Annotated in this window: 57 protein-coding genes and 1 pseudogene (1 of these 58 running past the window's edge); 36 read left to right on the forward strand and 22 right to left on the reverse strand. The window is 71.0% G+C overall.

What is annotated here, in order from left to right:
- The first annotated feature begins 347 nt into the window (after nucleotides 1-347).
- The 6 genes from chpT to ACLBX9_RS07270 all read left to right on the forward strand — a co-directional run bounded on the left by chpT (nucleotide 348) and on the right by ACLBX9_RS07270 (nucleotide 7,013).
- On the forward strand, nucleotides 348-1,073 hold the full coding sequence (chpT, locus tag ACLBX9_RS07245; protein ID WP_447718449.1) for a histidine phosphotransferase ChpT: 726 nt from the start codon (nucleotides 348-350) through the stop codon (nucleotides 1,071-1,073).
- A 103-nt stretch (nucleotides 1,074-1,176) separates the two neighbouring features.
- Complete coding sequence (locus tag ACLBX9_RS07250; protein ID WP_010684771.1) at nucleotides 1,177-3,909, forward strand: hybrid sensor histidine kinase/response regulator; 2,733 nt, start codon at nucleotides 1,177-1,179, stop codon at nucleotides 3,907-3,909.
- A 58-nt stretch (nucleotides 3,910-3,967) separates the two neighbouring features.
- Nucleotides 3,968-4,471 (forward strand): chemotaxis protein CheW, encoded by a 504-nt coding sequence (locus tag ACLBX9_RS07255; RefSeq protein ID WP_010684772.1) that lies wholly within the window; start codon nucleotides 3,968-3,970, stop codon nucleotides 4,469-4,471.
- Between the two features lie 10 nt (nucleotides 4,472-4,481).
- Nucleotides 4,482-4,874 (forward strand): response regulator, encoded by a 393-nt coding sequence (locus ACLBX9_RS07260; protein ID WP_010684773.1) that lies wholly within the window; start codon nucleotides 4,482-4,484, stop codon nucleotides 4,872-4,874.
- A gap of 52 nt (nucleotides 4,875-4,926) precedes the next feature.
- Nucleotides 4,927-6,150 carry a chemotaxis-specific protein-glutamate methyltransferase CheB gene (gene cheB / locus ACLBX9_RS07265; protein ID WP_447718450.1) on the forward strand — a complete coding sequence of 408 codons (1,224 nt, stop codon included), beginning with the start codon at nucleotides 4,927-4,929 and terminating at the stop codon, nucleotides 6,148-6,150.
- Nucleotides 6,147-7,013, forward strand: a complete 867-nt coding sequence (locus tag ACLBX9_RS07270) for a CheR family methyltransferase (protein WP_447718451.1) — start codon at nucleotides 6,147-6,149, stop codon at nucleotides 7,011-7,013. Before cheB ends, ACLBX9_RS07270 begins: the two co-directional genes overlap by 4 nt.
- 299 nt (nucleotides 7,014-7,312) lie before the next feature.
- On the opposite strand, the gene ACLBX9_RS07275 is transcribed toward ACLBX9_RS07270, so the two are convergent.
- Nucleotides 7,313-7,441, reverse strand: a complete 129-nt coding sequence (locus tag ACLBX9_RS07275; RefSeq protein ID WP_280178354.1) for a hypothetical protein — start codon at nucleotides 7,439-7,441, stop codon at nucleotides 7,313-7,315.
- Here ACLBX9_RS07275 and ACLBX9_RS07280 point away from each other — a divergent pair.
- The 3 genes from ACLBX9_RS07280 (at nucleotide 7,431) to ACLBX9_RS07290 (ending at nucleotide 9,633) form a co-directional block, all read left to right on the forward strand.
- A complete protein-coding gene (locus ACLBX9_RS07280) occupies nucleotides 7,431-7,913 on the forward strand; it encodes a hypothetical protein (RefSeq protein WP_244625629.1) in 483 nt (160 codons plus the stop codon). The genes ACLBX9_RS07275 and ACLBX9_RS07280 overlap by 11 nt on opposite strands.
- A 116-nt stretch (nucleotides 7,914-8,029) precedes the next feature.
- Complete coding sequence (locus tag ACLBX9_RS07285) at nucleotides 8,030-9,094, forward strand: asparaginase (RefSeq protein WP_447718452.1); 1,065 nt, start codon at nucleotides 8,030-8,032, stop codon at nucleotides 9,092-9,094.
- A 5-nt stretch (nucleotides 9,095-9,099) separates the two neighbouring features.
- Complete coding sequence (locus tag ACLBX9_RS07290; protein WP_447718453.1) at nucleotides 9,100-9,633, forward strand: isochorismatase family protein; 534 nt, start codon at nucleotides 9,100-9,102, stop codon at nucleotides 9,631-9,633.
- Between the two features lie 18 nt (nucleotides 9,634-9,651).
- Here the strand turns inward: ACLBX9_RS07290 and ACLBX9_RS07295 are convergent, their stop codons facing one another.
- From ACLBX9_RS07295 to ACLBX9_RS07305, 3 genes are all read right to left on the reverse strand, one after another.
- On the reverse strand, nucleotides 9,652-10,218 hold the full coding sequence (locus ACLBX9_RS07295) for a sigma-70 family RNA polymerase sigma factor (RefSeq protein WP_039893688.1): 567 nt from the start codon (nucleotides 10,216-10,218) through the stop codon (nucleotides 9,652-9,654).
- A gap of 50 nt (nucleotides 10,219-10,268) precedes the next feature.
- Nucleotides 10,269-10,529 carry a NepR family anti-sigma factor gene (locus ACLBX9_RS07300; protein ID WP_447718454.1) on the reverse strand — a complete coding sequence of 87 codons (261 nt, stop codon included), beginning with the start codon at nucleotides 10,527-10,529 and terminating at the stop codon, nucleotides 10,269-10,271.
- Between the two features lie 395 nt (nucleotides 10,530-10,924).
- The gene (locus ACLBX9_RS07305; RefSeq protein ID WP_447718455.1) at nucleotides 10,925-11,179 is read right to left on the reverse strand and encodes a hypothetical protein; all 255 of its coding nucleotides are present in this window, start codon (nucleotides 11,177-11,179) and stop codon (nucleotides 10,925-10,927) included.
- Between the two features lie 389 nt (nucleotides 11,180-11,568).
- Between ACLBX9_RS07305 and ACLBX9_RS07310 the strand changes: the two genes are divergently transcribed.
- A complete protein-coding gene (locus ACLBX9_RS07310; RefSeq protein WP_447718456.1) occupies nucleotides 11,569-11,856 on the forward strand; it encodes a hypothetical protein in 288 nt (95 codons plus the stop codon).
- Nucleotides 11,857-11,895: 39 nt separating this feature from the next.
- Here the strand turns inward: ACLBX9_RS07310 and ACLBX9_RS07315 are convergent, their stop codons facing one another.
- Both ACLBX9_RS07315 and ACLBX9_RS07320 read right to left on the reverse strand, forming a co-directional pair.
- The gene (locus ACLBX9_RS07315; RefSeq protein ID WP_010684783.1) at nucleotides 11,896-12,213 is read right to left on the reverse strand and encodes a hypothetical protein; all 318 of its coding nucleotides are present in this window, start codon (nucleotides 12,211-12,213) and stop codon (nucleotides 11,896-11,898) included.
- Nucleotides 12,210-12,380 carry a hypothetical protein gene (locus ACLBX9_RS07320; RefSeq protein WP_191991884.1) on the reverse strand — a complete coding sequence of 57 codons (171 nt, stop codon included), beginning with the start codon at nucleotides 12,378-12,380 and terminating at the stop codon, nucleotides 12,210-12,212. Before ACLBX9_RS07320 ends, ACLBX9_RS07315 begins: the two co-directional genes overlap by 4 nt.
- A gap of 458 nt (nucleotides 12,381-12,838) precedes the next feature.
- Between ACLBX9_RS07320 and ACLBX9_RS07325 the strand changes: the two genes are divergently transcribed.
- From ACLBX9_RS07325 to ACLBX9_RS07340, 4 genes are all read left to right on the forward strand, one after another.
- On the forward strand, nucleotides 12,839-14,743 hold the full coding sequence (locus ACLBX9_RS07325) for a heavy metal translocating P-type ATPase (protein WP_447718457.1): 1,905 nt from the start codon (nucleotides 12,839-12,841) through the stop codon (nucleotides 14,741-14,743).
- A gap of 126 nt (nucleotides 14,744-14,869) precedes the next feature.
- Nucleotides 14,870-15,682, forward strand: a complete 813-nt coding sequence (locus tag ACLBX9_RS07330; protein ID WP_447718458.1) for a universal stress protein — start codon at nucleotides 14,870-14,872, stop codon at nucleotides 15,680-15,682.
- Nucleotides 15,682-16,008, forward strand: a complete 327-nt coding sequence (locus ACLBX9_RS07335) for a c-type cytochrome (protein ID WP_447718459.1) — start codon at nucleotides 15,682-15,684, stop codon at nucleotides 16,006-16,008. The genes ACLBX9_RS07330 and ACLBX9_RS07335 overlap by 1 nt, the downstream gene beginning before the upstream one ends.
- 78 nt (nucleotides 16,009-16,086) lie before the next feature.
- Nucleotides 16,087-16,491 carry a BLUF domain-containing protein gene (locus ACLBX9_RS07340; RefSeq protein ID WP_039893692.1) on the forward strand — a complete coding sequence of 135 codons (405 nt, stop codon included), beginning with the start codon at nucleotides 16,087-16,089 and terminating at the stop codon, nucleotides 16,489-16,491.
- A gap of 270 nt (nucleotides 16,492-16,761) precedes the next feature.
- Here the strand turns inward: ACLBX9_RS07340 and ACLBX9_RS07345 are convergent, their stop codons facing one another.
- Nucleotides 16,762-17,646, reverse strand: coding sequence for a universal stress protein (locus ACLBX9_RS07345; RefSeq protein ID WP_447718460.1), 885 nt, complete (start codon nucleotides 17,644-17,646; stop codon nucleotides 16,762-16,764).
- Nucleotides 17,647-17,882: 236 nt separating this feature from the next.
- Here ACLBX9_RS07345 and ACLBX9_RS07350 point away from each other — a divergent pair, with 236 nt between their 5' ends.
- The 6 genes from ACLBX9_RS07350 to ACLBX9_RS07375 all read left to right on the forward strand — a co-directional run bounded on the left by ACLBX9_RS07350 (nucleotide 17,883) and on the right by ACLBX9_RS07375 (nucleotide 22,485).
- Entirely contained in the window at nucleotides 17,883-19,433 is a 1,551-nt protein-coding gene (locus tag ACLBX9_RS07350) for a PAS domain S-box protein (protein WP_447718461.1), read from the forward strand.
- On the forward strand, nucleotides 19,423-20,031 hold the full coding sequence (gene fixJ, locus ACLBX9_RS07355) for a response regulator FixJ (RefSeq protein WP_447718462.1): 609 nt from the start codon (nucleotides 19,423-19,425) through the stop codon (nucleotides 20,029-20,031). Before ACLBX9_RS07350 ends, fixJ begins: the two co-directional genes overlap by 11 nt.
- A gap of 44 nt (nucleotides 20,032-20,075) precedes the next feature.
- Complete coding sequence (locus tag ACLBX9_RS07360; protein WP_348529354.1) at nucleotides 20,076-20,585, forward strand: response regulator transcription factor; 510 nt, start codon at nucleotides 20,076-20,078, stop codon at nucleotides 20,583-20,585.
- 487 nt (nucleotides 20,586-21,072) lie between these two features.
- Nucleotides 21,073-21,357 carry an SPW repeat protein gene (locus ACLBX9_RS07365; RefSeq protein WP_447718463.1) on the forward strand — a complete coding sequence of 95 codons (285 nt, stop codon included), beginning with the start codon at nucleotides 21,073-21,075 and terminating at the stop codon, nucleotides 21,355-21,357.
- Nucleotides 21,358-21,446: 89 nt separating this feature from the next.
- The gene (locus ACLBX9_RS07370; protein WP_010684795.1) at nucleotides 21,447-21,671 is read left to right on the forward strand and encodes a hypothetical protein; all 225 of its coding nucleotides are present in this window, start codon (nucleotides 21,447-21,449) and stop codon (nucleotides 21,669-21,671) included.
- Nucleotides 21,672-21,798: 127 nt separating this feature from the next.
- On the forward strand, nucleotides 21,799-22,485 hold the full coding sequence (locus ACLBX9_RS07375) for a helix-turn-helix domain-containing protein (protein WP_010684796.1): 687 nt from the start codon (nucleotides 21,799-21,801) through the stop codon (nucleotides 22,483-22,485).
- 266 nt (nucleotides 22,486-22,751) lie between these two features.
- On the opposite strand, the gene ACLBX9_RS07380 is transcribed toward ACLBX9_RS07375, so the two are convergent.
- The 4 genes from ACLBX9_RS07380 to ACLBX9_RS07395 all read right to left on the reverse strand — a co-directional run bounded on the left by ACLBX9_RS07380 (nucleotide 22,752) and on the right by ACLBX9_RS07395 (nucleotide 27,181).
- Nucleotides 22,752-23,612: a universal stress protein gene (locus tag ACLBX9_RS07380; RefSeq protein WP_447718464.1), complete on the reverse strand. Its 861-nt coding sequence runs from the start codon at nucleotides 23,610-23,612 to the stop codon at nucleotides 22,752-22,754.
- Between the two features lie 112 nt (nucleotides 23,613-23,724).
- Nucleotides 23,725-24,021, reverse strand: a complete 297-nt coding sequence (locus ACLBX9_RS07385) for a hypothetical protein (protein WP_447718465.1) — start codon at nucleotides 24,019-24,021, stop codon at nucleotides 23,725-23,727.
- 57 nt (nucleotides 24,022-24,078) lie between these two features.
- Complete coding sequence (locus ACLBX9_RS07390; protein WP_447718466.1) at nucleotides 24,079-26,787, reverse strand: cation-translocating P-type ATPase; 2,709 nt, start codon at nucleotides 26,785-26,787, stop codon at nucleotides 24,079-24,081.
- Nucleotides 26,780-27,181, reverse strand: coding sequence for a DUF6455 family protein (locus ACLBX9_RS07395; RefSeq protein WP_447718467.1), 402 nt, complete (start codon nucleotides 27,179-27,181; stop codon nucleotides 26,780-26,782). The genes ACLBX9_RS07390 and ACLBX9_RS07395 overlap by 8 nt, the downstream gene beginning before the upstream one ends.
- A 211-nt stretch (nucleotides 27,182-27,392) precedes the next feature.
- Here ACLBX9_RS07395 and ACLBX9_RS07400 point away from each other — a divergent pair, with 211 nt between their 5' ends.
- From ACLBX9_RS07400 to ACLBX9_RS07430, 7 genes are all read left to right on the forward strand, one after another.
- Nucleotides 27,393-29,006: a bifunctional aminoglycoside phosphotransferase/ATP-binding protein gene (locus ACLBX9_RS07400; RefSeq protein ID WP_447718468.1), complete on the forward strand. Its 1,614-nt coding sequence runs from the start codon at nucleotides 27,393-27,395 to the stop codon at nucleotides 29,004-29,006.
- Between the two features lie 148 nt (nucleotides 29,007-29,154).
- The gene (locus ACLBX9_RS07405; RefSeq protein ID WP_447718469.1) at nucleotides 29,155-30,438 is read left to right on the forward strand and encodes a S41 family peptidase; all 1,284 of its coding nucleotides are present in this window, start codon (nucleotides 29,155-29,157) and stop codon (nucleotides 30,436-30,438) included.
- Nucleotides 30,439-30,477: 39 nt separating this feature from the next.
- Nucleotides 30,478-33,081: a magnesium-translocating P-type ATPase gene (gene mgtA, locus ACLBX9_RS07410; RefSeq protein WP_447718470.1), complete on the forward strand. Its 2,604-nt coding sequence runs from the start codon at nucleotides 30,478-30,480 to the stop codon at nucleotides 33,079-33,081.
- An 89-nt stretch (nucleotides 33,082-33,170) separates the two neighbouring features.
- Nucleotides 33,171-33,518 (forward strand): DUF1476 domain-containing protein, encoded by a 348-nt coding sequence (locus ACLBX9_RS07415; RefSeq protein ID WP_447718471.1) that lies wholly within the window; start codon nucleotides 33,171-33,173, stop codon nucleotides 33,516-33,518.
- 63 nt (nucleotides 33,519-33,581) lie between these two features.
- Nucleotides 33,582-34,232 (forward strand): BON domain-containing protein, encoded by a 651-nt coding sequence (locus ACLBX9_RS07420; RefSeq protein ID WP_010684805.1) that lies wholly within the window; start codon nucleotides 33,582-33,584, stop codon nucleotides 34,230-34,232.
- Nucleotides 34,233-34,242: 10 nt separating this feature from the next.
- Nucleotides 34,243-34,728 (forward strand): hypothetical protein, encoded by a 486-nt coding sequence (locus tag ACLBX9_RS07425; RefSeq protein WP_010684806.1) that lies wholly within the window; start codon nucleotides 34,243-34,245, stop codon nucleotides 34,726-34,728.
- Nucleotides 34,725-34,928 carry a hypothetical protein gene (locus tag ACLBX9_RS07430; RefSeq protein WP_447718472.1) on the forward strand — a complete coding sequence of 68 codons (204 nt, stop codon included), beginning with the start codon at nucleotides 34,725-34,727 and terminating at the stop codon, nucleotides 34,926-34,928. The genes ACLBX9_RS07425 and ACLBX9_RS07430 overlap by 4 nt, the downstream gene beginning before the upstream one ends.
- Nucleotides 34,929-35,099: 171 nt before the next feature.
- Here the strand turns inward: ACLBX9_RS07430 and ACLBX9_RS07435 are convergent, their stop codons facing one another.
- Complete coding sequence (locus ACLBX9_RS07435; protein ID WP_447718473.1) at nucleotides 35,100-37,655, reverse strand: phosphoketolase family protein; 2,556 nt, start codon at nucleotides 37,653-37,655, stop codon at nucleotides 35,100-35,102.
- Between the two features lie 127 nt (nucleotides 37,656-37,782).
- On the opposite strand from ACLBX9_RS07435, the gene ACLBX9_RS07440 reads away from it, so the two are divergent.
- From ACLBX9_RS07440 to ACLBX9_RS07450, 3 genes and pseudogenes are all read left to right on the forward strand, one after another.
- Nucleotides 37,783-37,983: a hypothetical protein gene (locus ACLBX9_RS07440; protein ID WP_010684809.1), complete on the forward strand. Its 201-nt coding sequence runs from the start codon at nucleotides 37,783-37,785 to the stop codon at nucleotides 37,981-37,983.
- Nucleotides 37,984-38,009: 26 nt separating this feature from the next.
- Nucleotides 38,010-38,654, forward strand: a complete 645-nt coding sequence (locus tag ACLBX9_RS07445) for a BON domain-containing protein (RefSeq protein WP_010684810.1) — start codon at nucleotides 38,010-38,012, stop codon at nucleotides 38,652-38,654.
- A gap of 10 nt (nucleotides 38,655-38,664) precedes the next feature.
- Nucleotides 38,665-39,648, forward strand: a pseudogene (locus tag ACLBX9_RS07450) (alcohol dehydrogenase catalytic domain-containing protein).
- 88 nt (nucleotides 39,649-39,736) lie between these two features.
- On the opposite strand, the gene ACLBX9_RS07455 reads toward ACLBX9_RS07450, so the two are convergent.
- Nucleotides 39,737-41,389: an ATP-binding cassette domain-containing protein gene (locus tag ACLBX9_RS07455; protein WP_447718474.1), complete on the reverse strand. Its 1,653-nt coding sequence runs from the start codon at nucleotides 41,387-41,389 to the stop codon at nucleotides 39,737-39,739.
- Nucleotides 41,386-43,035, reverse strand: a complete 1,650-nt coding sequence (locus ACLBX9_RS07460) for an ATP-binding cassette domain-containing protein (RefSeq protein WP_447718475.1) — start codon at nucleotides 43,033-43,035, stop codon at nucleotides 41,386-41,388. Before ACLBX9_RS07460 ends, ACLBX9_RS07455 begins: the two co-directional genes overlap by 4 nt.
- 98 nt (nucleotides 43,036-43,133) lie before the next feature.
- Between ACLBX9_RS07460 and ACLBX9_RS07465 the strand changes: the two genes are divergently transcribed.
- The 6 genes from ACLBX9_RS07465 (at nucleotide 43,134) to ACLBX9_RS07490 (ending at nucleotide 48,856) form a co-directional block, all read left to right on the forward strand.
- Nucleotides 43,134-44,723, forward strand: coding sequence for a cytochrome ubiquinol oxidase subunit I (locus ACLBX9_RS07465; protein WP_447718476.1), 1,590 nt, complete (start codon nucleotides 43,134-43,136; stop codon nucleotides 44,721-44,723).
- A 61-nt stretch (nucleotides 44,724-44,784) separates the two neighbouring features.
- A complete protein-coding gene (gene cydB / locus ACLBX9_RS07470; RefSeq protein ID WP_447718477.1) occupies nucleotides 44,785-45,939 on the forward strand; it encodes a cytochrome d ubiquinol oxidase subunit II in 1,155 nt (384 codons plus the stop codon).
- Nucleotides 45,940-45,990: 51 nt separating this feature from the next.
- Nucleotides 45,991-46,122 (forward strand): cytochrome bd-I oxidase subunit CydX, encoded by a 132-nt coding sequence (gene cydX, locus ACLBX9_RS07475; RefSeq protein WP_447718478.1) that lies wholly within the window; start codon nucleotides 45,991-45,993, stop codon nucleotides 46,120-46,122.
- Between the two features lie 704 nt (nucleotides 46,123-46,826).
- Nucleotides 46,827-47,642 (forward strand): universal stress protein, encoded by an 816-nt coding sequence (locus ACLBX9_RS07480; protein WP_447718479.1) that lies wholly within the window; start codon nucleotides 46,827-46,829, stop codon nucleotides 47,640-47,642.
- The gene (locus ACLBX9_RS07485) at nucleotides 47,642-47,983 is read left to right on the forward strand and encodes a c-type cytochrome (protein ID WP_010684817.1); all 342 of its coding nucleotides are present in this window, start codon (nucleotides 47,642-47,644) and stop codon (nucleotides 47,981-47,983) included. Before ACLBX9_RS07480 ends, ACLBX9_RS07485 begins: the two co-directional genes overlap by 1 nt.
- Nucleotides 47,984-47,995: 12 nt before the next feature.
- Nucleotides 47,996-48,856 (forward strand): universal stress protein, encoded by an 861-nt coding sequence (locus tag ACLBX9_RS07490; protein ID WP_447718480.1) that lies wholly within the window; start codon nucleotides 47,996-47,998, stop codon nucleotides 48,854-48,856.
- A 66-nt stretch (nucleotides 48,857-48,922) separates the two neighbouring features.
- Here the strand turns inward: ACLBX9_RS07490 and ACLBX9_RS07495 are convergent, their stop codons facing one another.
- From ACLBX9_RS07495 to ACLBX9_RS07530, 8 genes are all read right to left on the reverse strand, one after another.
- Nucleotides 48,923-49,198, reverse strand: coding sequence for a hypothetical protein (locus ACLBX9_RS07495; protein ID WP_083920258.1), 276 nt, complete (start codon nucleotides 49,196-49,198; stop codon nucleotides 48,923-48,925).
- Nucleotides 49,198-50,007, reverse strand: a complete 810-nt coding sequence (locus tag ACLBX9_RS07500; RefSeq protein ID WP_447718481.1) for a universal stress protein — start codon at nucleotides 50,005-50,007, stop codon at nucleotides 49,198-49,200. The genes ACLBX9_RS07495 and ACLBX9_RS07500 overlap by 1 nt, the downstream gene beginning before the upstream one ends.
- A gap of 72 nt (nucleotides 50,008-50,079) precedes the next feature.
- Nucleotides 50,080-50,727 carry a BON domain-containing protein gene (locus tag ACLBX9_RS07505; RefSeq protein ID WP_447718482.1) on the reverse strand — a complete coding sequence of 216 codons (648 nt, stop codon included), beginning with the start codon at nucleotides 50,725-50,727 and terminating at the stop codon, nucleotides 50,080-50,082.
- 49 nt (nucleotides 50,728-50,776) lie between these two features.
- Nucleotides 50,777-51,229 (reverse strand): histidine kinase, encoded by a 453-nt coding sequence (locus ACLBX9_RS07510; RefSeq protein ID WP_447718483.1) that lies wholly within the window; start codon nucleotides 51,227-51,229, stop codon nucleotides 50,777-50,779.
- Nucleotides 51,230-51,294: 65 nt separating this feature from the next.
- Nucleotides 51,295-52,629, reverse strand: a complete 1,335-nt coding sequence (locus ACLBX9_RS07515; RefSeq protein WP_447718484.1) for an NRAMP family divalent metal transporter — start codon at nucleotides 52,627-52,629, stop codon at nucleotides 51,295-51,297.
- On the reverse strand, nucleotides 52,626-52,877 hold the full coding sequence (locus ACLBX9_RS07520; RefSeq protein ID WP_447718485.1) for a hypothetical protein: 252 nt from the start codon (nucleotides 52,875-52,877) through the stop codon (nucleotides 52,626-52,628). Before ACLBX9_RS07520 ends, ACLBX9_RS07515 begins: the two co-directional genes overlap by 4 nt.
- Before the next feature lie 10 nt (nucleotides 52,878-52,887).
- Entirely contained in the window at nucleotides 52,888-53,103 is a 216-nt protein-coding gene (locus tag ACLBX9_RS07525; RefSeq protein WP_010684824.1) for a hypothetical protein, read from the reverse strand.
- An 85-nt stretch (nucleotides 53,104-53,188) separates the two neighbouring features.
- A protein-coding gene (locus tag ACLBX9_RS07530; protein WP_447718486.1) for a potassium channel family protein crosses the window boundary here: on the reverse strand, nucleotides 53,189-53,677 show its 3' portion. 30 nt of this gene lie beyond the right edge of the window; 489 of the gene's 519 nt are visible here — the last part of the coding sequence; its start codon lies off the right edge, out of view; its stop codon occupies nucleotides 53,189-53,191.

Consider the following 53,677-nt stretch of genomic DNA (forward strand, 5'->3'; position numbering starts at 1 on the left):
ACCCCCCGGTGCGCCGCCTCCCCGGTGCGCGGCGGGCTGGGGCGGCCAGGCCTGGCTCACGCCGCCGCGGGCGTAGGCCGCCGGTCCGGCGCCGCGATCACGGTTGGCGGCGCAGGCCCGAATCGACGGTGCCGCCGGCCCTCGGTGCCGCCCGGTAACGCTTTTCAAAGCCGAACGTGGCGTCTATCCGTGCGGACCGGTCGTCGCCCCCGGTCCGACCTGCAGGCCGTGCGGGATCCCTTCGGGCGATTCGATCCGCCGCATCGGGCGGCCCAGAACCGGCATGCCCGTTCGGGATCCCGGCCCGCAGACGTCCGACTTCCAGATCCGCCCGCCCGGAGCGCACCATGTCCTCCCCGAACTCGTCCTCCCCGACCTCGCCCATCCTGGACCTCGACGGCCTCGACCTCGCCGCCCTGCTCTGCTCCCGGGTCTGCCACGACGTGATCAGCCCCGTCGGCGCGATCGTGAACGGGCTCGAAGTCCTGGAGGACGACCAGGACGAATCGATGCGCACCTTCGCGCTGGAACTCATCGGCAAGAGCGCCCGGCAGGCCTCGGCGCGGCTGAAATTCGCCCGGATCGCCTTCGGGGCGGCGGGCTCGGCCGGCGCCTCGATCGACCTCGCCGACGCCGAGGGCGTCGCCAAGGGCATGTTCGCCGACGACAAGACCAAGCTGACCTGGAGCGCGCCGCAGGCCCTGTTTCCCAAGAACAAGGTCAAGCTGCTCCTGAACCTCGTGATGATCGCGACCTCGGCGATCCCGCGCGGCGGGGTGATCGACGTCGTGGTGTCGGGCGACGGCGAGGCGCCCAGCCTCGTGCTCAAGGCGAAGGGCTCGCATGCCCGCATCCCCCCGCACGTGGAGGAGCTGATGGCCGGCAGGCCCGAGAGCGGCACCGTCGACGCCCACGGCATCCTGCCGTTCTACGCCGGCCTCGTGGCCCGGGCCGCTGCCATGGATGTTCGGTTCGCAATCCAGGATGATGAAGTGACGATCAGCGCGACGCCCACAGTGATCGCGACACATGATGCGGGTGATGGAGAAGCTTCGGACACGGCGCTCGCGTAAGATTCTTCAAAACAGCGGCGCGGGGTCGGAACGGAAACGCTTCCCTAACCCCGCGCGAGTAAGTAGGTTGCGCGAGACCTTCTCCGCGTAACGAGTAGCGCTTATGGACGACCTGCTTCGCGAGTTTCTGACCGAGAGCGGGGAGCATCTCGATACGGTCGACGCAGAACTAGTTCGGTTCGAGCAGGATCCGAATAACGAGACAATTCTTCGGAACATCTTTCGTCTCGTCCACACGATCAAGGGAACCTGCGGATTTCTCGGCCTTCCGCGCCTCGAAGCCTTGGCGCACGCTGCCGAAACCTTGATGGGCCGGTTCCGTGACGGTCTGCCCGCCACGTCGGCTTCGGTCACGCTGATTCTCCTGACGCTGGACCGGCTCAAGGCCATCCTGGCCGACCTGGAAGCCACCGGCACGGAGCCAGCCGGGTCGGACGACGACCTGATCTCGGCCCTGGAGCGCATGGCCGCGGGCACCGGCGAGCCCGAGCAGGCCGCCCCGCCACCGCCGCCGGAGCCGGTTCTGCCCGAGCCCGTGGCCCGCGAGTTGAAGCCCGGCGAGGTGTCCCTAGAGGACTTGGAGGCCGCATTCCTGGCGGCTCCGGGACCGGACGAATCGGATTTCGCCGCGCCGCCGCCCGCGCCGCCGCCCGTGCCCGCTTCGGTCGCCGCGGCCGCTTCCCCGGCCGTCAGCGCGGCCCCGGCAGCTGTGCCGGCACGGGCCGAGCCGGCCGAGGCCGAGCGGACCGAGCCGGCCCGGGCCGAGGCCGCCGAGGGCGAGACGACCGCTGCCGCCAAGAACCAGACGATCCGGGTGAATGTCGACACGCTCGAGCACCTGATGACCATGGTCTCGGAGCTAGTGCTGACCCGCAACCAGCTCCTGGAGATCGCCCGGCGGCACGAGGATTCGAGCTACAAGGTCCCGCTGCAGCGCCTGTCGCACGTGACGGCCGAGCTGCAGGAAGGCGTGATGAAGACGCGCATGCAGCCGATCGGCAACGCGTGGCAGAAGCTGCCGCGGGTGGTGCGCGACCTCTCTGCCGAACTCGGCAAGCAGATCGACCTCGTGATGGTCGGCGCCGAGACCGAACTCGACCGTCAGGTCCTCGAGGTCATCAAGGACCCGCTAACCCACATGGTCCGCAACTCGGCGGATCACGGCCTCGAATCGACTGCGGAGCGCGTTGCAGCGGGCAAGCCCGCCCGCGGCACGATCCGGCTCGCCGCCTACCACGAGGGCGGCACGATTACGATCGAGATCGCCGACGACGGCAAGGGCCTGAACCTCGCGGCGATCCGCAAGAAGGCGGTGGAGCGCGGGCTCGCCGCCCAGGCCGACATCGACCGGATGACCGACGCCCAGGTCGCCAAGTTCATCTTCCACGCCGGGTTCTCGACGGCGGCGGCGGTGACCTCGGTCTCGGGCCGCGGCGTCGGCATGGACGTGGTCAAGACCAACATCGAGACCATCGGCGGCCTGATCGACATCGCCACCACGGCGGGCCGCGGCACCACCTTCACCATCAAGATCCCCCTGACGCTGGCCATCGTGGCCGCCCTGATCGTGCGGGCCGGCGAGCACCGTTTCGCCCTGCCGCAGGTGGCGGTGCTGGAACTGGTGCGGGTCGATGCCGGGGCGCAGAGAGTCGAGCGCATCAACGGCGCGCCGGTGCTGCGGCTGCGCGAGCGGCTGCTGCCGATCGTCTCGCTGACCGGCCTGCTCGGACAGGCCGCGGCCGGCGCCGAGACGGAGCAGGCTGGGTTCGTGGTGGTGGCGCAGGTCGGGCGCGAGCGCTTCGGGATCCTCGTCGACGAGGTCTTCCACACGGAGGAGATCGTCGTGAAGCCGATGTCGGTGAAGCTGCGGCACATCCCGATGTTTGCCGGCAACACGATTCTGGGCGACGGCGCCGTGGTGCTGATCGTCGATCCGAACGGCGTGGCCCGCCAGGTGGCGCAGGGCGTCCAGGGCAGCAACAGCCACGGGGATGCCGACGCCGAGGCGGCCCTGGAGGTCGCCGACACCAAGACCACGCTGCTGGTGTTCAAGGGCGGCCAGGGCAGTTTCAAGGCGGTGCCGCTGTCGCTGGTGACCCGCCTCGAGGAGATCGAGTGCGCCAAGGTCGAGTGGCTCGGCGGCCGCGCGCTGATCCAGTATCGCGGGCGCCTGATGCCCCTGGTCCCGGCGGATGCCGCGATCACCATCAAGTCGGAAGGGACCCAGGCCCTCGTGGTGTTCTCGGACGGCGAGCGGGCCATGGGCCTCGTAGTGGACGAGATCGTCGACATCGTGGAGGAGCGGCTCGACATCGAGATCGCGGCCGACCGCTCGGACCTGATCGGCTCGGCGGTGCTGCGGGGCCGGGCGACCGACATCATCAACATCGCCCACTTCCTGCCGCTGGCCTACGACGACTGGGCGCGCGGCCTGAAGCGGCCCGAGCAGGTCTCCACGATCCTGCTGGTCGACGACTCGGCCTTCTTCCGCGACATGCTGAGCCCGGTGCTGAAGGCGGCGGGCTACCAGGTGGTCACGGCGGCGAGCGCGGACGCGGCGCTGGCGACCCTCCAGGCCGATCCCAAGATCGAGGCGGTGGTCACCGACCTGGAGATGCCGGGCCGCAGCGGCTTCGACCTCGTTGCCGCCATGCGCCGGGCCGAGCCGCGGCTCGCGGGACTTCCGGTGGTCGGCCTCACCGGGGCGATCGGCGCCGACGCGGTGGAGCGCGCCCGGGCGCTCGCGATCACCGACCTCGTGGCGAAGTTCGACCGGGCGGGCCTGATCGCGGCGCTCGCCGAGATCGGCGCCGCGGCGGTGTCGGAAGCCGCCTGATCGCCGCGCCGCACGCACCAAGTCGGTCGAGACCGACGATCGAATCCGGAGAGTTCCGATGCAGGCTGCCAACGCCAACGCCACCGCCGCCGAGACGGGCGCCACCGACGACTTCGTGACGGTCTATGTCGGCGAGACCCTGTTCGGGCTGGCGATCGAGCGGGTCCACGACGTGTTCGTCCCCTCGGGCGTGACGCCGGTCCCGCTGGCGCCGTCCGAGATCGTCGGCCTCCTGAACCTGCGCGGCCGCGTGGTGACGGCCATGAGTCTGCGCCGACGCCTGGGCATGCCCGACGCCGAGGCCGCGGCGGACGGGACCAAGGCCAACCCCCAGATGGCGATCGGCCTGGAACAGGCCGGCGAGACCTTCGCGCTGGTGGTCGACGGCGTCGGCGAGGTGCTCAAGCTCGGCGCCGACAGCCGCGAGGCTGTGCCGATCAACCTGGACTCGCGCTTCCGCGACCTCGCCACCTGTGTCCACCGCCTCGACGGTCGGCTCCTGGTGATCCTCGACGTGGACGCGCTCCTCGGCTTCACGACCGCCGGCGCCAAGGCGGCTTGAGGAGAGGGCAATGAAGGCGCCGCACCAGACAACCTGCCTCGTGGTGGACGATTCCGCGGTGATCCGGAAGGTCGCCCGGCGGATCATCGAGGATCTCGGCATGAACGTCAGCGAGGCCGAGGACGGCAGCGCCGCCCTCGAAGCCTGCGCGGCCAGCATGCCGGACGCGATCCTGCTCGACTGGAACATGCCGAACATGGACGGCTACGCGTTCCTCCAGGCCCTGCGCCGCAGCGAGGGAGGCGACGCGCCGAAGGTCCTGTTCTGCACCACCGAGAACGATATCGGCGCGATCGCCCGGGCGCTCCGGGCGGGGGCGGACGAGTACATCATGAAGCCCTTCGACCGCGACATCCTGACGGCCAAGCTCGAGCAGGTCGGCCTCGTCGCCGACGCGGCCTGACACCTTCGCTCCGACACCCCTGCACCCGCGACCTGTCCCCGAGGCAAGCATCATGGCCCTCAGTCCCGCGGTCGCCCCGTTGCGCGCCCAGCCCGCCGCCCAGAGCACGACGACGTCCGCCGCCTCGGCGATCCGGGTGCTGGTGGCCGATGACTCCGCCGTGGTGCGCGGCCTCGTGGCCCGCTGGATCGGCGAGGCCGGGTTCGAGCTCGTCGGCACGGCCTCGAACGGCCGGATCGCCCTTGAGCTGATCGCCAAGCACGACCCGGACGTGGTCCTGCTCGACATCGAGATGCCGGAACTCGACGGCACGACCGCACTCCCGCGCATGCTTGCCATGAGCCCGAGCGTCCAGGTCGTGATGATGTCGACGCTGACGACGCGCAACGCCGACATCTCCCTGCGCTGCCTCGCCCTCGGGGCGGTGGACTACATCGCCAAGCCCGAAAGCAGCCGCGGCGTCACCACCTCGGACACGTTCCGGGCCGACCTGATCGAGCGGGTCCGGGTCTTCGGCTCCGCCCGCGCCCGGGCTCGGCGCCCGGTCCCGGCCCACGCCCCGGCCCATGCCCCGGCTCCCACGGGTCTTCCCGCCACGCCCGTCGCCGCGCCGGCCCCGCAGCCGGCCGCCGCCGCGCCTCGCCCCGCGACGCCCTTCACCCTCCGCCCCAAGGTGCGCAGCCGAACCCAGCCGCGTGCCCTGCTGATCGGCTCGTCCACGGGCGGACCCCGGGCGGTGGGCGAGATGCTGGAGGGGATCGGCGCGGCCGCCCTGCGCCGCGTGCCGGTCCTGATCGTCCAGCACATGCCGCCGATCTTCACGGCGGTGTTCGCGGAGCACCTCGCCACCCGCACCCGCCTCCCGGCCGCAGAGGGCAAGGCCGAGGAGCGGGTCGAGCCGGGCCGGATCTACGTGGCGCCAGGCGGCCGCCACATGGGCCTCGCCGCCGGGCCGAACGGCCCCGTCATCAAACTCACCGACGGCCCGCCGGTGAACTTCTGCCGCCCCGCGGTCGACGTGCTGTTCAAGGATGCGGCGGTCGTGTTCGGGGCCGCCACCGCCACCGTGATCCTCACCGGCATGGGCTCCGACGGCACCAACGGCGCCCGGGCGCTCACGGAGGCCGGCGGGCCGGTGCTGGCCCAGGACGAGGCCACCAGCACGGTCTGGGGCATGCCGGGCAGCGTCGCCCGGGCCGGCCTCGCCGAGGCCGTCCTGCCGCTCCCCGAACTGGCGACGGCACTGCGCGCCATGATCACGGGGCAGCCGGCATGACCGAGCTCGAATTCGACTTCCTGCGCAGCTTCCTGAAGCAGCGCTCCGGCCTCGCGCTCACCGCCGAGAAGCGCTATCTCGTGGAGAGCCGGCTGACACCGGTCTGCCGCCGCTTCAGCCTCGCCAGCCTCGGCGAGCTCATCGGCGTCCTCAAGCTCGGCCAGAACGGGGCGATCGAGCGCGCCGTGGTCGAGGCGATGACCACGAACGAGACCTTCTTCTTCCGCGACCGGATCCCCTTCGACCTGTTCCGCGACACGCTGCTGCCGGAGCTGCTGGTGCGCAACGCCAGCCGGCGCCGGCTGCGGATCTGGTGCGCGGCGGCCTCGACCGGGCAGGAGCCTTACTCGCTGGCCATGCTGCTCCAGGAGGCGGCGCCCCGGCTCGCGGGCTGGCAGATCGAGATCGTGGCGACCGACCTGTCCACCGAGGTTATCGAGAAGGCCAAGCTCGGGCTCTACAGCCATTTCGAGGTCCAGCGCGGCCTGCCGGTGCAATGGCTGATCAAGTTTTTCACCCAGGTCGGCGAGCAGTGGCAGATCGCCCAGAGCCTGCGCAGCATGGTGGATTACCGCCAGCTCAACCTGCTGCACACCTTCACGTCGCTGGGCCAGTTCGACGTGATCTACTGCCGCAACGTGCTGATCTACTTCGATGCACCGACCAAGTCGGACATCCTGGCGCGGCTCTCCGCCCAGCTGGCGCCGGAGGGTGCGCTCCTGCTCGGAGCGGCCGAGACGGTGATCGGCCTGACCGACCGGCTCTGCCCGCATCCGAAGCATCGCGGCCTCTACGGGCACGCCGTCCCCGCGGCGCGTTCCGCCGAGGTGTTGCCGCCGCTGCGCGTGGCCGCGAGCGTCTGACCGAGCTTCCGGTCCCCGTCTCGCGGGTGCGACCGGTTCCGTCATCGCGCGCGCCGGAGCGACCCCGGAGCGCGCGACGTCGGTGACGGAGCCGGATGGCTTCGTTCCGCTCGCGGAGATGGCGGCGCGGCTCTCGCTCGCCCCGACGGCTCCTGCACAATGACGCACAATGACGGTGAAACGCGGCCTTAAGGTGCGCGTGGGTAATTTGCACACGGACCCGCCGTCGGGCGTTTCCGGCAGATCCGTGCCCCGAGCGCCTTCATGAGCACCATTGCATCTCCCACGACATCGCACCCCTACGCGCCGCGATGGTCCGCCCAGGACAGCCCGACGACGCGGATGTCCGCCACGATCAGCAGCGCGCTGTCGGCCGGCACGCTGAGCAGCACCGACGCCACCGCGCTGACGAGCGCCTTGTCGTCCATCGACGCGAGCCTCTCGGCCAACCGGCCGGGGGCTGGCAGCAGCAGCACGAGCCCGGCGACGCTCGATCCCTCCTCCTTGAAGGACCGGATCGACAGCCTGATCTCCGATCAGGTCAGCAGCGGCGCCCTGACCAGCGACCAAGCGACCGCGTTGAAGACCCTGTTCGCCGGCCAGGGCCGGAGCACACAGGCCTCCGACATCGCCTCGGGCGACGACGGCATCGCGGGCGTGGGTGGTCCGCCCCCGGGACCCCCGCCCGGCCTGCCGCCGAGCATCTCAGCCTCCGGCAGCACCACGGACGGGACGTCGTCCGACACGTCGAGCGGGCCCGGTGCTTCATCGACGAACGATCTGCTCGCCACCTTCATTCAGCAGCTTCAGAGCAGCCAGTCCGGCGCTGCGCGCTACGGGGCCAGCGGCACCAGCACCGGCACCACCTTCTCGGCGCTGCTGTTCGACTTCCAGAGCTGAGACCGACGCGTCCGGCGCATCGGCCGCCTGCGTCGGGCGGGGTCGACCCTGGCCGCCCGACGCGGCATCACACCGCCATCGCATTCGCGCGGCCGGAGACGGCCGGGAGGCACGGCATGGCGGCAGGATCGGCGGCAGGATCGGCGGCAGGATCGGCGACGGAACAGGCGGCAGCCCATGGGACCGGGCTGCCCAAGGTCGCGTTCATCGGCACGGGCGGCACGATCTCGTCCCTCGGGCGCGACGCCCTCGACATCCTCGACTACACCGCCACCGACCGGCGCCTCGAAGCCGGCGGCATCCTGGAGGCGGTCCCGGAGCTGACGGGCGTGGCGCGCGTGGTGCCGGTCCCGTTCCGCGCGGTCCCCAGCCCGGCGATCGGCTTCGCCGAGTGGCGCGACCTTGTGCGCCTGTGCGAGCAGCTCGCGGCCGAGCACCCCGACCTCGCCGGGATCGTGATCGGGCACGGCACCGCCACTCTGGAGGAGACCGCCTACGCGCTGAGTCTCACCCTGACGGTGGATCTGCCGGTGGTGCTGGTCGGCTCGCAGAGGCCGATGAGCGCGCTCTCCACCGATGCCAAGCTCAATCTCGTGGCGGCCGTGCGCGTGGCGGCCGCGCCCGCCTCCCGAGGGCGCGGCGTCCTCGTGGTGCTCAACGACGAGATCCAGGCGGCCCGCGAGGTGACCAAGACCTCGGTGGCCCGGCTCCAGACCTTCCGGACCCCGGACTTTGGCGTGCTCGGCCACGTCGACGGCGACAGCGTGCGCTACTATCGTCGCTCGGAGCGCGCGACCGCGCCAGGCACGCCCTTCGACATCCGCCCGCTGGCGGCGCTGCCGCGGGTCGACATCGCCTACGGCTATGCCGATGCCGACGGCACGGCCGTGCGGGCGTTCCGGGCCGCGGGGGCCCGCGGTCTCGTCGCCGCCGGCCTCGCCCCAGGCATGACGCCGCCGGCCGAGGCCGAGGCCCTTGAGGCGGCGGCCGCCGCCGGGCTCGTGGTGGTGATGTCCACCCGCGCCGGCAGCGGCGTGGTGCCCCTCACGACCCGCCTGCGCAGTCGCGGCATCCTCAGCGCCGACAACCTGACCCCGCAGAAGGCCCGGATCCTCCTCGCTCTGGCGCTGACCGTCACGGGCGAGCCGGAGGTGGTGGCGCGGCTGTTCGCGACCTATTGACCGCGATGCCGCTGATCGACCCGACCCGCTCGCTCCTCCTCGCCATCGATCTTCAGGTCAGGCTCATGCCGACGATCGCCGATGGGGCGGAGGTGATCGCCCAGACGGGCCGCCTCGCCGCGGCGGCGCAGTGCCTCGACGTCCCGATCCTGTTCACCGAGCAGAATGCCGGCGGGCTTGGGCCGACTGTGCCGGAACTCGCCCCGGCGCGCGGCGCCGCGTTTCCGAAGATGAGCTTCGGGGCTGCGCGGGCGCCGGGCTTCCTCGACCGGTTGCCCGCCGACCGCGACTGCGTGGTGGCCGGGTGCGAGGCGCATGTCTGCGTGCTGCAGACGGTCCTGGGGCTTCTGGAGGCCGGGCGGCGGGCCTATGTCGTCCGCGACGCGGTGGGCTCGCGCCGGACCGCGAACCGTGACGCGGCGCTGGCTCGGATGGCGGCCCACGGCGCCGAGATCGTCACCACCGAGATGGTGGTGTTCGAGTGGCTCGGCAGCGCCCGGAACCCGCGCTTCCGCGAGATCGTCCGGCTCATCAAGTGAGCGGTCCGGGACCCGCCCTCAGGGGCTGTCCAGGGCGGCCCGCGTCTGCGCGTCGGGACCGATATCGTCGCTCCCGTCCATGCCCAGGACCTCGATGAGGCGCAGGCGCGCCCGGCTCACCCGGCTCTTGATGGTGCCGACCGCGACGCCGCAGATGGCTGCGGCCTCCTCGTAGGTGAAGCTCTGGGCGCCGACCAGGACCAGCGCTTCGCGCTGCGCGGGGGGCAAGCGGTTCAGGGCGTTCTGGAACTGCGCCATCTCCATCCGGACCTCCTGCTCCGGCAGGGAGGTCAGCTTGCCCGCGAGGACGCCGTCGGCATCCTCCACCTCGCGCTTGCGCTTGCGCTGCTCCGAGTAGAACAGGTTGCGCAGGATCGTGAACAGCCACGCGGTGAGGTTGGTCCCCCGGCGGAAGCTGGCGGCGTTGATCCAGGCGCGGACCAGCGTGTCCTGCACGAGGTCGTCCGAGCGGTCGAGATCGTAGGTCAGCGAGAACGCGAAGGCCCGCAGGGCCGGGATCGCCGCGAGCAGGAGGTCGCGCATCTCGGTGTCGGTGCCGGTCGGTGTGCCCGTTGCGGTGGTCATGGGTGCCGATCCGGTTCCGCTCCCCGCGGGAGCGGCGTGCAGCATCAGAGTCATGGCTGGACCTCCGTGTCCGAGCAGGCGGCGAGGTCGTCGAGCAGCGTCCGGAGCCGGTCCGGGATCGGCAGGGCCAGGACTTCGGCATAGTGCAGGCGCAGGCCGCGCCCGATCCGGTCCCGTGCTACGCCGTCGAAGGGGCGGCGCGGTGCGGGGTGCGGCTCCGCCGGGTGACGCGGGCGCGCAGAGGCTGGCCCGGCCGCCTCCGCCATCCCGGCGGTGGCCAGGGGCGCCTGCTCGTCCTCGTGTCCGGTCATGGTCGCGCCCCGTCCCGTGCGCGATGCGGCCCCGAGGGGCATGGCGGCCCACCGCGCCGGCCCTGCGGCCGATTGCGGCGAAAACGCGTCTCATCGCCTTCTGGCGGCGCTGGTATGCCTGGCGGATTTAATCAGTTCTGAATTGCGCATTCATCCAATTTTAATTTAGCAGAATGCGAGCTTGACCATAAATTGGCAATCTTGATCGCAGATACAATTCAGAAATACTTGTACTTACCTTGACCGTGGGGACTTTCGTACGGCTCAGCTGAACGGCGGCTGAGCGGGGATCGGGCGGGATAGACGGGCGCTGATGATGGTGGATCGCGCGCTTCGCCGAAGCCGTCGGGGGGCGAGGATCTGACCTCGGGCGTAGCGTGACCTACCCATCGGTTTCAGTCGCCGCCGTCACCGCCGCCACCGCCGCCGCAACTCCCGCCGTCGCCGCCGTGGGCACCCCCGTGGCAGCCGCCGTGATCGGAACCGAACCAAGAGCCGCCCTCCGAACCGGAGACGCCGACGCTGCCGCGACCTTCCGAAGAGCGCCTGTCGGATCCCCGTGAGCGCAGCGAGGCCGGCATCAGGCTGCGGCCCAGCGGGACGACCGTAACGATGAAGAGGACGAGTTCGAACGCCTGCTTTCTGTCCATCGGAACCTCCACGGGTTCGTCGACCACAGAAGTATAGCACATCAGCCTCCACGGCCTTCGGGGCGCGACCGGGCGACCGGCCGGTGAAGCGCCGAACGCGATCGGGGTGCGGTGGCGCCTGACCCGGGGTGGCGGTGAACGGCGTGCGCTGCCCGCACCGCGTCCGTCAGGACAGCCAGGGCCCGCTGGTCTTCTCCCGCACCGACTCTGGCCGCCTGTCATTCGCTGGGGCCAGGGCGCCGTCAGCAGGGGCAGCGCACGGTCCGGCTCGGCGCCCGGACGCCGGCCGATGGTACTGATGTCAGGACGTCGAAGGGATCAAGCCGACGGGAGGCGGGCCACGATCGAACTTCGCCAGAGGCAAGACGTTGTGCGGGCGGAGCATCCTGATGACCGTCGCCCGCCTCCTCGCGGCAGCCCTTGCCGTTTCGCTCAGCATCCTTGCTGCGCGGGCGTCTGAACTGGAGCAGGCTGGCACCATCGATCAACCCGCCGACATGGAACGCATGCTTGAGGCGCCGACCCTTCCGGCTCCCGCGACGAAGCCCGCGAGCGAGGACTCTGCTCCGGTCGCCCTGCCCAAGCTGAGCGTCACCACGATCGAGCCGGTGCCGAAGCCGCTGCCGCCGCTGAAACCGCTGCCGAAATGGGACCCGCACGTGTGCATCGGTTGCTGAGCCGGCGCGATCCGGAAGGCGGTCGTCGCGCCGACGGCATCAGGATTGGGGGCGCCCGGTAAGCGACTGCGTCAGGCGCATCACGACGTCGTCGCCGCCGGGACCGGCCGAGAGCTCCGACGCGGACGCCTTGGCGTCTTCGACCCGCTGGGCGACTTCCATGATGACCTGCTCGACGGAGGACGGCCAAGGCACGTCGTTGTCGAGAAGCATCCGCGCTGCGCGAACCAGCATCCGGAACTGCTCGGGCGGGATCTCCATCGCCGCCTCGTGCTGTTCGAGGATGCGGTCGGCGATCGCCGCCGCCAGTCCGGCGACCTCGGTCATCTTGTCGGGCTGATCGCCGACACGCGTCATGTCAGATAGCCCTTCGCCTTCAGATGCTCGGTGAGGAGCCTCTCCATGAGGCTGGATACCGACCGGGTCTCATCCTTCGCAGCCCTCCGGACCGCCGCCGGCACGGCGAGCGGCAACCGGAACGACACCGGCAGGGTCTTCGGGGCGTCGACAGGCGGGCGGCCCATGGCGTCCAGTACATCGAGCCAACGGTCGATCTGACGACACTTAATCACAGCGGCTGCGCGAGTGAAAGCGTCACCGCTCGGTCCGGGCTCGTGCCGCTGCCACGGTGGAGAATGCGTGGTGCCGGGCGAGCCGACCGAAGCACGGAGGCGGAGCTGCGCCAATCGCGATCTGCACGGAGGATTTTACCATGACCGACGATGTCGGAGAGGCAATCGTGGCTGTCGAGCCGACACGCGCGATGAGGGCGCGATAGCCGCCACGTCCGAGCGGTGGCCAATGAAGGCTTGTGACTGTGCGCGGCCCGTCTGCTTCCGAACTCGGGACATGGGTAAGCGGACGCCGGTGTGGCTTTGGTCATGACCGCGACGGAAATGCAGGGACGCATTGATCCAGCGCATAACCCTTCGCCCAGCCCGGCCGCAGTCAGGAGGCTCGCAAAGCCGAGGACGCCCCGAGGATGTCGACTGCGGCCGTAGGCTCAACCGAAGCAGGATGCTCGAAGGTCGCCGGGTGGGCGTCACGGCTGCGGGAATGGCTGGCACTCCTCCCGCTCACTGCCCTCTGCGTGGGCCTTCTGCTGCGCGCGCTGGGTCATCCCGAATTCGCCGCCTGGGCGTGGACGCTTGCGACCCTGACGATCCTCGGCGCCCTCCTGATCCAGATCGCGGCGAGTCTGACGAAGGGTGACGTTGGGCTCGACCTCGTCGCCCTGATCTCGATGGGCGGCGCACTCGCCCTATCCCAGCCGCTGACTGGCGCCGTCATCGCTCTCATGTACGCGGGCGGCGAGGCGCTGGAAGCTTACGCGGCTGGCCGAGCCGGGCGGGCGATGACGGCGCTGCTCACCCGCCAGCCGCGCACCGCCCTGCGCGAGGAAGAAGGCGCGTTGAGAGAGGTCCCCATCGCCGCGCTAAAACCGGGAGACCGCATTCTGGTGCGCGTCGGTGACGTCCTGCCGGTGGACGGCCGGGTTGCCGCGGGTCGCGCCGTGCTCGACCAGTCGAGCCTCACTGGCGAAGCGCTGCCCGTCACCTTCCGCGCGAACGAACCTGTGCTGAGCGGCACGGTGAACATGGGCACGCCGTTCACCCTGATGACGGAGCGGCGCGCGGCCGAGAGCACGTATGCCGGGATCGTCCAGCTCGTGGAGGCGGCGCGAGCCCAAAAGGCGCCGATGGCACGGTTGGCGGACCGATACGGGCTCGCTTTCCTCTTCCTCACGCTGCTGCTGGCCGGGGGCACCTGGCTCGCCACCGACGACCCCCTTCGGACGCTGGCTGTGCTGGTCGTCGCCACGCCATGCCCGCTGATCCTGGCGGTGCCCGTCGCCCTCGTCTCCGGCCTCTCCCGCGCAGCCGGCATCGGCGTTCTCATCAAGGGCGGCGGCGCACTTGAGATGCTGGCCAAGGTCCGTGTGCTGGTGGTCGACAAGACGGGCACCCTGACCGACGGGGCCGCCCGGCTGACCGCCGCACGGATTCTGGGCGACCTTGGCGAAAGCGAGGTCCTGAGGCTCGTGGCGTCACTCGAACAGGCCTCCGGTCATCCGCTGGCACGCGCCCTGATCGAGGAATCGGCTCGACGAGGCCTGACGCTCTCGCCGCCCGAAGACGTCGAGGAAACGCCCGGGGACGGCATGGCCGGGCTGGTGGAGGGGCGGCTCGTCGTTGTCGGGGGACCGCACCTGATGCGGATGCACGGAGTCCACTTCCCGTCGCAGGACGAGGGCGGAGGCATGGCGGCAATCGCGGCAACCGTGCTGGTCGCCATCGACGGCGCGGCCGCCGCCGCGCTGGTGTTCGCCGATCCGCTGCGGGCGGACGGCGGCAACGCGCTCCTCGAACTGCGCGCGTGCGGCATCGAGCGGGTCGTGCTCGCGACCGGAGACCGACGCGCCGTCGCGGAGGCGCTCGTCGCCGGCCTGCCGGTCGACGCCGTCGCCGCCGATCTGAACCCGACAGACAAGACGGACGCCGTGACCGCAGAGCGCCGGCTCGGTCCCGTGATGATGGTGGGCGATGGCGTCAACGACGCGCCCGCCTTGGCAGCCGCCGACCTCGGCGTGGCCCTCGGCGCTCGGGGCGCGGCAGCCGCTGCCGAGGCGGCAGACGTCGTCCTGCTGGTCGACAGCCTAGCCCCGTTGTCGGATGCCATCCGCATCGCGAAGCGGACCCGTGCCATCGCGCTTCAGAGCGTGTGGGCAGGCCTGGGGCTTTCGGTCGCCGGCATGATGGCGGCTGCGCTGGGCCACCTCACGCCCCTGCAAGGGGCGCTTCTGCAGGAGGCTATCGACGTCGCCGTGATCCTCAACGCCATGCGCGCGCTCGGCGGTCCCCGGGGCGGCCGCCAGCGGTGGGCATAAGGTGTCGCCCGCCGTCCGTGAGGCCGGTCCCGACGGTGCCCCTGCGAGCTTGCGATGGATCAAGGTGGCCCATCCCAGGCGAGGCAAGCTTCCCGTCGTCGGCATCGAGGCACGACGGAGGAGACCATGGACTACGCGAACATCCTCGTCTCCATCGATCACGGCGACGCGGCGCCCGACCGGATCCGTCTCGCCGCCCACTTGGCCCGACGGTTTGAGGCGACCCTCACGGGAGCGGCCGGCCACAAGGTGCCGGTGCCGCTCTTGGTACGGGACGCTTACGACGCCGTCGCGCAGGAGGAACGAAACATCGCGGACGTCCGCCGCATCCTCGACGCGGCGCGTGCCCTGTTCGAGCGGAGCGCCGGGACGGAGATCCGCACGGACTGGCGCGAGGCTCTCGCCGATCCCGTCACACACCTCGTGGAGCGGGCCCGCGAGGCCGACCTCGTCGTGATCAGCCGGCTCGGGCCGGATGACGAGGACCCCGGGCCCCTCGCCGTGCCGCCCGGACCGGTGCTGATGGAAGCTGGCCGGCCCGTCCTGGTCGTGCCGCCGCGGCTCATGAACCTGAACGCGGCCCGCATCGTCGTGGCGTGGAAGGACGGGCCTGAGGCCCGGCGGTCGGTGACAGCGGCGCTGCCTTTCATTCGCGATGCAGATCAGGTCTTCGTCGCGACCGTCGGCGCGAACGGGGAGCGCGAGGGCGCCGGCGACGTCGCCGCCCACCTCGCCCGTCACGGCGCCCACGTCACCGTCCACCTCCTGGATCCGACCGGACGCGACGGCGACGAGATCGTCGGCTTCGCCCAGCGACGGGACGCGGACCTCATCGTGATGGGCGCCTACGGCCATTCCCGTCTGCGGGAATGGATGTTCGGCGGGGTCACGCGTGACCTTCTGGACCGTTCGCCCCTCTGCTGCCTGATGTGCCACTGATGTCCGGCAGGGGCATGGTCCTCGGCACGACCGTGGCGCTCTGCCTGCTCGCCAAGCCCGCCGCGGCGGAGAATGTCTCGGCAGCGCGCGGCCGAGACCTCGCGGGCGTCGTCTGCGCGCGCTGCCACGCGGTCCGCGCGACGGACGCGAGCCGGATGCGCGAGGCGCCGCCGTTCCGCGCGCTCGCCGGCACATTCCCCATCGGTGACCTCGCCGACGTCCTGGACGAAGGCGTCGAGCGCCGCCATCCGGCCATGCCGGACTTCCGGCTCAGTCCGCGCGACGCCGCCGACCTGACGGCCTACATCAGGACGCTCAGGCGGTGAGACGTACGTAGAGGTGCCGGCGAACGGGTGCTGCGGACGAACGTTCGCCGGGACACCGATGCCCAGGGAACGGGTACCATGGACGGATCGCTTCTCTACGTCAGCCGGCGGGTCTCATCCGATGCTGACGTCCGGGACATCGTCGCGACGTCCAGGGCCAGGAACGCCGGGCTCCGGATCACGGGCGCGCTTGTCGCATCCCGGAGCAGGTTCGCGCAGATCCTCGAGGGTCCACGCTCCGGGGTGGACGCGCTGATGGACAGCATCCGCCGCGACCCGCGCCACACCGGCGTGGAGGTGCTGGTCTACGACGACATCGACGGGCGGCGCTTCGCGGACTGGACCCTGGCCTATTCCGGCGCTTCCGTTTACGTCGACGGGCTGATCGGGGCCCTGACCGAGCGCGCTACGCCTGAACCGCACCGGGCCGACCTTCACCGTCTGATCCAGGCCATCGAGGAACTCGCGCGGGCACAGCTGTGACGGCCCCGCAAGCCTGAAGCGCAGCGGTGCGCGCGGCCCCATCACTCGACGAAGCCCCAGCCGGCCTCCAGGGCGCGCAGTTCCTCGTCGTTCAGCGGGTCGGGCCACTCTGGCCGGTTCGGTGCCCGCACTTGGGCAGGCGGCTCGCCGTGCTTCAACGGTGCCGGCCCAGGCTGGTCCGGCGGACGCGCGGAACCCGGCATCCGCGTTGCCCGGCGGACCGAGCCGCCCCGTGGTGGTCTCCGGTTCGGCATCATCGAACTCCCGTGCTCAGTGGGCGAGGAACAGCGGGGCCGGGCTGCCCCTCAGGAAGGAGCGCGTCACACCACCGAGGAAGTATTCGCGTGTGGGTGAGTGCCGGTAGGCGCCCATCACGATCATGTCGGCCCGGAACAGCCCGGCCTGGGCGCGCAGGGTCGCGGCGACGCTCTCGCCCCTTGGCAGGTCGTTGACGGTGGCGTTCACCCCGTGGCGGGCGAGATGGGGCGCGAACTCGGCCCCCGGCACCTCGGCGTGGATCTCCGCCTCGGTGCCGACGGACACGATCTCGACCGCCTCGGCCGCGCGCAGGAACGGCAGCGCGTCGTTCGCCGCCCGCGCGGCCTGGGCGCTGCCGTCCCAGGCGACCATGATCCGCCGCACCGTGAAGGCATCGTGTCCCGGCGGCACCGCGATGACCGGGCGCCCGCTGTGGAACAACGCCTTCTCGATCATCTCGCGGTCGAGGTCGAAGGCCCGAGCGCCGATGTCCAAGACGGTCAGGTCGTGCAGGCGCGCGCGCTCGGTAAGCCGGCTCACGATCTCCGGATAGGGCAGGCTCGGCGTCTCCGTCATGCAGATCACGCCGGCCTGCGCCGCGTCACCGGCCGAGCGCTGCGCGATGGAGCGGGCCAGCGCGTCGAGCCGGCGGTCGATGACCGCGACGCCCTCGTCATCGAAGTCGCCGAGCCAAGCGTCGTCACCCGAGAGGCGCCACGAGGCCGATTGGACGGTGAGGTGGGCGCCGGCGGCCTTGGCCAAGGTCAGGCCATAGCCGATGGCCGACGAGGCCCCTTCGCGCTCGCCCTCCACGGCGGTGCCGACGAGGACGTCGCGGATGCCCGCGAGGGCCGAAGGGCTGGTCGAAGGGCTGGGCGAAGGGCTGGGTCTGGACATGGGGGTTCTCCGATCTGGATCGACCCCATGGTTCATCCCCTCGTCGCCGGGAGGCCTTGATCCACCTCAAGCGGCTCGGCCCAAAGAACTATCCGACGCCGACTTTGAAAACCTGTCGGCGGCTGTTCCTCGTACCGGAATCGCAGTAATGACCGGACGCGCGATGCAACTGGTCTGAAGGCGGAGAGAGGCCAGTTTCACGACCGCCGCGCGCAGGATTTTTCCGGGTGCGGTTCATGACGGACCCCGTCGACATGCCCAGCGCCGGCCTTGAGCGAGACGTCACGCCGGCGAGTGACGAGCTTCGGCAGACCCTGGACGAGGTCGGCATCTGCGTCTGGTCGCTGGATATCCCGACCGGGCGGGCCACCATCTCTCCGACCTGCGCGCGCCTGTTCGGAGTGCCGCCCGAGCGGCTGACCACCTTCGCCGACTCACAGGCTCTGGTGCACCCCGACGACCGACAGGGCCGGGCAGACGCCATCCAGAGGACCTTGCGGGATGGCGGGAGCTACGAGGTCGACTACCGCATCGTGCGGCCCGACGGACACGTCTGCTGGCTGCGCTCGCGCGGGCGGGTGAGCCTTGATGCGGACGGCCGGCCGGCACGGCATCGCGGGGTGGTCCTGAGCATCGACGAGCAGAAGCGGGCCGAGGAAGACATCCGGGCACGCGCGGCGCACCTGCGCTCGATCCTCGACACCGTGCCCGAAGCGATGGTCGTCATCGATGAGGCGGGCCTCATCCATTCCTTCAGCGCCGCGGCCGAGCGCCTGTTCGGTTACGCGGCTGGCGAGGCGGTCGGGCAGAACGTCCGCATCCTGATGCCGGAGCCGATGCGGCGCGAGCATGACGGCTACCTCGAGCGCTACCACCGGACCGGCGAGCGCCGCATCATCGGCACCAACCGGGTCGTAACCGGCCAGAGACGCAACGGCTCGACCTTCCCGATGGAGCTCGCCATCGGCGAGATGCGCTCGGGCGAGCAGGTGTACTTCACCGGCTTCATCAACGACCTCACCGAGCACCAGCGGACCCAGGCGCGCCTCCAGGAACTCCAGTCCGAACTCGCCCATGTCTCCCGGCTCAGCGCGATGGGCGAGATGGCCTCCGCGCTCGCGCACGAATTGAACCAGCCGCTCGGCGCCATCGCGAACTACACCAAGGGCTGCCGCCGTCTGCTGGCGCGCACCGGCCCCGAAGCCATCGCCAAGACGATGGAGATCCTCGACAAGACCGCCGAGCAGGCGTTGCGAGCCGGCCAGATCATACGGCGCTTGCGCGAGTTCGTAGCCCGAGGCGAGACCGAGAAGCGGGTCGAGCCGGTCGCGCGGTTGATCGAGGAAGCCAGCGCGCTGGCGCTGGTCGGGGCCCGCGAGCAGGGCATCGTCACGCGCGTCGCTGTCGACCCGCGGGCCGGCTCCGTTCTCGCCGACAGGGTCCAAGTGCAGCAAGTCCTGGTGAATCTGCTGCGCAACGCCCGCGAGGCCATGCAACGGAGCGACAGGCGCGAACTGACCGTCGAGGCGAGACCCCTGGGCCGGAGGGCGGTCGAGATTGCCGTGTCGGACACCGGTCCCGGCATTGCCGAAGAGATCGCGGACAGGTTGTTCCACCCATTCGTCACCACGAAGCAAAGCGGCATGGGCGTGGGGCTCTCGATCTGCCGCACCATCGTGGAGGCGCATGGCGGACGCCTCGACGTCGAACGCAACGACGTCGGCGGGGCGACCTTCCGGCTGACGCTCCCGGCCGCCCACGAGGGGAACCCGCGCGATGGCAAGTGATCTCGTGCATGTCGTGGACGACGACCCGGCGATGCGGGACTCTGTCGGCTTCCTGCTCGGAACCGAGGGGTTCGAGGTCCGGCTCTACGAGGCCGGGGCGGACCTGCTCGATGGGCTGGCGAAACCGTCCGCGGGCTGCGTCCTGACCGACATCCGCATGCCGGGCATCGACGGGCTCGAACTGCTGCGCCGTCTGCGGGCGGCGGGGCACGCCTTGCCGGTGGTGATGATGACGGGGCACGGGGACGTGCCGCTCGCGGTCGAGGCGATGAAGCTCGGCGCCTGCGACTTCATCGAGAAGCCGTTCGACGACGACGCGCTCATCCAAGCGCTCAGGTCGGCCTTGGAGCGGGGCGAGGTCACCGGAGCGGTCGATCCGACGCTGCGCGAGTTCGTGCGTCGCGTGGGAACCCTGAGCGAGCGCGAGCGGCAGGTTCTGGACCACCTCGTCGCCGGCCGCACCAGCAAGGAGATCGGCCGAACGCTCGACATCAGCCCGCGCACCGTCGAGATCTACCGGGCCAAGCTCATGGCCAAGACGCAGGCGGAGAACCTTCAGGAACTGGTGCGCTGGTCGGTGCTGACCGGCTTGGCCTGACACCGGCTTGAGGCAGGTCAAGGCGGCCGCCGGCCTGTTCTCGCATGGTGGCGATCTTCAATCGAGGACCGCACCGACCGGCAGCAGCCATGACCACAGCTTCACCCCGCCTCGTCTACGTCGTGGACGATGACCCGGCCGTTCTCCATTCCACGCGCTTCCTGATCGAAGGCGAGGGCCATGCTGTCGAGACGTTCACCGACGGCTCGGGCCTGTTGGCGGCCTTCCCGGGGCCGCGCCCGGCGTTGATCCTGCTCGATCACGTCATGAAGGGCATGGACGGCCTTGAGGTGTTCGACCGACTTCGCAAGCTCGACGCCAAAGTCCCGGTGGTGCTGGTCACCGGCCATCCCGACCCGGGCATCCGAGCGCGGGCCAGGGATGCGGGCTTGCCCTTGGTCGAGAAACCACTGGTGTTCGACGCGTTACTTGACCTGCTTGCCAGAGAAGCGCGCGATCCCATGCCCTCAGGCTTGAGCGGGAAGGCCATGGCGGATCCGGGCGCGTCCGCCGCCCGCCGCCCGCCTGGCGAGATCCCCGCGCAGCCGGCCTGATCCGCGCACCGGAGTCGGATTGCGGCAGATCAAGGCCGCGCGATGACTTCTCCCCTAGCTCCGAAGCCAGCCGGAACGAGGAAAGCACACGCTGTCCCCTCAACGTGGGCCATGGGGCGTTCCGCGTAAGCCGCCGCGCCCGCGAAGTCCCGCGGCGGGCTTCACACGTCGCGACCGTCGATCTCCGGCATGAGGAGGTCGGGGCCGGGACGCCGGCCCCACGCGGGTTGCGTACCGCGGGGATAGGGTTTCAGCTCCCCTTCGATCCCCTTGAGCCACATCAATGCTTCGATGCGAGAGGGCGGGATGCTCGGCCTCAGGAGGCGGCCGGCCATCCGCCGCCGCAGGCCCGGCGTTCGGTGTCTCAGGCCCCGGTGCTCCCACACTCCTGCCAGGAGGCGACGATGCGGACCATCGAAAACCGGACGGAGGACATGATCCCGAACGCGCTCAACGCTCTCCTGGGCGTCGCGCTGCTGATGGCACCTTGGTACCTCAGGCTCGGCAGCGAGACCGCCGCAGCGCGCAATGCTTTTGTCTGCGGGGGGCTATCACCGTCGTCGCCGTGCTCGCCCTCGCCAAGTCCTACGACTGGGAGGAATACATCAATCTCGCCGCCGGCCTCTGGGTGTCCATCGCCCCGTGGGCGCTGGGGTTCGCGGACACGCGATACCCGATGTGGCTGCACGTGGGCATCGGGCTCGCGGTCGCCGCGCTGGCAGCGTTCGAACTCTGGCGGCTCTTCGTGTCGCCCCAGGCCCGTTCGGTCTGAGGCGTCGTTCATCGCCGGAGGGGCGGCGGTTCGCCGTCCGGGCGCGGCCCATCCAGAACCGTGGACCGATCACCATCCGGAGCGGCGCGATGCCTCTCGACCCGTCTGCATTCCTCGTCGCCTCGTCATTCACCGCGGGCTGCGTCGCCATCCACGCTCTGCGGCGAAATGCAGACGCCGTGACGCTGGTGCTGGGGGTCGTGGCGTACGGGCTCGCCACCGCTCTGTGCTCGCTGGCCGCGGGTCGCGACGGTCACTTCGTGATGCACGACCCCGTGCGTGCATGGGGCCTCGCGATGACCGCAAGCCACTGAACGCGGGGGAGAGGGCGCCTACGTAATTGCCCTTAAGCAAACCTGCGTAAGAGACCGACCGGAATTTCCCCGGAGTCCCGGCCCCGCCAATCTTCCCTCCATCCCAATGCGGACGAGGAGAGACGCGATGGCCGCCGAGATCACCCTGCACCCGTCTTCGCGCGTGACCGCGAACGCTACTGGCGGCGGCAAGCTCGGGATCGCGCTCTTCGCCGGCTGTCCCGAACTCATCGGCACCCCCTTCGCCTATGCCCGCGAGGAGGAGATCTATGGTGAGGGCGAGGAGGCCGAGTTCGTCTACAAGGTCGTCAGCGGCGCGGTGCGCGCCCACAAGGTTCTGAACGACGGCAGACGCCAGATCACCGGCTTCCACCTGCCCGGCGACCTGTTCGGCCTGGAGCAGGGCGAGATGCACCGGCACACGGCCGAGGCCTTGTCGGAGACACAGGTGCTGATCTTCCGCCGGCGCGGGGTCGAGCGCGCCGCGACCCGCAGCGCCGAGGTAGCCTGCCAACTCTGGGCCATGGCGGCCAGCGGCCTTCGCCACGCCCAGGACCATATGCTGCTGCTCGGTCGTCGCTCCGCGGTCGAGCGCGTCGCGACCTTCCTCATGGAGGTGGACGAACGTCTTGGCGGTACCGGAACCTTCGCCCTGCCGATGACCCGGCGCGACATCGCGGATCACCTCGGCCTCACCATCGAGACCGTGTCGCGGACCTTCTCGCAATTGGAGGAGGACGGGGCGCTGCTGCGCACGGGCGGGCGCCAGGTCAGCCTTCGCCGCGCCCGACTTCGCCGCATTGTCGAAGATTGAGCCTGGCGCTGTCGACCGGTCGTTGCCGGAGCTTCGTCCTGCCGAAGGCTTCCGAGATATGCGTCCCGAACCGGGTCGACCTCGGCGCATCGCCGGCCCAATCCACACGTGTTCGGATGGGTGGGTGCGGGCGCCGGCCGTGCAGGCGCGTCGGCCTGCCCCGGCAGGCCGGACAAGGTTCGAACCGGGAGGCGAGAAGGACCTCGAAGGCTCCTGCCGAAGTCGCTGCGGCAGGAGGGCCCGTGGCGGCTTTGCCGCCAGAACAGTCAATGGGCCAGAAACAGCGGTATTGAGCTTCGGGTCAGGAGCGACTGGGTGACGCCGCCGAGGAACCATTCATGCACGCGCGAGCGGCGGTAGGCGCCCATCACCAGCATGTCCGCGCGGAACAGGCCGACCTCTGCCCTGAGCGTTTCCGCGACGTTGTCGACGATCGGCACAACGTTCACCGTTACAGTCACGCCATGACGCGCGAGGTGTGGCGCGAACTCGGCGCCGGCCATCGAGGCCGGCAGGTCCTTCTCGCCGATGGCCGACACGATCTCGACCGCCTCAGCCGCGCGCAGGAGCGGCAGCGCGTCGTTGGCGGCCCGGGCGGCTTGGGCGCTGCCGTCCCAAGCGACGACGATCCGCCGGGCGGAGAACGCTGCGCAACCCGGCGGCACCACGATGAGCGGGCGACCGCTTCCGAACAGGACCCCGTCGATCAGGTCGCGGTCGAGATCCACCTCCCGCGTCTCCGCGTCCAGGATGGTCAGGTCGGCGAGCCGGGCGCGGGCGGTGAGCCGCGCGATCAGATCCGGGTAGGCGAGCGCGGGCGCCTCTGTCGTACAGGTCACGCCCGCGCTGGCTGCGTCGCCGGCGACGCGTTCGGCGACGGCTTGCGCGAGGATCCGCAACCGCCGGTTCTCGCCCGCGACGAGGTCGTCGACGAACCTCAATCCCGCCCCGCCGACCATGGTGAGGCGGCGAGCGGCGGACTGGACGGTGAGATGGGCGCCCGAGGCGGCGGCGAGCGTGAGGCCGTAGCCGATCCCCGTCCCTGGCTCGTCGCCGCGGCCCTCCTCGGTGACGGCGACCAGAATGTCGCGCAACCCGGTGAGGGAAGATGAGGATGGGAGAGACATGGGGGCTCCGGCTTGCCTAGCCGCCCAAGTCTCGACCGGCGCGGCCGGCCTGCCTTGATCCAGCGCAACGTCGGGCCTCCCGGTAGACGCCCGAGGCCCCGACCCGACCCGGTCAGGGTTTCCGGAGGCGGGACACGGCGCGCTCGATCGCCCTGGCGAGCGCCTCAAGCCGTGGCTTCAGCGCCGGGATGTCCTCGCTCAGGAGGGCAAGGCCAAGGGGCAGCATCCAGAGGCCGAGGACGGGGAGGAACGACAGCACGCCGCCCCCGATCAGAGCGAGCGCCGCCACCAACCGCACCGGGCGTCGCGATGGTCGTCTCAGCCACGTGACCGCATCGCGCACGCGCACCGGGAGGCGGCCGGTCAAGCGTTCGACCCGTGCATCCCAATCCGCCGCGGTCGGCTCCATGGTCACGCGCTGCCAGGTGTAAGCGCGCGGGGACGCTGACGTCGCCCATGCGAAGGGTCATCGTACCTCAAGCAGGGGTCTCCTCAGGGACGCGTCGGTGGCGCCTGCGACCGCGGTCCCGAGTTGGACGACCACGACCGGTGCGAGGCTCGCCGAGAGAACGAGTAACCAGCCGGTCCAATCGAGCGGGTCGAGACCGAGCACGCTGCCGACGGGGGGAAGGTAGGCCGGGCCGACGAGCAGCGCCGTGCACAGGAGCAGGGCAGCCCAGACCCAGGGATTGCGCGTGATCTCGTTGCGGAGGAGCTGCGAGCCCGAGGCCCGCATGTTGAAGACCTGCCAGAGCTGCGCGAAAGCGAGCGTCAGGAACGTGACCGTCACGACGGATGCTGGGTCGAGGGCGAGCTGAAACCTGGCGATGGCACCGGCCGCGAAGGTCGCCGCCGTGATGGCAACGGCATGCAGGCCGATCCGAGTCCATTGCGTCCGCCCGAGGATGGGCTCCTTCGGGTCCCGCGGCGGACGCCGGAGGACGTCCGCCCGGCCCTCCCCCAATGCCAGCGCGAAGGCTGGGAACACGTCGGTCACGACGTTCAGGTAGAGGATCTGCAGCGGCAGGATCGGCAGCGGTAGCGTCGACACGACCGCGAGCCCGACGACCATCACCTCACTCAGGTTGCAGGCCAGGAGGTAGGCGACGAACCGGCGGATGTTGTCGAAGATGATCCGTCCCTCCCGTATGGCGCCGACGATGGTCGGGAAGGCGTCGTCGAGGAGGATCATGGCGGCCGCCTCGCGCGCCACGTCCGTCCCCCGCCGGCCCATCGCGACGCCGATATCCGCCTGCCTGAGGGCCGGGGCATCGTTGACGCCGTCGCCGGTCATGGCGACGACCTCGCCCCTCTCCTGGAAGGCGCGGACCAGCGCCAACTTCTCGGCCGGGCTCACCCGCGCGAAGACGGCGACATCCTCCAGGCCGCCCGGCGGACCGGCGCCGGGGACGCCCTCGACGACGCGGTCACGCGGACCGGCAAGCCCGACGGCAAGGGCGATGCTGCGGGCCGTGACGGCGTGGTCGCCGGTGACCATGACCGCCCGGATTCCGGCGTCGCGGCAGGCTGCCATCGCCTCCGGCACGTCCTCCCGGGCGGGGTCTTCCAGCCCAACCAAGCCGAGGAAGGTGAGCTCCTCGAACGGCTGGACATCCATCGCGTCCACCGTCCGCTCGGCGCAGGCGATGACCCGGAGGCCGCCCGCACCCAGTTCCTCGACACGGCGTCGCCAGAGGTCGCGGCCGCCGTCGTCGAGCGGTCGGTCGCGCTCGCCGTCACCGATGCGTCGCGAGGCGGCGAGCACGGCTTCCGGGGCGCCCTTGACCACCACCAAGTAGTGGGATCCCAACGCGTGGCCGGTGGCCATCAACCGCGTGGCGGCGTCGAAGGCCCGCTTGCGGATCATAGGCCGGTCTCGCAGGACCGTGGCGCGGTCCAGGCCGGCGGACCGGCCCGCCTGCAGCAGCGCCTGTTCCATGGGGTCGCCGCTGCCCTCTCCTGCGCCGGACCCGAGCGAGGCGTCGTTGCAGAGCACCGCGGCGCGGAGCAGCCGTTCCGCCTCGGATGCGACGTGGAGGCCTCGCGCCGCCTGATCGTCCTGTCCAGAGGGCAGCGACAGCTGCCGCACCGTCATCCGGTTCTCGGTGAGCGTGCCCGTCTTGTCGGTCAGAATGAGTGTCGTGGCGCCGAGGGTCTCGACGGCCGACAGGTGCTCGATCAGCGCGTTCTTCCGCGCCATCCGCCACATCCCGCGCGCGAGCGCCAGGGTCGCGACGATGGGCAGGCCTTCCGGGATGGCCGCCACCGCCAGCGCGATGCTGGCCTCGGTCATGAGGCGGAGATCCTTTCCGGTCGCGATGCCGAGGCCGGCGAGGATGACCGCCACCGTCAGAACGACGCAGACCATCTGGCCGGACAGGCGCTGCAGCCGTCGTTCCAGGGGCGAGCCGTCGGGCTCGGCTTGTCCCACGAGCCGCGAGATGCCGCCGAGCTCGGTCGCCGGGCCGGTCGCGACCACGACACCCATACCGCTCCCACGAACGACCAGCGTGCCCCGGAACAGCATCGAGGAACGCTCGGCAAGGCGTGCCTGCGCGGCGACCGGATCGACCGACTTGTCGACCGGCACGGATTCTCCCGTCAGCGTCGACTCGTCCGCGCCCAGGTTGGACGCCTCGACCAACCGGATGTCGGCCGGGACCGCGTCGCCGCCCTCGACCAGCACGATATCGCCCGGCACGAGGTCTTCGGCGGGCAGAACCCGGGTGTGACCGTCGCGGCGAACGCGGGTTGAGCGGGTCCCGAGCGCCCGCAAGCCCTCGACGGACCGGACTGCCCGCAGCTCGGTGAAGAAGCCCAGGCCTGTGTTGACGGCGAGGACGGCTATGACGGCGACCGCCTCCCGCCAATCGCCGAAGGAGAGCGAGAGGCCACCGGCCGCCGCGAGCAGGTAGACGACGGGGCTCGCGAACTGGTGCAGGAGCAGGGTGAGCTTGCCGGCCCTCTTCTTCGGGGCGATGACGTTCGCGCCAGCCTTCGCGCGCCGTTGCCGGGCCTCCGCGTCCGTCAAGCCCGCGTGCAGGGAGGTTCCGAATGCCTTCGAGACCTCCGCGAGCGGGAGGGCATGGATGGGCTTCGTCCCTACCGCCGGCCAGCCCGCCGTGTCCTCCGGCTCGGCCAGCCCAGGTTCCTTGGCGAGACCCGGCTCATGCATGGCGCAGCCGGTCGAGGGACACGCCGTTCGGGCAGAACTCCGGGTAGGTGTCGGCGGCCGTCCCTGACCATAGCTCGCGCGTGCACCGGCTGCGCTCCGTGCAGCCCAGGCAGGCCGCTTCGAGCGCCCGCATGGCCTCGGGCTGCCGCCGCCGGATGGCCTCGGGGTCGAGGCCGAGGCTACGCATCAGCCTCGCGACGCTGCGGACCTTCGCGGCGGCTTCCGAGGACAGGGGAGCGGAAGCCGGGGCGTCAGCCTCCAGCATCGTCGCCATCATCTCCGCATCGATGTCCCTGAGCTCCCGGGCGGCCTTCAATAGACAGCACCACTCGCCCATCGAGGCGGCGATACCGAACGGGTCGAACGGGTCGGGTTTGTCGGTGGATGCAGTCATCGAGGCCTCCTCAAAGCCTCTGCGTGCCCCACCGCGGCTGCGGCTTCCTTGACCCATCTCAACGCCAGCGAGGCGGCCCTGGCGCACATATCGGTCGGCGCGCCACCCTCAGGCCGGCACGTCCTGCAGACCGCCACGCGATCTGAACGCCGGGACGCGTCACCCTCGACCCGAGCGGTCTCCGAGGTCAGCCGTCCGAGGATCAGCGTGCATGTCGCCCGTGGACCAAGACGCCGTCGTCCGATTCGTGACGCTCGCCCTTTCGGATGCGGGAACAGTGGACACCGCGACCACGCATATCTCCCGGCTCTTCCTGGCAGAGGATTGCGTGTTCAAGCTCAAGCGCGCCGTCCGCTTCCCCTATCTCGACTTCTCGACGCCCGAACGCAGGTTGGCCGCCTGCGAGGCCGAGGTGGCGCTCAACCGCCGTACAGCGCCCGCGCTCTACCTCGGGGCCCGGCGGATCACGCGCGAACCGGGCGGGACCCTGGCTTTCGATGGAGACGGTCCCCTCGTCGACGCGGTGGTGGAGATGCGCCGCTTTCCGGAGGCGGACCTGTTCGACGCCATGGCACGGGATGGTCGCCTGGGAGCGCACCACATCGCCGACCTCGCGCACGTCATCGCGACCTTTCATGCCGGCGCGGAGATCCACCGCGACTGCGGAGGCGCCGCCGCCATGGAGGCGCTCGTCGACATGAACGGGGTCGCGCTCCGAACGACAGGACTCGCCTCGGCCGACGTGGCGGAGTCGATGACGGCCCGATTCCGTGCGGTCCTGGCGCGACACGCGCCCCTGCTCGACGCCCGCCGCGCCGCCGGCAAGGTCCGTCGCTGCCACGGCGATCTCACCTTGCGCAACATCTGCCTGTTCGAGGGAAGACCGACGCCGTTCGACTGCATCGAGTTCAGCGAGACCATCGCGACGACCGACGTCCTCTACGACCTCGCCTTCGTCCTCATGGACCTCTGGCACCGGGAGCGCTTCGACCTCGCCAACCGCCTGCTCAACCGCTACCTCGACGTGGCGGACGAGACTGACGGGATCGGCTTGCTGCCGTTCCTGATGGCTCTGCGCGCGGTCATCCGCGCCCATGTCACGGCGGCGCAAGCCGCCGGTGGGACCGGCGATGTCGCTGCCGCGACGACCGCAGAGGCGCAAGCCTATCTGGCGCTCGCGGAAAACCTGCTGACCGACAGGCCCGTCGTCCTCCTCGCCGTCGGTGGCTTCAGCGGCTCCGGAAAGTCGAGCGTCGCTGCGGCGGCCGCTCCCCGGATGGGCGCCCCCCCGGGCGCCCGGGTCCTGTCGAGCGATCGCATCCGGAAGCGGCTGCACGGGGTCGGCGCTCTGACCCGGCTGCCGGCCTCGGCCTACGCCTCTGCCGTGTCGCTTCGCGTCTACGCGGCACTCCGGCTGGAGGCCGCACGGGTCCTGGCCGTGGGCCATTGCGCTGTCGCCGATGCGGTCTTCGACCGCCGTACGGAACGGGATGGCATCGAGGCGGTCGCCCGGGACAATGACGCGGGGTTCGTCGGCGTTTGGCTGGAGGCGCCGACCGCGACGCTCGCGAGCCGCATCGCGTCGCGCGTCGGTAACCCTTCGGACGCGACCGCGGCGGTTCTGGCGGCCCAGGTCGCGCGCGGCTGCGGCGCCCTCACGTGGCCTCGTCTGCAGGCGGACCTGCCGCTGGACGTCCTGGGCTCGACCGTCCTGTCTCTCGACAGGAGCGTCGGGGCGGGGCGGCCGGCGGCCCGGCCGCCCGAAGCGGGTCCAAAAATCCCGACCGTAAGAGGTCGAACGGCGCACGCACGGTGCGTCCGTTGATGCAGGTCAAGGCGATGCCGGATGCAGGCAGCCACCCTGACCTCGTATGGGCAATCGGGGCCGGGCGATGCCTCTTACAGCGACCACAGGCGAGCCGGCACACGACCGGCGTACCCACGGTCGCGCATTCAGGTGTTTGATCGTCGGCTTGGCCGGGGTCGCCGGGGCTGTCGTCGCGGTCCTCGCGACGCCGGCGTCACCCGACGCCGGCGTAGGGTCGAACCGCTTCAACGAGCTTCCATATCGCGATCTGCTCGCCTTCGGGGCCGCGTTCCACGCCATCCGGACACGGGCGGTCGACGTGCGTGGCGAGAGCCAGTTGATCGATGCGGCCATAGCCGGGCTGGTCGCCACGCTGGACCGGCATTCACGCTACCTCACCGCAGCCGAGTTCCGCCGGCTCGACCAGCAGGACACCGGGAGCTACTCCGGCGTCGGACTGGAGGTCGAGGCAGGCGGGACGGTCGGGAGCACGCTTCCGGACACCCCGGCGGCGCGGGCCGGCCTCGCGCCTGGGACCGTGATCGAGAGCATCGCCGGCGCCGCGGCCGAGAACCTCGGACCCGACAAGGTCGCCGACCTCCTGAGGGGGGAGCCGGGCTCCACCGTGCACCTGCGGGTCGTCCGTCCGGGAGAACGTGCCCCGTCCGAGGTGGTGCTGACACGGGAGTGGCTGCCGCTGCACCCGGTCCGCATGCGGGCTCTGGACACCGTCGCCTATGTCGGGCTTGACCACTTCGACGCGTTCACCTCCGGCCGGCTGCTCAAGGCAGTCGCGACCCTGAAGGCCGGTATCGGTCGTGACCGGCTCTCGGGCTTCGTCCTGGATCTTCGCGGCAATCCGGGCGGCCTCGTCGTGCAGGCTGTGGCGGTGGCCGGGGCCTTCCTGGGGCGCGGCGAGATCGTTCGCTTGGTCGGTCGCGGCTCGGGGAACGTCGAGCGGTTCGCGCTGGACAGGACCGGCGAGGACCGGATCGACGGCCTGCCGCTCGTCGTGCTCGTAGACAGGGGGACGGCCTCCGCGGCGGAGATCGTCGCGGGTGCGCTCCAGGACCACCGACGCGCGACCGTCATAGGCACGCGCACCTACGGCAAGGGTGCCGTCCAGACCACCTATGCCCATCGGGGCGGGCGCGGTCTGCGGCTGACGACGGCGTGGGTCGTCACGCCCGCGGGCCACCGGGTGGAAGGCAACGGCATCGAGCCCGATCGCTTGGTGCCCGAGAACGGCACAGTGGCCGGCGTTGACGGTGGACCATCGGGGAGACGGTACGGGAGCGGCGGGTCCCTGCAGGACGGCATCGTCGAGGACGGCCTGATAGATCCTTCGCGGGACCGACAGTTGACCGCTGGCCTGAGGCGCCTTCAGGCAGCCGATCAGGCCGGCGACGACGGCTTGATCCAGCGCAACGACCCCGTCGCCGGCCGATGATGTCGTCCGCCACGAGCGGAAGGCGTCGGACCCACCCCTATGAGAAAGACCGCGGGTCCGGCCCTCGCCCAGAGTGCTTCCTCGCCGCCGGACCTGCCGCCAGCCGCGGCCACCGCGCCCTTCTGGACGCGCGAGCCCGAGGCGCTCTGCGCCGAACTCGGATGCGGGCTCGACGGGCTCGGCTCGGTTGACGCCGGACGGCGGCTCGAACGCTTCGGGCCCAATAGCGACGCCAGGAAGAGAGCTTCGGGCGTTTGGCAGGCGGTGCTGCGACGCCTGCTCGAACCGCTCGCCCTGATCCTGCTCGCGGCCGGGCTCGTCTCGGTCTTGACCGGCGAGGTCGTCGGGGGTGCAATTATCGTCGTCATCCTCGGCCTGTCCATCGGGCTCGACACCGTGCAGGAGGGCCACGCCAAGAGGGCGGCCGAGGCCTTGCGCCACGCGGTTGCGCTGAAGGCCGAGGTCCGGCGCGACGGCGGCTTCCTCACTGTTCCGGTGGAGCAGGTCGTTCCAGGCGACATCTTGCGCGTGCGTGCCGGCGACATCGTCCCGGCCGACGCCCTCGTCATTGAGAGCGACGCGTTCACCGCCACCGAGGCCGCGCTCACGGGTGAGCCCTATCCGGTCGGGAAGCGACCGGGCCCCGTGACGGTCACCGAGCCGGCAGAGGCCGCGAACGCCCTCTTCCGCGGCGCTGTCGCTCAGACGGGTGAGGCGACAGCCCTCGTCGTCGCGACCGGCCCGGCAACGATGTTCGGCGCCGCGGCCTCGGCTCTGGCCGAGGTGCAGGCATCCTCGCCCTTCCAGCGCGACCTGCACGCATTCGGCTTGATCGTCGCGCGGCTGACCCTCGGTCTGGTGCTCGCCGTTCTGGCGGTCCGCGTCGTCCTGGGCCGGCCGGTCGTCGACTCCCTCCTGTTCGCCGTCGCCCTCGCCGTCGGCCTGACACCGGAGTTACTGCCGATGGTCACCACCGTGACGCTCTCGCGGGGGGCGATGCGCATGGCCGCGCGCAAGGTCATCGTGAAGCGCTTGGCCGCCATTCACGACCTCGGCGCGATGACCGTGCTGTGCACCGACAAAACCGGCACGCTGACCTCAGCCGAGATCGCGCTGGCGCGCAGCCTCGACCCGGCGGGCCGGCCGGACGAGCGGCCGGCGAGGCTTGCGGCGGTCGCGGCTGCCCTCGGCGGAGACCGCGGTTCGCTCGACGCCGCCTTGGCGCATGCCCATCCGGACGCCGGGAGGGGTTGGGAACTCGCCGGCCAGCGGGCGTTCGACTACGGACGCCGCTCCGGTTCGGTCCTCGCGCGGGGACCCGAGGGGCCGCTGCTGATACTGAAGGGCGCCCCCGAGGCCGTGCTGGCCCTCTGCCAAGCGCGACGTGCCGGAGGGCGGATCGAACCGATGGGCCCGAGAGGTCGCGACGAGGCTCTCGGGCAGGTTCGGACCCTGGCCGAAGACGGGCTGCGCAGCATCGCGGTGGCCTCGCGCCCGTGGGTCGGTTCCCCGCACCCGCTCGGTGTCGCGGACGAAATCGACCTCGTCTTCGAGGGCTTCTGCGCCTTTGCCGATCCGCCCAAGCCGACGGCCGATGCCGCCATCGCGCGGCTCGCGCGGGCCGGCGTGCACGTGAAGATCCTGTCCGGCGACGACCCTGTGGTCGTGCGCCGGCTCGCGGGCCTCGTCGGGCTGCGGGCCGGCACGGTCCTATCGGGCCCTGAAATCGCGGGACTGAGCGACGCGGCCCTCACGGTCCGGGTCCGGAAGGTGGATGCGTTCGGGCGGCTGGCGCCTGACCAGAAGGCGCGCGTCGTCCGGGCTTTGCAGGCCAAGGGCGCCGTCGTCGGCTTCCTGGGCGACGGCATCAACGACGCGCCGGCCCTCGCGCAAGCCGACATCGGCCTGTCGGTCGACGGCGCGACCGGTGTAGCGCAGGCGGCCGCCGACATGATCCTGCTCGCCTCCGACCTGGAGGTCGTCGCCGACGGCGTCGAGGAGGGACGGCGAACCTTCGCCAACATCCTGAAGTACGTCCGCATGGGGGCGAGTTCGAACTTCGGCAACATGCTCTCGATGGCGGTCGCCTCGGTGGCGCTGCCGTTCCTGCCGATGCTGCCGACGCAAATCCTCCTCAACAACCTGCTCTACGACCTCTCCGAGGTCGGCATCCCCTTCGACCGGGTGGCCCCGTCCGCGACCGTCCGGCCCCAGGTCTGGGACATGGCGGCGATCCTCCGGTTCGCGGGGGTGATGGGTCCGCTCTCGTCGCTGTTCGACCTCCTGACCTTCGGCACGCTGCTCCTCGTCTTCGACGCGTCGGCCGAGGCGTTCCGCACCGCTTGGTTCCTGGAATCGATGGCGACGCAGATCCTGGTGATCTTCGTCATCCGGACGAACGGCCGCCCCTGGGAGGATCGTCCGAGCGCGGCGGTGGCCGGATCCTCGCTCGCCGCGCTGGCAGCCGCGCTGGCCCTTCCATTCTCCCCGGCGGGAAGCTGGTTCGGCTTCCAGATCCCCGCCCTGCCGATCCTGCTCGCTATCGGGCTGATCACCGTCACCTACCTCGCGGCGGTCGAGGCCGTGAAGCCATGGGTGGTCCGCCCGCGACACAGCGCCCAGGGCCGACGTCCGGGAGCTTGATCTGCCTCAAGGCTGGTCGCCAGGGCCGGTCGAAGGATGGCTGATCCGCCGCCGGTACGGTCCGGCGCCGCACTGAGACGGAGGCTTCCATGACCACGATGTTCGACGAGCGTGAGCGGGCCGCCGAGCGCTGCTTCGTCCAGGAGGAGGAAGCGCGCTTCCACGCCCGCAACCGGCGCAATCGGCTCCTCGCGACCTGGGCCTGCGAGCGGATGCGCCTGACCGGTACCACGGCTGAGGGTTACGTCACCGCCTTCACGGAGTGGGCGGTCGTGACCGACGACGAGACGCTGATCGCGAGGCTTCAGTCCGACCTGAAAGCCGCCGGCATCGAGACGACGGCCGCTCGCCTGCGCACGGAAATGGGGCGGTGCACCGCGCTGGCGCAGGCCGAGCGGCGCGTCGGCGTTGCGCTGGATCAAGGCTCCTCCGTCTAGGCCGCGCAGGATCGCCGGCAGCCGCCCCGCACGGATCGGACACTTGCCATGAGGAAGCACGCCATGACCGACAAGGACCTGCGCCGCGACGTTCTCGACGAGCTCGACTTCGACCCCAGCCTCGACGCCGGCGCCATCGGCGTCGCCGTCTCGGAAGGCGTCGTGACGCTGACCGGCCACGTCGGAAGCTACGCCGAGAAGGTCGAGGCGGAGCGCGCGGTGCGGCGCGTCCGGGGCGTGCGCGCCATCGCCCAGGAGATCGAGGTCCGCTACGCCGACGAGAAGAAGGTCGCGGACGACCAGATCGCGGCGCGCGCCCTGGCCATCATCGACTGGTCCGTGCACCTTCCGAAGCGTGCCATCCAGGTGAAGGTCGCCGGCGGCTGGGTCACGCTGACCGGCATGGTGGACTGGCAGTACCAGATGGCCGGCGCCGAGGCCGCGGTCCGGAAGCTGTCCGGCGTTCACGGCGTCACCAACCTCATCGAGGTCAGGCCGCGGGTTCCGCCGACGGCCGTGAAGGACAAGATCCTGGAGGCGTTCAAGCGGGGCGCCCTCTTCGAGGCCGATGGGATCAAGGTCACCGTCGCGGGCGACAAGGTCACGCTGGAGGGCGCGGTGACGGCCTGGGCGGAACGGGACGCCGCCGAGCGCGCGGCCTGGTCGGTTCCGGGCGTCCGGTCCGTCGAGGACCGCATCGTCGCGCTGAGCTGAGGAGGCGGCCATGTCTCACGCAACGCACGGGCCGACGGTCGCTCACGGCGAGCCGGCGCCTCCAGAAAGGACCGGCGCCCCGGCCGCGCTGCGCCGGGTGATCCTGACGCTGGCGCGCTGCCCCGAGCATCCGGACGGCAGCGTCGGGCGCGGCTACGAGGTGGTCGCGCCTCTTGGGACGGATGGACATCTCGATGCGGTGCTCTGGAACGGGACCCGCGACCGTTGCCGCGTCCGCCGCTTCTGGACGGGCGAGCCCGACCGCCACGGCCGGCTCGTGCACCGGGCCGGCGGCGCGGGCGGCGCGACCTGGCTGATCGATTACGACGACCGCACCGACGACGACGACGAACCCGGCTACCGCCTCGGCACCCACACCTTCGTCGAAGGCGAGTACGTCTCGATCCGTGAGGCCGACGACGAGGCCTACCACACGTTCAAGGTCGCCCGCGTGAGCGCGCCGGGCGCGGTAAGCCGCGTGGGGAGCCCCGCGTGACTGCCCGTCCACTCGCGCCGCCGATTGGGGGGCTCCCGCCGGACCTAGCCATGGCCGAGGCGGCGTGGCTTGCGCTGTGGCGGACGTTCTGGCTCGACCTTCCACTCGCCTGGGCGAGCGAGATGGACCGCTTCCTGTTCCGCTGGATGCCGGCGGTCGACGACGGGCCAGCGGGCGGCCGTTCCGACGCGCCGGATTGATCCACGACCAGCTGGCAGCGCAGCGCCGCCTTATCGCCTGTCCGGCAAGCCGCGTTGGCAGGCATCCGGACACTTCGGCGCTCGCCGAGCCGGCTGGTCCGCGCCCGGCTCGAACATAGCGCAACGCAGGCTGGTGGAACCGGCGTTGAGGACGAGGATCATCGCCCGGCCTCAGGAGACCATCGTCCACCCGTCAACGGCCTCAGCCCGCCCGGACGCATCCGCCTCGGTCGGGCCGCACTGCATGATGTCGCCCTCGATCCGACGATCGTGGTCCTCGGGCGCGCGCCGTTCCGGCCAAGCCCAGTCCCTCACCTCCGGCAGATCCTCGCCGGTGCGGCGGACGTGCTCGCGGTGGGCCGCCAGAGCGTCCCGCAGCGCTTGCTCGGCGTGCTCTGCGCGCGCCCCGAGCCCCGGCACGGCCCGTAGTGCGGCCTGCGCGAGGTGATAGCGGTCGAGCCGGTTCAGCACGCACATGTCGAAGGGCGTCGTGGTCGTGCCCTCCTCGATGAAGCCATGCACGTGGAAATTGCCGTGATTTGTCCGCTTGTAGGTCAGCCGATGGATGAGCCACGGATAGCCGTGGTAGGCGAACACCACCGGTCGGCCGCGCGTGAACAGGCTGTCGAAGGTTGGGTCGTCGAGGCCGTGCGGGTGCGTCTCGGGCGCGGGCAGCGTCATCAGGTCGACGACGTTCACGACGCGGACCCTCAGCTCCGGCACGTGCCGGCGCAGCCAGTCCACGGCGGCCAGCGTCTCCTGGGTCGGCACGTCGCCCGCGCAGGCCATCACCACGTCGGGTTCCGCCTCGCCCTCGTTCGAGGCCCAGTCCCAGATGTCGATGCCGGCCGCGCAATGCGTCACCGCCTCGTCCAGGCTCAGCCACTGGAGAGCGGGCTGCTTGCCGGCGACGACGACGTTGATGCGGTCGTAGGTGTGCAGGCAGTGGTCGGTGACGCAGAGCAGGCAGTTCGCGTCCGGCGGCAGGTAAATGCGGGCCGTGTCACCGCGCTTGTTCGCCACGAAATCGATGAAGCCCGGGTCCTGGTGGCTGAAGCCGTTGTGGTCCTGCCGCCAGACGTGGGACGAGAGCAGGATGTTGAGAGACGGCACGGGCCGGCGCCAGGGCAGGTCGCGGGACGACTTCAGCCACTTGGCGTGCTGGTTCACCATCGAATCGACGACGTGGGCGAAGGCCTCATAGGTCGCGAACAGGCCGTGCCGGCCGGTGAGGACATACCCCTCGAGCCAGCCCTCACAGAGGTGCTCGCTCAGCACCTCCATGACGCGCCCGTCCCGGGCGAGATGGTCGTCGCCAGGGAAGATCGCCTCCTGCCAGGCGCGGCCCGTCACCTCGAACACCGCATCCAGCCGATTCGACGCGGTCTCATCCGGCCCCATGATGCGGAAGTTGCGGGCCTTCGCGTTCAGGGTCAGGACGTCCCGCAGGTAGGTGCCCAGCGCCCGCGTCGCCTCTGCGCGGGTCCGACCCCGGCCCTGGACCGACACGGCGAAGTCCCTCAAGTCCGGGAGGCGCAGCGGCGCACTCGTGTGCGCGTTCGCATGCGGGTTGGCCGAGAGGCGCCGAGGTCCCTGCGGCGGCAGCTCGGCCAGGGCCGGCAGCAGCGAGCCGTCCTCCGCGAACAGGTCCTCCGGCCGGTAAGATCGCATCCATCCTTGCAGGATCGCGAGATGCGCCGGGTTTTCCCGCGTAGCCGCGACGGGCACCTGATGCGAGCGCCACGTCCCCTCGACCGGATTGCCCTCGACGGTCTTCGGTCCGGTCCAGCCCTTGGGGCTGCGCAGGACGATCATCGGCCAGTGCGGGCGCCCACCGTCGCCGCGGCCGGCGTGCCTTCGGATCTCCGCGATGGCGTCGAGGGCCGCGTCGAGGGCCGCGGCCATGGCCTGGTGCATCCGGGCCGGCTCGTTCCCATCCACGAAGGTCGGCGCGTAACCGTAGCCGACGAGGAGGCTGCGCAGCTCGGTCTCGGGCATGCGGGCGAGGATGGTCGGGTTGGCGATCTTCCAGCCGTTGAGGTGCAGGATCGGCAGCACGGTGCCATCCGCCCCGGGGTGGAGGAACTTGCTGGCGTGCCATGACGCGGCGAGCGGCCCCGTCTCGGCCTCGCCGTCGCCGATGACGCAGGCGACGGTCAGGCCCGGGTTATCCAGGGCCGCGCCGAAGGCGTGCGCCAGGGAGTAGCCGAGCTCGCCGCCCTCGTGGATCGAGCCGGGCAGCTCCGGCGAGGCGTGGCTCGGAATGCCGCCCGGGAACGAGAACTGCCGGAACAGCCGGCCCATCCCCTCCGCGTCCCGCGCCACGTCCGGATAGATCTCGCTGTAGGTCCCCTCCAGGTAGGCGTTGGCGACGAGCCCCGGCGCGCCGTGGCCCGGCCCCCAGACGGCGATCATGTCGAGGTCGCGCTGCCGGATGACCCGGTTCAGGTGCACGTAGATGAAGTTGAGGCCCGGCGTCGTGCCCCAGTGCCCGAGGAGCCTCGGCTTCACGTGCTCGGGCCTCAAAGGCTCGCGCAGAAGCGGGTTGGCCATCAGGTAGATCTGGCCGACCGACAGGTAGTTCGCGGCCCGCCAGTAGGCGTCGATCCGCCTGAGCCCGTCCGGCCCGAGCGGCCCAGGCACGAAGGCCAGGTCGTGGCTGCCGTACGCAGGCTCGGGGTCGCGGCGTTCCTCGCGGGCTTTCCGCGGCTCGCGGCTCGCGTCCATGTCGGCCTCCCGGTTGCGGATCCTGAGCGACCGTGCAGGCGGCCGGGGCCCGTGGCGTTGAGGTGGATCAAGGCGGCTCCCGGGTTGGGCGGCAGGATGTCTCCCGTCAGCAAGACGGGAGCGAGCGATGGCCTTGGTTCTTCGAACCACCCTCATCACGACGGTGCGCAGCGCGCGGGTGCCGGTCATGCTGGCGCCGACGAACGATGCCGAACCCCGGGTCGTCACGGACGCGGCGCGGTATCTGTCCATCGGCAGTCTTCAGGCGCTGGCGCTCGCCGTCGCGGCCTCGGTGGTGACGCCGGCGCTGCTCTGGCTCGCCCTCTGAAACCCATCGAATCGAGGAGACACGCGATGGACGACATCACCGTGCGCCGGCACGTGCTCGAGGAGCTGGAATACGCCCCCATGGTCGACGCGGCGCAGATCGGTGTCGCGGTCGACGACGGCGTCGTGACGCTCACCGGCCGCGTCCGGAGCTACGCCGAAAGGACTATCGCCGAGCGCATCGCGTTCCGGGTGCGCGGCGTGCGGGCCGTGATCGAGCGGATCGAGGTCCGCTACCCGGAGAACCCGCGGGTCGGCGACGAGGCCCTGGCCGAGCGGTGCGCCCGGGTTCTGGAGTGGGACGTGCAGATCCCGGAGCACTCGGTCTCGCTCAAGGTCGAGAAGGGCTGCGTCACGCTCCAGGGATGCGTGCCGTACTACCACCAGAAGGCGGCGGTCGATAAGGCGTTGCGGCGCTTGGCCGGCGTCACCGACATCGTCAACGTCATCGCGGTTAAGCCGCCGGTCCAACCCACCGAGGTCAAGGACAGGATCCGCGCCGCCCTGAGGCGCAGCGCCCGGGATCCCGATACCATCCGCGTCCACGTGGATGGGGACAAAGTGATCCTGGACGGGTGCGTCGACGTCTGGAGCGAGCGCAAGCTCGCCGAGCGGGCCGCGTGGTCGGCCCCCGGCGTGCGGGCCGTCGAGGACCACCTGACGCTCGCGTGAGGTCGGTCCGATGCTGGCCATGGTCCTGCGCGCGGTCGGCGCCACGCTCGTACCGGAGGTGCGGACGGACCCGGTTCCCGGCCCGGGCGAGGTCCGCATCCGGGTCGAGGCCTGCGCGGTGTGCCGCACCGACCTGCACGTCATCGACGGCGCGTGGCCTCAGGCCGTCTAGCCCATCGTTCCCGGCCACGAGGTCGTCGGCACCGTCGAGGCCGTCGGGGCGGCCGTGACGAGCCCGTCGCGCGGCGCGCGGGTCGGCGTACCTTGGCTCGGGTACGCCTGCGGCCACTGCCACTACTGCGAGACGCAGCGCGAGAACCTGTGCGACGCGCCCGGCTTCACCGGCTGCACCCGCGACGGCGGGTTCGCGACCCCTCTCTTGGCCGCCGCCGCCTTCACGATCCCGCTCGACGCGAACCTCGACGCGGCCGCGCCCGCGCCGCTCCTGTGCGCGGGGCTCATCGGCTGGCGCACGTTGCGGATGGCCGGCGATGCCTGCACGGTCGGGCAGTACGGGTGCGGGGCGACTGCCCACATCGTCGCCCAGGTCTGCCGCTGGCAGGGCCGGCGCGTGTTGGCGCTCACCCGCCCTGGCGATGGGAGAGCCCAGGCCTTCGCCCGCTCCCTCGGTGCGGAATGGGCCGGTGGGTCGGACGAGGCTCCGCCCGCGCCACTGGCCGCGGCCTTGATCTTCGCGCCCGACGGGAGCCTGGGGCCCGCGGCCCGGCAGCCCGTTCGCAAGGGGGGCCGGGTGGTCTGCGGCGGCATCCACATGAGTGACATCCCGGCCTTCCCCTATGCCCTGCTCTGGGGTGAGCGGACGGTGCTCTCGGTAGCCAACCTGACCCGCGACGACGCACGGCCCCTTTTCGAGCTGGTCCCGCGGGTCGGCATCGTAACCCGCACGGACACGTATCCGCTGGCTCGGGTGAACGAGGCGATCGCGGCGCAGCGGTCCGCGACCCTGAGAGGCGTGGCCGTTCTCGTGCCCTGATCATCGTTTTGCTGGCTGACGCTGACCGCAGCGGTCGCCGGGCCCCGGGGCATCGGGTCCTTACCGCCGAAACCTGAGGCTTGCATGCTCAGCTAAGCCCGGATGACGGCGGCTCCAGCGCCACGGTGCGCGCCGGGAGGTCCAGGTCCGGACGGTGGCTCGTGAACACGACGACACGGTCGCGCCAACGCGTCAGGAGACGTCGCAGGATGCGTTCGGCCTGGTCATCGCCGAGATGCTCGGCAGGCTCATCGAGCAGGATCACGGGAGCGTTGCAGAGGGCTGCGCGGGCGAGGTTCAGGCGCTGGGCCTCGCCGAGCGACAGGCTGCCTTCCCCTATCCAGGCGTCGAGGCCCCCCGCCGACCGGATGCGCATGTCGAGCTCGACCGCTGCGAGCGCCGCCCACGCGTCGGCGTCGGATGCCGCGGGTGCGAACAGGTTCTCCCGCACGGTGTCGGCGAGGACCGCCGCGTCGTGCAGGCCGAGATAGGTCAGCGTGCGCCGCTGGGCGGCGGAGATGGCCGTGCCGCCGAGCCGGATCTCCTCGCCGGGCCGATCCACGCTCCAGCCCGCGAGCGACTTCAGCAAGGTGGTCTTGCCGCAGCCGCTTGCGCCCGCGACGGTCAGGGCGACGCCGGGCTCCACCGACAGGGCCGGTGCCGGGCCCAGGTCCCGTCCGTCCGGCGCTCGCAGCCGAAGGCCGTGCAGGGTCAGCGCCCCCGCCGTCCTGCCAAGCGCGGGGGTCGTCTCCGCGCCTGCGCGCCCCTCGAGAGCAAGGCTTGCCTGCGCGAGGCGGGATCGGACGGCGCCGAGGAGCGCGCGGGGAAGCGCGAGCAGCGGCTCCGCGAGCCCGACCCAGGCGAAGGCCAGGAAGGCCGCGGGCAGAAGCCCCATGCCGCGTGCCCCGGCGCTCCAGGCGACCAGCAGCACGGCGAGAGCGGCGGCCGGGCCGGCGAGCGCCAGCGATGCCTCCAACCTGGCAAGCGCTCGCCGCTGATAGGCGATCGTCCATTCGGCGTCGCGGACCGGGTCGAGTGCGTTCCGCAGTGCGGTCGCGCGTCGACCCTCCGCGTCGAGGGGCACGGCGCCGGCGAGCGCCCCACCGAGATCCGAGGCCGCCGCCCGGCGCGCCGACCGCGTCCGCGCTTCGGAGGCCACGAGTTCGTCGGCCGTGCGGCGCGCGAGGAGGACGTTCGTCGTCGCGAGCACGGCGATTGGCAGGAGGGCGAGGGGCGCGACGAAGGCGGTCGCGGCCAGGAGTGCGAAGAGGGCTGCTCCGGTGAGCGCGAGGGGAAAGCCGACCCGCAGCCGGGCGTAATCGACGTCCGCGACGTCGTCGATGTAATCGGCCAACCGCTCCGGACGACCTAGCTGCCAGCCCGCCGCTCGGCTCGCGGGCGCCCGCGCCAGTGCTGCGAACAGGCTCGCCCGGCTCCGGACCTGATCGGAGAGCGCCGCCTTGTGCCCGGCCATGCGCTCGCCGTAGCGCGCGACCGTGCGCAGGAGCGCGAGGAGACGAACCAGGGCGGCCGGATGGTGGAAGTTGAACCCGAACGCCGCCGGCCCGACGCCGACCAGCGCCACCGCGGCCAGGAAGGTCACGGCGGTGCCGGCGAGTGCCACGTTCGCAGCGAGCGCGACCGCCGCGAGCGCGAGGGCGAGGCGCCATGCGCGGCTCCCTGCGCGGTGCCATGCGCGGCCGTGCCCGGCCGGGGCGGGGTCGGTGCCGAGGCGGATCATGCGGCCTGCCTTTCCGGGAGAGCAGCGGTTCCGAGGGTCACGCGCGCGTCGGCGAGGGCCATGAGCGCGGGATCGTGGGTCGCCACGACGACGAGGCGGCTCCGGGCGGCGGTCAGAAGGGCGCGCCGGACCCGCGCCGCGTTGATCGGGTCGAGCTTGGCGGTCGGCTCATCGCAGAAGGCGATTCCCGGTCGCAGGAGGAGCCGCGCCACTCCGACGCGGACGCGCTGGCCGCCGGAGAGGTTCTCCGCGCCCGCCCAGACCCGAGCGTCGAGGCCGCCGGGCCAGTGCGGATCGGCCGCGAGGCCGACCGCCGCGGCAGCCTCCGCAACCGCCTCGGGCGAGGCGGGCGAGCTCTCGGTGAGCGTGTGACGGAGCGTTCCGGCCGGAACGGGCGTCTCGGGGGAAACCCACGTCCTCGGCCCGTCCGCCGGAAGCTGAACCGTGCCGGCGAGCGGTGCCTCGACCCCGGCGAGCACCCGCAGCAGGGTGGACTTGCCGGCCCCGCTCGATCCCGTCAGCGCGACAAGCCCCGTCGGCGGCAGGTCGAGATCCGGGACCGGTCCGACATGTGGCAGGACGAGGCCGCGGAGGCCCGGTGACCCCAGGCACGGCCCCGGGTCCGGAATACCGGCCGCTTCCTCCTGCGCGAACGCCCACGCAAGGGCCGCGGCAGCGGCCTCGCCCTCGGCTTTGGCGTGGTAAAGCTCGGCGTAGCGACGGAAGTGCGAGAAATACTCGGGCGCGAGCAGCAGGATCAGCAGGCTCTGCCACAGGGCCAGGTGGGCAAAGCCCGGCACCTCGGCGAGGCCGAGATGACCGAGCCCGAGGAAGACCGCGAGGATCGCGATGGCGAGCGAGGAGAAGAAGTCGAGCACGCCCGCGTTGAGGAAGGCGACCGCGAGCACGCCCATGGTGCCGTCGGAATAGGCCCGGAGCCGCCGGTCGAGCTTGGTCGTCTCGCGCGCGAGCCCGTGCGCGGCGAGGATCGTCGGCAGCGTGCGCACCCGGTCGGCGAACTGGGTGGCGAGCCGGCCGAGCGCCGCCTCCTGCGCCGCGGCCCGGTCTCGGATCATGCCCCCGACGAGCGCGAAGAAGACGACCATCGCCGGCATCGCGAGCAGGAGGGCCAGCGCGGCCTGCCACGACACCAGGGCGACGGCCGCCGCCGTCAGCATGGGGCCGAGCGCCATCCTCCGGCGCGCCGCGGCATGCCCGACGACGAGACGGGCGAGCGCGCCCGGATGGCGCAGCATCCCGGCGACCACCGCGCCCCGCGGCAGGGTCGACGCGGCGCGCGCCGGCATGGTCGCGAGGTGCGCCTCCGCGGCGTCGATGAGCCTCGCGCTGACCTCCGCCTCGAGGCAGGCTCCACGCGCTTCGGTCACGGCGCCCAGCCAAGCCCCACCGACGGCGCAAACCGCGGCGAGGCCGACCGCCGGTCCATCGATCTGTCCCGTCTCGATCAGCGAGCCGGCGAGCCGCGCCAGCGCCACGGCGCCGGCGAGCGTCGTGGCGGTACGCAAGGCATGGAGTCGGTGGATGCGATGCAGTCCCCCTCGCGCCGCCCTCCGGGCGAGGCCGAGCGCGGCGGGTTCGAGCGGCGCGCGGTTGAAACCGGCGCGCGATGTTCTCTGGCGGGGCATCCCGCCTTGTGCGGGGCACCGTCCGGGCCGGCTTTGATCTGCCTCAAGGCTCCGGGCCCATCGCCGGGCGAGGGAAGCGGCCGGACCAGGAGACCTCCATGACCGATCCGCTGCTCGTCGACCTGTCGCGCCTGCAATTCGCGCTGACGGCGATGTACCACTTCCTGTTCGTGCCTCTGACGCTCGGGCTCTCGATCCTGGTCGCCATGATGGAGACCGTCTACGTCATGACCCGCCGCAAGATCTGGCGCGACATGACGAAGTTCTGGGGCCTGCTATTCGGCATCAACTTCGCGCTCGGCGTCGCCACCGGCCTGACCATGGAATTCCAGTTCGGGATGAACTGGGCCTACTACTCCCACTACGTCGGCGACGTGTTCGGGGCCCCGCTCGCCATCGAGGGCCTGATGGCCTTCTTCCTGGAGGCGACCTTCGTCGGGCTGTTCTTCTTCGGATGGGACAAGCTGGGGCCGCTCACCCACTGCGCTGTCACTTGGCTGATGGCGCTCGGCACGAATTTCTCCGCACTTTGGATCCTGATCGCCAACGGCTGGATGCAGAACCCGGTCGGCGCCCTGTTCAACCCCGACACGATGCGTATGGAGGTGACCGACTTCGCCGCCGTGATCCTCAATCCCGTCGCCCAGGCGAAGTTCGTCCACACGGTCTCGGCCGGCTACGTCTGCGGCGCGGTGTTCGTGCTCGGCGTCTCAGCCTTCTACATCCTGCGGGGCCGGCACCTGGAGCTTGCCAAGCGCTCGTTCGCCATCGCGGCGGCCTTCGGCCTCGCCTCCGCGCTCAGCGTCGTCGTGCTCGGCGACGAGAGCGGTTACGCCGTCACCGACCACCAGAAGATGAAGCTCGCCGCCATGGAGGCGATGTGGCACACCGAGCCGGCACCGGCGGCCTTCACCGTGGTCGGCGTCCCGGACGTGGAAAGCCGCACGACCCGCTACGCGGTCCATATCCCGTGGGCCATGGGCCTGATCGGCACGCGGTCGCTGTCCACCGAGATCCCCGGCATCAATGAACTGGTCGAGCACGCCCGGGGTCGGATCCGCAACGGGCTCGTGGCCTACGATGCGCTGGAGCGCATCAAAGCCGACCGCGCGGACGCCGACGCCCGTGCGATCTTCGCCCGGACGCAACAGGATCTCGGCTACGCCCAGCTCCTGAAGCCGCTCATCGGCGACCCGCGCAAGGCGACCGACGCGGATATCGAGCGGGCGGCATGGTCGACCGTGCCGCACGTGCCCTCGATCTTCCTCACCTTCCGGGCCATGGTGGCCTGCGGGTTCCTTCTGATCGCGTTGTTCGGCGCCGCGCTCTGGTACACGGCGCGCGAGGCCGCGGCGCCGCGCTGGCTGTTCCGGGCCGCACTGCTCGCCCTGCCGCTGCCCTGGATCGCCATCGAGTTCGGCTGGTTCGTCGCCGAGTTCGGCCGCCAGCCCTGGATCATCGAGGGCGTCCTGCCGACCGCGCTCGCCACCTCGGAACTCGGAATTCCCTCCCTGCTGATCACCATCGCCGGATTCACCCTGGTCTACGGCGCGCTGGCGGTGGTGGAAGTCCGCCTGATGCTGCGGGCCATCGCCAAGGGGCCCGAGACGCTGGCCGAGGATCCGGCGGCGCTGTTCCCGGGCGTCGGCGCGAACGGAGACGGCGCGCGCCTGGTCGCGGCCGAGTGACCGCCTGCGTCCGTCTTCCCTCCTCCGGCCCTCCATAGCCCTCGCACAGGAATCCTCTCCGATGTTCGCCTTCCTCTCGGATTACGAGACACTCCGCCTGACGTGGTGGCTGCTCCTCGGCGTGCTGTTGATCGGGTTCGCCGTCACGGACGGCTTCGACCTCGGCGTGGGCGCGCTCCTCCCCTTCGTCGCCCGTACCGATGTCGAACGGCGGGTGGCGATCCACACCGTCTCCGCGACGTGGGAAGGCAACCAGGTCTGGCTGGTGCTGGCCGGCGGCGCGATCTTCGCCGCGTGGCCGGCGCTCTACGCGCTGAGCTTCTCCGGCTTCTACCTCGCCATGTTCCTGGCGCTGGTCGCGCTGATCCTGCGCCCCGTGGCCTTCAAGTACCGCTCGAAGAACGAGAGCGCGGCTTGGCGCTCGGCGTGGGACTGGGCCCTCTTCGTCGGTGGGGCGGTGCCGGCCCTGATCTTCGGCGTCGCCGTCGGCAACGTGCTCCAGGGGGTCCCCTTCCACTTCACGGACGACCTGCGTCCGATCTATGGCGGCACCCTCTTCGGCCTCCTCAACCCCCTCGCCCTCCTCTGCGGTCTGCTCTCGGTCGCGATGGTGGTCGCTCACGGGGCCGCATGGCTCACCCGCAAGGCGGAAGGTCCGGTCGCGGTGCGCGCGCGCGCGGCCGGGTCGAGGGCGGCGCTCGCCACCGCGGCGCTCTTCGCGCTCGGTGGTGTGTTGATCTGGGCGGGCGCCTTCGGCGGCTACCGCGTCGTGACCCCTCTTCCCGGCGACGGCGCCTCCAATCCGCTGACCAAGGAGGTCGTCGCGGAGGCCGGCGCGTGGCTCGCGAATTTCCGAGCACAGCCGGTGCTGGCTCTCGTGCCGCTCATCGGCGTCATGGCCCCGCTTCTGGCAGCGGCGGGCTTCCGCGCCGGCCGGGCGGGCCTGACGCTGCTGGCCTCGACGCTCGGCATCGCCTGCATCATCGCGACCGTCGGCCTCGCGATGTTCCCCGTCATCCTGCCGTCGAGCACGCATCCGGGCCACGCACTGACCGTGTTCGATGCCTCCTCCAGCCGAGCGACGCTGCGCAACATGCTCATCGCGACGGTGATCTTCCTGCCGCTGATCCTCGCCTACACGGCCTGGGTCTACCGGGTGCTCCGGGGCAAGGTCTCGGAGCGCGACATCACCGCTCCCGGCTCGCCGGCCTATTGAGGCGTATCCCCGCCTCGACACGTCCCCTCACGAACCGAGAAGGAAGCGACGATGTGGTATTTCGCCTGGGTTCTCGGCCTCGGACTGGCCGCGGCCGCCGGGGTCCTGAATGCCCTCTGGTACGAGTTGCGCACGGTTCGGGATGCACCGCAGGACATCGCGGCGCAGCTCCCAACACCCTGAGGCCGGAGGGGATTCCTACGGTGTGGCATCTCGCTGGGGTCGCCGTCGGTTTTGTCGACCCGGAAGACTGATGCCGTGGCGGCGGGGGCGTGGAGCCGACCTTGGGATTGCAGGCGCGCGTCCAGGGGCACGTTCTGGGGCGCTGTGTGGGGCGCTGACGTCGTACTCTACGCCCAAGCCTTCGCCGGAAACTTCGGGCGAGACGGCGAGGTACCTCGCCACTCTGCGTGCGGCTCGAAGCAAAGACATGATCGACTCCGTGCCGCCCGGCGCTGCTCGACCGCCGCCGTTGCCGTGAGGCCGGCGCGGATCCCGGCTCCCGCGCGGGGCACATCGCGCGGGTCGCGGCTGGGTTGAGGAGCCTGACCGGCGGGCTCCGCAGGAAGCTGGAGGCTCTCGATCCGTCCGTACCGCTGAGCGGTGCCGTCGCGAGGCGGCCGAGATGGCGCTCGCGCTGGCCGACCCGGGGCGAGCATCGGTTCCGGGGCGGCTTCAGCGGTCTTCGCTTCCGCCTGCGCCTCGGGCCCCGCGGCCAGGTGAGGTTCCGGGGCAGCCAGGGCGGGGACCCGGGCGGCGCTGGGAGGCAGTCGGTCCGGTTCGCGCCGGGCGCGGCGTGAACGATCCCCTTGAGCTGGATCAAGGTGGATGCCGCGAGCGGGGATCAGGGTCGCCGTAGCGCCGGAACCACGGCGACGGAGGCGGACATGCGGATCTCCAACATCCTGGTCTCGGTCGACCTTGGGGCGGCGGCCACGGACCGTGTCCGGCTGGCCGCCGATATCGCCGGGCGCTTCGAGGCTACCCTGACCGGCGTCGCCGCGCGGCAGCTCGTCACCATGATCCCGGTCGAGAGCCCCGATGCGTCGGAGCGCATCTTCGAGATCGAGGAAACGCGGGCGAAGGAGGAGCTGGCCGAGGCGCGCGCGCTGTTCGTGCGCGAGGCCGGCGAACGGGCCGGGACCGCGTGGCGGGGGGCGCTGGCGGAGCCTCTGGCCTATCTGGTGGAACAGGCCCGCGCCGCCGACCTCGTGGTCGTGGGCCGCCAGGGACCGGCCGACGGCGATCCCGGACTGATGGGTGTCGCCGCGGGAGCTCTGCTGATGGAGGTGGGGCGTCCCGTTCTCGTCGCACCACCCGGCGTCGAGCGCCTCGCGGCAAAGCGAGTGGTCGTGGCCTGGAAGGACACCCGCGAGGCACGCCGTGCCGTCCACGACGCCCTGCCGTTCCTGGTGCGGGCCGACCAAGTCCACGTCGCGGTGGCGGGTCCGGCCGCGCGTCGAGAGGGTGTGGCCGATGTCGCCGCCTACCTGTCGGGCCACGGCGTCAGCGTCGCCACCTACCTGCTGCACCAGCCTGAGATCGGCGCCGCGGACGAGATCCTCCGGTTCGCACGGCGGGAGGACGCTGACCTCATCGTGATGGGCGCCTACGGCCACTCCAGGCTGCGCGAGTGGGTCTTCGGGGGCGCGACCCGGGACATGCTGCAGGGCACCTCCCTCAGCTGCCTGATGAGCCACTGATGAGACCGGTCACCCGCCTCGCCGCCAACCTCGCCGTCATCCTCGCGGTCATGTCGGGCCTGCCCGCCGCACCCGCGACAGCCTGGAACCGGCAGGTGCGCCAGGGCGAGACCCTCGCCCGGACCAACTGCGCCCGGTGCCACGCGGTCGGGCGCATCGGGGAAAGCCCGCTGCGTGCCGCGCCACCCTTTCGCGAACTGCATACGCGCTACCCCGTCGAGGATCTCGGCGAGGCGCTGACCGAGGGCATCCGCACCGGCCATCCGAGCATGCCCGAGTTCCGGTTCGACCCGGACCAAGCGGAAAACCTGATCGCCTACCTGAAGTCGCTCGAGCGCTGAGGGAGAGCCTCGATGTACCTGCGCTGCCTCCTCGTCCCCACGGCCCCAGGCATCGATGCCACCCACCGGCTGGACGCAGCCCTGCGCCTCGGGCGGCGGCTGCAGGCGCACATCGGGGTCGCCTTCATGGCGCCGGGCCCGGAGCACGTGCTCGCCGGCATGGCGAGCCTCGTGCCCATGGACTGCGCGACCATCGAGGCCATCGCGCGGGGGGTGCGCGAGGCGGCGACCGAGGGCAAGGCGGTCCTGGAAGCGTGGTGCAGACGCGAGGGCGTGCCATTGGTCACCAAGGCCGAACGGCTGGACGCCACCTTCGTGACCTGGACCGAATACGCGGGCGAGGTCGAGCCACTGCTGACGCTGGCCGGGCGGGTGAACGACCTCGTCGTCGTCGACCGGCCCGATCCGGCGCGATCCTTCACCGGGCGGGCACTCGACACGGCCCTGTTCTCGGTCGGCCGTCCAACGCTGATGGTCGGCGACACCATTCCGTACGATCTGCTGGACCACGTCGTCGTCGCCTGGAACGGCAGCCTGGAGGCGACGCGGCTGATCAGCCAGTCCATCACGCTACTGCACGAGGCCGCCAGGGTCACGGTCGTGCATGCCCGGACCGAACGCTTCGAGGAGGCGCGGGCGGCGGACCTGTGCGCCTACCTGCGCTGGCACGGCATCGTGGCCGAGGCCGTCAATCTGCCGGTGGAGGATGAGACACCGGTCGGCGCGGCCATCCTTGCCGAGGCGGAGCGGCGGAACGCGTCCATGCTGGCGTTGGGCGCCTACACCCACAGCCGCGTGCGCGAGTTCCTGCTCGGCGGCGTCACCCGTCACGTGATCGAGAACGCCCGCATTCCCGTGCTCATGGCTCACTGATGCAACGAGCCTGCAGGGTGGCCTTGAAATGGGTTGCCCCATCCCAGGACACCGGCAGCCCCGTCCTCAACGTCGTGAATTGTGACAGTGCATGCGTGGCGGCGCCGTGCCGCAATCCAGGCTGCAAGTCTGGTGGGGCTTGCAGAACCACTGCAGGGTCCCGCTTCTCAGGCAGGCGCCCGCGCAATGGCGGTGGGGCGCATTTGCCGGCTCGACGAACATCCCTTTCGCATCTGGCGAGCCGGCCGTCGGCTGCGCCTGGGCGGGCGACGCGCTCGCCAGGATCACGTCGAGAAACAGGAGGGCTGCGCGTGCCTCGCTGGTCCGCAGAAGGCCGGGCATCAGTGGCTCATGAGGCAGCAGACGGGGGCATAGGACAGTAGGTCGCGAGTGACGCCGCCGAACGCCCACTCGCGGAGGCGGCCGTGGCCGTAGGCGCCCGTGACGATCAGGTCGGCCCCGTGCTCGGCGGCCGCTTCGACCAGCGCTTGCGCAGCGGACACGCCCTCCGCATCGCGGCGCACGCGGATGGCGGAGACGTCATGGGCTTGGAGGAGACGGAGGGTGTCCTGTCCCTCGGAGCCGGCCCCGTCGTCGACGGAGACGACGAGCACCTCGGACGCCCGCTTCAGGAACGGCAGGGCGTCCCGGATCGCACGGCGCGCCTCGCGTGTGTTCTTCCATCCGACCACGACGCGCTTTGCGTCGAGATGGTCGACGCCCGGCGGCACCACCAGCACCGGCCGCCCGAGCTGCATGGTCGCGTCGGCCGGGTCGACCGCGATCAGTGCGGGCCCAGGGTCCGTCTCACGTCCGACAATCACGAGGTCGGCGGCCGCGGCCTGCGCGACCAGGAATGCCAGCGGGAAGTCGAGGTTGGAGCGCCACTCGACGCGGCTGCGCCCGCCGACGGCCTCCTCGAAGGCCTCGTGGGCCACCCGGAGGTCGTTCAGAACCGCCTCTTGAATCGAGGAAAGGCCGAACGCCCCTCCTGGCGTCGGACCGGCCGGAGTCCAGCTATAATCCGGCATCTCCGCCGCGACGCCGATCAGGCCGGCGCGAAAGTCGTCGGCGAGGTGTCCCGCCAGCCGCACGCGGCTTCGCGCGCCCTCCGTCAGGTCGACGGCGACCATGATGCTCGCGTAGGTCATGGGACGGCTCCGGGTCGAAGGGCGATGGAACGGCCGCGGGCAGGCCATGCGGCCTCGCCCCTCTTGATGGTCTCAGCCGAGCGTGAGGTGATCCTCGACGGCGCACACGCCTGGGGCCGACCACGCGGCGGACTCGGCGAGGCGGCGCTCGTGCCAGGCGTTGACCTTGCCCTCTAGGACGACCCGCGCATCCTTGACCGTCACCTTGATGGCGTCGGCCTCAAGCTCGGCGTTGCGCTTGAGCGCCGCCAGGATCTTCGCGCGAACGTCGGGCGCGCTCGCTTTCGGCGCCACTTCGATGGTGTTGATGATGCCGGCGACGCCCGCGAGGCGCTTGATCGACTGGTAGGCCTCCTCCTTCTGGTACTGCCAGTCGACTCGACCGGTGAGCGTCACCCAGCCGTTCTGCACCTTCACCTGTACGGCAGCCTTGGGCACTGTCGCGGACCAGTCGAGCATCTGCACCGCGCGTTGCGCCAAGTCCTCGTCGCGCGGCGGCGTTTCCCCGCCGAAGCGCACCTTGATCTCCTCGACGACGCCGCGGACGCCGCGCACCTTCTGGGCCGCCTTCTCGGCGGCGACGCGTTCCGTGAAGCTGGCGACGTGGCCCGTGAGCGTGACGATGCCCTTGTTCACGGCCACGCCGATGTGGGCGGCGTCGATGCTGGGGTCGAAGTCGAGCTCGTCGATGACGTTCTGGCGGATCATCTTGTCACCCATCGTCGGATCTCCTCGATGATGTCCAGGCGACGCCCGGCCGGGGCCGACGCTAGGCCCGGCAGGCGACCGGACATTGATCCAGCGCAACCTCTGCCCCGGCGGCGATCCGGTGCAGCATCGGGCAGGCCCGGGGACAGCCCGGGACGGCGCACCCGGCGGTTACGGCGGAGACCATGTCCCGGGCGTCGAACAGCCGGGCGAACAGCGGCACGTCCGCGAAGGATTTCGGAACCCGGGCGTTCCCCGCGATCAGGGCGAAGGGGATGCCCCGTCGGCGCAGCGCGCAGGCGAGCGGGAAGCACGGGCCCTCAATCAGGTCGACGCTGACGATGGCGAAATCCGGAGGCGTCCCGTCGAGGCTTCCGGTGGCGTCGCTGCTGGTGCCGTAAGGGCCACTTACCGCGCAGCCGGCATCCTTCAGGACATCCTCCAGCCACATCCCCGGCAGCGCCTGCGGCTCAGCGACCAGCACGACCGGCCGCTCCTCCGTTCCGTTCTCCATCGCCCGACACTCATCCCCGGTTGCGATGGTGCGAGGATGGACCGGGCGGACCGGTTCGCCTTGCGCTAGGTCAAGGGCAGCGCGACCTTGGCGAACATGGCCGCGACGGCGAGCAGCATGCAGGTCGTGGCGATCCATCCGATCAGCCGGAGCGGCCCGCGCACCGCGAAGGCGCCCATGATGTCGGAGCGGGAAGCGGCCAGCATCATCACGGCCATGACCGGCACCGCGATGATTCCGTTGACCACCGCGCTCCAGTAGAGCGCCCGGATCGGGTCGACCGCGCCCAGGCTGATGACCGTGCCGATCAGCGTGGCGAGCGCCACCGTCGCGTAGAAGGCGCGTGCCTCAAGGATGCGCCGTCCGAAACCCACCGGCCAGCGCCGCGCCTCGCCCACCGCGTAAGCCGCGGAGCCCGCGAGCACCGGCACCGCCAGAAGCCCGGTGCCGATGATGCCGAGCGCGAAGACCGTCGCGGAGAACGGGCCGGCCAGGGGGCGAAGCGCCTCCGCGGCCTGAGCCGAGGTCTGGATGTCGGTGATGCCGCGCGGGTGCAGCACGGCGGCGGTGGTGACCATGATGGCGAGCGCCACGACGTTGGAGAAGGTCATGCCCACGACCGTGTCGACCCCGATGCGGCGGAGAGCGGCGCCTCCCTGCTCGGGCGCGTGCAAGAGGTCGCGCCGGCGCGGAAAGGCATTCAGGTCCTGGGCCTCCGCGGCCGCCTGCCAGAAGAACAGGTATGGGCTGATGGTCGTGCCGAACAGCGCCACCAACGTGGTCAGCCCTGGGCCGCTGATGTCGACGTGTGGCTGCACCAGGGCGACACCCAGGTCCCACCAGGACACCCGGGCGAGGATCACCACGCCGAGATAGGCGAACAGGCTGAGTGTCAGCCACTTCAGGACGGCGACGTAGCGTGCGTACCGCAGGACGAGCTGCATGTAGGCGCAGATGCCGGCGAAGAGCGCGACGTAGAGCCAGCGCGGTCCCGGCAGGAGCAGGTTGAGCGCGTCCGCCATGGCCCCGAGGTCGGCACCGAGGTTCAGGACGTTGGCGGTGAGCAGCAGGAGCACCACGGTCTGCAGCAGGCCGTTCGGGTAATGCTCGCGCAGCACGCCGGCGATGCCACGGCCGGTCGTGCGCCCGATCCGGGCGGAGACCATCTGCACCGCCGCCATCAGCGGCAGGGTGTAAAGCATGGTCCAGCACAGGCCGTAGCCGAGTTGCGCTCCGGCCTGACCGTAGGTGGCGATGCCGCTGGGATCGTCGTCGGAGGCGCCGGTGATCAGGCCCGGTCCGAGCACCCGCAGCAGGCACGACGTCGAGGGACCGACGGCCGGACCCGCCACCTCGGGGTCGTCGACGTCCTCGTCGATGGGGCGGACCGACGCGCTCATGCCGCCGCGTTCGGGCCGGCTCCCTCGCCCTGGACGGAGCGCGCAACCCTCAGGGCCGCATCCAGGTCGTTGCGGTCCGTCCCGTAGCGCCCCCAGAGGCCATCCAACCATTCCGGCCGCCCAGCCTCGGCGTCCGGGATCTCGGAGAACGGCACGTGGTACATGCCATCGAGCGCCTCGATGCCGTAGCCGGTGACGGCCCATTGCCGTCCCTGCCAGTGCACGGGTTCGGTAAGTCCATGGCTCATCCCTACCTCCTCAGGCTGCCTGCTCGTCGAGTTCGGCGACCTCGCAGGTGTCGGCCCGCATGCGCCAATCGACGATTCCCGCTGTCTGACAGAACAGCGCCTGGGCCGCGCAGGCGGCGGCAGCCGCCGAGTGCGCGGAGACGACGGCCTGCCGCTGCAGGGCACGGTGTTCGTGGCCGCTGTCGTCCGGTACGACTTTGCGGAAGGTGACGAGGTACTTGTGCATGGCGCGCCTCCGATCGCGATGGTGCGGAGACCCTGGGCGACGACCGGACCGGCGGCCTTGATCCAGCGCAACGCTCGGCGCGCAGTCAGACCCTTGGTGCCGGCGGGAAGAAGCGTTCCCGACTTGGTTCAGCCCTGACGACGTGGCCGGTCCGCGCGGTTCGATGCGTGTGTGCCTTGCCGTGCAAGGGCCAGTACCGCTCCATCGCCAAATAAGTGAACGAGGCCGACCACCCGATCAGGAGCAGACCGTTGAGCGCCTCGACTCCGGCGAGCAGCCGGGTGTGCGAGGTCGGGAAATGGTCGCCGAAGCCGAGCGAGGTGTAGGCCACAACCGAGAAGTACAGGCAGTCCTCGAAGGACGTCACCGGAGCGCCCGCGAAGGCGCCGACGCCCAGTCGGAGCACGAGCAGCCAGTAGGCGCCAGCGTAGATCCAGACCGCAACGGTGTGCCCGACGAAGGTCATCAGCACCACGGCGAGGATCCGGGCGCGCGGCGGCACCGGCAGCTCGGACAGGTGCTCCGAGGTTAGCCGCAGCGTCTCGTAGAGCACCAGGATCGTGGACACGACGAG

The sequence above is a fragment of the Methylobacterium sp. A49B genome, from assembly GCF_053346215.1.

Coding starts and splice junctions, on each gene's coding strand:
- chpT (WP_447718449.1), top strand. CDS start 348: ATGTCCTCCCCGAACTCGTCCTCCCCGACCTCGCCCATCCTGGACCTC.
- ACLBX9_RS07250 (WP_010684771.1), top strand. CDS start 1,177: ATGGACGACCTGCTTCGCGAGTTTCTGACCGAGAGCGGGGAGCATCTC.
- ACLBX9_RS07255 (WP_010684772.1), top strand. CDS start 3,968: ATGCAGGCTGCCAACGCCAACGCCACCGCCGCCGAGACGGGCGCCACC.
- ACLBX9_RS07260 (WP_010684773.1), top strand. CDS start 4,482: ATGAAGGCGCCGCACCAGACAACCTGCCTCGTGGTGGACGATTCCGCG.
- cheB (WP_447718450.1), top strand. CDS start 4,927: ATGGCCCTCAGTCCCGCGGTCGCCCCGTTGCGCGCCCAGCCCGCCGCC.
- ACLBX9_RS07270 (WP_447718451.1), top strand. CDS start 6,147: ATGACCGAGCTCGAATTCGACTTCCTGCGCAGCTTCCTGAAGCAGCGC.
- ACLBX9_RS07275 (WP_280178354.1), bottom strand. CDS start 7,441: ATGGACGACAAGGCGCTCGTCAGCGCGGTGGCGTCGGTGCTGCTCAGC.
- ACLBX9_RS07285 (WP_447718452.1), top strand. CDS start 8,030: ATGGCGGCAGGATCGGCGGCAGGATCGGCGGCAGGATCGGCGACGGAA.
- ACLBX9_RS07290 (WP_447718453.1), top strand. CDS start 9,100: ATGCCGCTGATCGACCCGACCCGCTCGCTCCTCCTCGCCATCGATCTT.
- ACLBX9_RS07295 (WP_039893688.1), bottom strand. CDS start 10,218: ATGACCACCGCAACGGGCACACCGACCGGCACCGACACCGAGATGCGC.
- ACLBX9_RS07300 (WP_447718454.1), bottom strand. CDS start 10,529: ATGACCGGACACGAGGACGAGCAGGCGCCCCTGGCCACCGCCGGGATG.
- ACLBX9_RS07305 (WP_447718455.1), bottom strand. CDS start 11,179: ATGGACAGAAAGCAGGCGTTCGAACTCGTCCTCTTCATCGTTACGGTC.
- ACLBX9_RS07310 (WP_447718456.1), top strand. CDS start 11,569: ATGACCGTCGCCCGCCTCCTCGCGGCAGCCCTTGCCGTTTCGCTCAGC.
- ACLBX9_RS07315 (WP_010684783.1), bottom strand. CDS start 12,213: ATGACGCGTGTCGGCGATCAGCCCGACAAGATGACCGAGGTCGCCGGA.
- ACLBX9_RS07320 (WP_191991884.1), bottom strand. CDS start 12,380: ATGGGCCGCCCGCCTGTCGACGCCCCGAAGACCCTGCCGGTGTCGTTC.
- ACLBX9_RS07325 (WP_447718457.1), top strand. CDS start 12,839: ATGTCGACTGCGGCCGTAGGCTCAACCGAAGCAGGATGCTCGAAGGTC.
- ACLBX9_RS07330 (WP_447718458.1), top strand. CDS start 14,870: ATGGACTACGCGAACATCCTCGTCTCCATCGATCACGGCGACGCGGCG.
- ACLBX9_RS07335 (WP_447718459.1), top strand. CDS start 15,682: ATGTCCGGCAGGGGCATGGTCCTCGGCACGACCGTGGCGCTCTGCCTG.
- ACLBX9_RS07340 (WP_039893692.1), top strand. CDS start 16,087: ATGGACGGATCGCTTCTCTACGTCAGCCGGCGGGTCTCATCCGATGCT.
- ACLBX9_RS07345 (WP_447718460.1), bottom strand. CDS start 17,646: ATGTCCAGACCCAGCCCTTCGCCCAGCCCTTCGACCAGCCCTTCGGCC.
- ACLBX9_RS07350 (WP_447718461.1), top strand. CDS start 17,883: ATGACGGACCCCGTCGACATGCCCAGCGCCGGCCTTGAGCGAGACGTC.
- fixJ (WP_447718462.1), top strand. CDS start 19,423: ATGGCAAGTGATCTCGTGCATGTCGTGGACGACGACCCGGCGATGCGG.
- ACLBX9_RS07360 (WP_348529354.1), top strand. CDS start 20,076: ATGGTGGCGATCTTCAATCGAGGACCGCACCGACCGGCAGCAGCCATG.
- ACLBX9_RS07370 (WP_010684795.1), top strand. CDS start 21,447: ATGCCTCTCGACCCGTCTGCATTCCTCGTCGCCTCGTCATTCACCGCG.
- ACLBX9_RS07375 (WP_010684796.1), top strand. CDS start 21,799: ATGGCCGCCGAGATCACCCTGCACCCGTCTTCGCGCGTGACCGCGAAC.
- ACLBX9_RS07380 (WP_447718464.1), bottom strand. CDS start 23,612: ATGTCTCTCCCATCCTCATCTTCCCTCACCGGGTTGCGCGACATTCTG.
- ACLBX9_RS07385 (WP_447718465.1), bottom strand. CDS start 24,021: ATGGAGCCGACCGCGGCGGATTGGGATGCACGGGTCGAACGCTTGACC.
- ACLBX9_RS07390 (WP_447718466.1), bottom strand. CDS start 26,787: ATGCATGAGCCGGGTCTCGCCAAGGAACCTGGGCTGGCCGAGCCGGAG.
- ACLBX9_RS07395 (WP_447718467.1), bottom strand. CDS start 27,181: ATGACTGCATCCACCGACAAACCCGACCCGTTCGACCCGTTCGGTATC.
- ACLBX9_RS07400 (WP_447718468.1), top strand. CDS start 27,393: ATGTCGCCCGTGGACCAAGACGCCGTCGTCCGATTCGTGACGCTCGCC.
- mgtA (WP_447718470.1), top strand. CDS start 30,478: ATGAGAAAGACCGCGGGTCCGGCCCTCGCCCAGAGTGCTTCCTCGCCG.
- ACLBX9_RS07415 (WP_447718471.1), top strand. CDS start 33,171: ATGACCACGATGTTCGACGAGCGTGAGCGGGCCGCCGAGCGCTGCTTC.
- ACLBX9_RS07420 (WP_010684805.1), top strand. CDS start 33,582: ATGACCGACAAGGACCTGCGCCGCGACGTTCTCGACGAGCTCGACTTC.
- ACLBX9_RS07425 (WP_010684806.1), top strand. CDS start 34,243: ATGTCTCACGCAACGCACGGGCCGACGGTCGCTCACGGCGAGCCGGCG.
- ACLBX9_RS07435 (WP_447718473.1), bottom strand. CDS start 37,655: ATGGACGCGAGCCGCGAGCCGCGGAAAGCCCGCGAGGAACGCCGCGAC.
- ACLBX9_RS07440 (WP_010684809.1), top strand. CDS start 37,783: ATGGCCTTGGTTCTTCGAACCACCCTCATCACGACGGTGCGCAGCGCG.
- ACLBX9_RS07445 (WP_010684810.1), top strand. CDS start 38,010: ATGGACGACATCACCGTGCGCCGGCACGTGCTCGAGGAGCTGGAATAC.
- ACLBX9_RS07455 (WP_447718474.1), bottom strand. CDS start 41,389: ATGATCCGCCTCGGCACCGACCCCGCCCCGGCCGGGCACGGCCGCGCA.
- ACLBX9_RS07460 (WP_447718475.1), bottom strand. CDS start 43,035: ATGCCCCGCCAGAGAACATCGCGCGCCGGTTTCAACCGCGCGCCGCTC.
- ACLBX9_RS07465 (WP_447718476.1), top strand. CDS start 43,134: ATGACCGATCCGCTGCTCGTCGACCTGTCGCGCCTGCAATTCGCGCTG.
- cydB (WP_447718477.1), top strand. CDS start 44,785: ATGTTCGCCTTCCTCTCGGATTACGAGACACTCCGCCTGACGTGGTGG.
- cydX (WP_447718478.1), top strand. CDS start 45,991: ATGTGGTATTTCGCCTGGGTTCTCGGCCTCGGACTGGCCGCGGCCGCC.
- ACLBX9_RS07480 (WP_447718479.1), top strand. CDS start 46,827: ATGCGGATCTCCAACATCCTGGTCTCGGTCGACCTTGGGGCGGCGGCC.
- ACLBX9_RS07485 (WP_010684817.1), top strand. CDS start 47,642: ATGAGACCGGTCACCCGCCTCGCCGCCAACCTCGCCGTCATCCTCGCG.
- ACLBX9_RS07490 (WP_447718480.1), top strand. CDS start 47,996: ATGTACCTGCGCTGCCTCCTCGTCCCCACGGCCCCAGGCATCGATGCC.
- ACLBX9_RS07495 (WP_083920258.1), bottom strand. CDS start 49,198: ATGCCCGGCCTTCTGCGGACCAGCGAGGCACGCGCAGCCCTCCTGTTT.
- ACLBX9_RS07500 (WP_447718481.1), bottom strand. CDS start 50,007: ATGACCTACGCGAGCATCATGGTCGCCGTCGACCTGACGGAGGGCGCG.
- ACLBX9_RS07505 (WP_447718482.1), bottom strand. CDS start 50,727: ATGGGTGACAAGATGATCCGCCAGAACGTCATCGACGAGCTCGACTTC.
- ACLBX9_RS07510 (WP_447718483.1), bottom strand. CDS start 51,229: ATGGAGAACGGAACGGAGGAGCGGCCGGTCGTGCTGGTCGCTGAGCCG.
- ACLBX9_RS07515 (WP_447718484.1), bottom strand. CDS start 52,629: ATGAGCGCGTCGGTCCGCCCCATCGACGAGGACGTCGACGACCCCGAG.
- ACLBX9_RS07520 (WP_447718485.1), bottom strand. CDS start 52,877: ATGAGCCATGGACTTACCGAACCCGTGCACTGGCAGGGACGGCAATGG.
- ACLBX9_RS07525 (WP_010684824.1), bottom strand. CDS start 53,103: ATGCACAAGTACCTCGTCACCTTCCGCAAAGTCGTACCGGACGACAGC.